Origin of the sequence: Martelella alba, from assembly GCF_006516955.1 — a bacterium.
In the GTDB taxonomy this organism is placed as follows: Bacteria; Pseudomonadota; Alphaproteobacteria; order Rhizobiales; family Rhizobiaceae; genus Martelella; species Martelella alba.
In genome coordinates, this window is the sequence record NZ_VHLG01000003.1 from 225,273 (window position 1) to 282,943 (window position 57,671).

Consider the following 57,671-nt stretch of genomic DNA (forward strand, 5'->3'; position numbering starts at 1 on the left):
GCTTGCCTTCAAGGCCTTTGTCGATCCCGACGGGCCGGGCAATGGCGGCTTCTTCCGTCCGGTCCATGTCAAGACAAAGCCCGGTACGCTGTTCCATGTCGAGGCGCCCGGCGCCATGGGCTATTATTCCGAGGTGGAAATCCGGCTTTCGGACATGTTGCTGCGCGCGCTTGCAACGCATTTTCCCGGCACTTTGCCAGCCGGCAACTTCGCCTCGATCTGCGGCACTGTCGTCGGTGGGCCGCATCCCGATACCGGCCGCCACTACACCATTGTCGAGCCGCAGGTCGGCGGCTGGGGCGCCTGGTCCGGCCATGACGGTGTTTCCGGCCAGTTCTCCGGTTTCCACGGCGAGACCTTCAACTGCCCGGCCGAAATCGCTGAAGCGCGTTATGGTCTGACGGTTGATCAGATGGCGCTGAGCGCGGCTTCTGGCGGCGAGGGGCAATGGCGTGGCGGCAAGGGGATCGAGGTGCATTACCGCGTGCGCAAGGACCAGAACTTCCTCTCCGTCGGCTATACCCGCTCGCGCATTCCGCCATGGGGCGTTGATGGCGGACGCGACGGATCAACCAATTTTGTCGAGGTCGTGCGTGCCGATGGCGACCGGAGCCGCTTCTCCTTCGCCACCAATGTCGAACTCAATACCGATGATGTCATCAGGATCGTGACCGCCAATGGCGGTGGCTTCGGTCCACCGGAAAAGCGGGATCCAGACGCCATCAGACGCGACCTGCGTAACGGCTATCTCACACTGGATGATGCGCGCGCCGTCTATGGCTGGGAAGAATAGGCACAGGCCCTGAAGGATAATGCGATGAGCGGAAAGACGATCCGCGTGACCACCGATGTCGGCGGCACGTTTACTGATCTCGTTTGCTTTGAAACGGATCATGAGAGCGGCGAGAGCCGGATCATCACGGCCAAATCGGACACGACACCGCCCGATTTTGAAAAGGGCGTTCTCAATGTGCTGGAAAAGGCCGGCGTCGCCGCTGGTGACATTGATTTCATGGCGCATGGCACCACCGTCGTCATCAACGCGCTGACCGAGCACAAGGGCGTGAAGGTCGGGCTGATCACGACGGAAGGCTTTCGTGACACGCTGGAAGTGGCGCGCGGCAACCGGCCTGATTTCTTCAATCTCTATTATGAGAAGCCCAGGCCCTTCGTCGATCGCGATCTGCGCCTCGAGCTTGCGGGGCGGATGAACTATCGCGGTGACGAGACAGAACCGCTGGATCTCTCTCCCCTTGAAAATATTGTCGAGACGTTCAAGGCGGCTGGTGTCGAGGCCGTTGCCGTCTCCTTCCTCCATGCCTATGCCAATCCGGCGCACGAAAAGGCGGTTCTTGCGGCACTTCAAACGCTCTGGCCGGAGGTTTCTGCTGTCGGATCGCACCAGATCAGCCGGGAGTGGCGCGAATATGAGCGCACCAATTCGGCGGTGCTGTCCGCCTATGTCCAGCCGGTTGCCGCCCGCTATCTGCATCGCCTTGAGGACGGGCTGAAGGGCGACGGTTTCAACGGGCAGCTCTATGTCATGCAGTCCAATTGTGGTGTCGATACGCTGGAGGCGACAGCCCGCATCCCGATCACCATGGTCGAAAGCGGCCCGGCCTCCGGCTTCTGGGGCGCTGCCGAACTCGGCAAGCTGATCGGAGAACCCGATGTTCTGGCGCTCGATATCGGTGGCACAACGGCGAAATGCTCGCTGATCGAGGATGGTGAAGTCACCATCATGACCGATTACTGGATCGAGCGTGACCGCGCCTCTGCCGGCTATCCGATCATGGTGCCGGTGGTCGATCTCGTCGAGATCGGCAATGGCGGCGGCTCGATTGCCTGGGTCGATGATTACGGCTCGCTCAATGTCGGCCCGCAATCAGCCGGTGCCTCGCCCGGACCCGCCGCCTATGGGCGCGGCGGCACGAAGGCGACGACCACCGATGCCAATCTCTGGCTCGGTCGCATCAACCGGGACTATTTCTGCGGCGGCAGTGTCGAGGCCGATATGGAGGCGGCCGGATCGGCGCTTCAGGCGGTGGCCGACAGTCTTGCCATTTCCCGCGAGGAAGCGGCACGCGGCATCATCCGCATTGCCAACAACAATATGGTCAATGCGCTGAAACTGGTCTCGCTCAATCGCGGTCACGATCCGCGCGAATTCACGCTGGTGGCTTTCGGCGGTGGCGGTGCCATGCATGCGGTGGCGCTGGGCCAGGAACTCGGCGTGAAGAAGGTCGTGATCCCGGCCGGTGCGCCGGTCTTTTCCGCCTGGGGCATGATGATGTCGGACCTCAGGCGCGATTATTTCCAGACCGCGCTTGCCGAGCTGGATGATCGGGCCCTGGATGCGATCGAGGCCCGTTTTGCCGAGGTTGAGGCGGAAGCGCGCGCCAATTTCGAAGCCGAAGGTGTGCCGGCCGACAAGGTGCAGCTGAAGCGGTTTGGCAAGTTCCGCTACCGCAATCAGGAACACACGACCGAAGTCGCGATCGAAGGGGCGGTAACCGCCGCAGCACTCGATACGATTGCGAATGATTTTCATGCCGCTTACGAGCGCGAATATACCTATCGCCTGCATGCGCCGGTCGAAATGGTCGGAGTGCATGTCATCGCCTCGGCCGAGGTCGGCAAGCTGAAGCCGGTCGAGCAGGAGATGGGCGGCGAGGATGCTTCGCAAGCGCTGAAGGCCCGCCGCGCCGTGGACTATGCTCTGGAAGGCGTTCATGAGGCCGATATCTATGACGGTGAGCGGCTGAAGGCGGGGATGCGCTTTGAAGGGCCTGCCATCGTCGAAGATCCGGGCACGACCATTGTCATCCATCCCGGCAATTCTGCCCATGTCGACCGCTGGGGCAATCTCCATATCGAACTGAGAAAGGCGTGAGCATGCGTGGCGATCCCTTTACCCGCTCCGTGATCCAGGCCGGTCTGTCGGCCGCGGCAGACGAGATGTTCTCGATCCTGAAGAAAACGGCGATGAGCCCGATCATCTATGAGGTGCTCGACGTCGGCACGGGGGTTACCGATGCGCGCGGCGAGATCGTTTCGTCGGGTGCCGGTATTCCCGGCTTCGTCGGCGTGCTCGACAAGGCGGTGAAATATATCGTTGAAACCCATGGCGATACGATCCGCGATGGCGATGTCTTTGTTACCAATGACCCGTATCATGGCGGCGTCACGCATCTGAATGACGTGGTGGTGGCCGAACCCGTTTTTGTTGAGGGCCAATGCATCGCCTGGACGGCATCGATTGCCCACTGGAATGATGTCGGCGGCATGACGCCGGGTTCCATGGCGGCCAATTCGACCGAGATCTTCCAGGAGGGCCTGCGGCTTCCTGCCGTCAGGCTGTTTGAAGCCGGGCACAAGCTGCAATCGGTCTTCGATATCATCGCCATCAACTCGCGTCTTCCCGATTTTGTCACCGGTGATCTCTGGGCGCAGATCGCCGCCGGGCGTCGCGGTGCCAAGCCAATCCGCGAAATGGCGGAGGCCTACGGCGTCGAGGAGATTGAAGCGGCGATTGCCGAGGCCTTCGCGGCGGGCGAAAAGCGCGCGCTTGACGGGTTGCGGACATTGCCGGCGGGAACCTATCCCGTGGCGGTGGAACAGGATGAGGGCGATATCTGGCATGCGCAACTGACGATCACCCATGACAATTTCATCGTCGATCTGACCAGCGCACCGGATCAAAAATCCGGTCCGTTCAATACTTCGAAGGAAGGTGCGACGATTGCCTGTCAGCTGATCTTCAAGGTGCTGACCGATCCGACGCTGTTTGCCAATTCCGGTTCCTTCCGACCGCTGAAGGTGATCACCCGCAAGGGGTCGATCTTCGATCCAATCGCGCCCGCGCCGCATGGCTATTATTCCGAGACCCGGATCCGGCTGTCCGACATGCTGTGGCAGACGCTGGCGCAACATATGCCCGAACGTCTGCCATCGGGCAGTTTCGGCTCGATCTGCGGCACGGTGGTGGCGGGAAAACATCCCGAAACGGGGCGCGATTACACCATGGTCGAGCCGCAGATGGGCGGTTGGGGCGCTACCGACAAGCGCGACGGCCTGCATGCCATGTATTCCCCCAATCACGGCGATACCTTCAATTGCCCGGCGGAAATCTGCGAGGCCCGCTATGGCATTGATGTCGGCTGGCGCAAGCTCTCCGACAGTGCGGCCGGTGAGGGATTGCACAAGGGCGGGCTTGGCCTTTCAACCTGCTACAGGCCCCGCGCACGCGCCGTTCTGGCGGTCGGCTATTCGCATACGCGTGTTCCAGTATGGGCCACGGCAGGCGGAGAAAAGGGCGGGCTTAACAGCGTCAGCGTGCGCCGCCGTTCGGGCGATGAGGAGCGCTTCTCCTTCGCCTCTGACGTCATCGTCGAGCCGGGCGACGAAATCCTGATCGACACCGCCAATGGCGGCGGCTGGGGCAAGCGATAGGCCGCCGGTCAGACAGCAGAAACCCGGGCCTGCTGCGGCCCGGGTTCATTGACATCAAAACTCTTCGTAACTTGCTGGATCCTGCCCCTGAAGGCGTCCATCCGGGCGGCCGAGGGCGGTGATGGCGGCAAGGTCGGCGTCGTCCAGCGTGAAATCGAAAACAGCGAGATTTTCCCGCTGGCGCTCGGGACTCGATGCTTTCGGCAGCGGCAGGGCACCGCGCTGAAGGTGCCAGCGCAGGATCACCTGTGCCGGGGTCTTGCCGATCCGCGCGGCAATATCGGCGACCACCGGCTCGGTCATGATCTTCGTGCCACGCCCGAACGGGCTCCAGCTTTCGGTGACGATACCCAGCGCACGATTATAGGTCAGTTGCTCTTCCTGGGGGAAATAGGGATGGATCTCGACCTGGTTGACGGCGGGGAGAATGCCGGTCTCCTGCTTCAGCCGGTCCAGGTGAGCCGGCAGGAAATTGCTGACGCCGATGGAACGGACGAGGCCGCGCTTCTGGACCTCGATCATCGCCTGCCAGGCTTCGACATAGAGGTCCTGCAGCGGGTTGGGCCAATGGATCAGGTAGAGGTCGTAATAATCGAGCCCTGCGCGCCAGAGTGATTCCTCTACCGTTGCGATCGCCTGTTCATATTTGTGGTGGCGGCCCGGCAGTTTCGAGCAGAGCCTGAGCTGTTCACGGGCAATTCCGCTTTTGCGGATCGCCGCACCGAGGGCGCCTTCATTCTCGTAATTGAAGGCAGAATCCAGGAGCCTGTAGCCATTGTGGATCGCCGCCGTGATTGCATCCACCGCGCTGCTGCCCTTCATGGGTGATGTGCCGAAGCCGAGTGCCGGAAGGGTCGTGCCATCATTGAGGGTGAGCATTGGAATATCGGGTGACATTGTCATTTTCTCTGCCTTTCCATGTCTGGCGATACTGTCATTTCCGGTCACATGGTATTGCGACCGGTCTTTTATTCCAGAAGGGCTGCCGGGGTATCGCGATGATCGGGGCAGCATCAGCATCGCCTCCAGAATAATGCAATTTATCGCAACAGGTTCCCGGTTTCTCAAGTTTGAGACTCAGCGGTTCCCCAGTGCCAGCGATATGGCGCTGCTGGTCTGTTTCAAGGGCGCAATCAGGCTGGCAAATGCCCCACTGTCTGTGACGGAGGTCAGTGTCGAGATGCTGACGGCGGCAACCACCTTCTTGTCGTGGTCGAAGACGGGTGCGGCCATGCAGCGCACGCCGCGCGAATGTTCCTCGTCATCCATTGCCACGCCTTCGGCACGCACCGTGTTCAGCGCAGCGATAAAAGGTTCCGGCGCGGTGATGGTGCGCTCCGTGAATGCGGTGAAGTCATAGCCTTCAAGCAGGTGGCGCACCTCGGTGGTCGGGCGAAAGGCCAGTAGCACCTTGCCGATGGCGGTGCAGTGGATCGGCAGGCTGCGGCCGATCCGCGAATAGCCGATCAGTGCGCGCGAGCCATCAACCTTGTCGATATAGACACCGTTTTTACCTTCCAGAACGCCGAGGTGTACGGTTTCTCCGGTTGTCTGGGACAAGGCGGCGAGCGCCGGACCAGCGCGCTTGCGCAGGTCCAGCGAGCTGATGACGAAGGTGCCGCGCTCCACCAGCTTCATGCCGAGCCGGTAGCGGCCATTCTCGTGATTCTGATCAATATAACCTTCGATCTGCAGCGTCTTCAAAAGCGAATGCAGTGTCGATTTGTGAAGGTCCAGCCGGGCGGCAATATCGGTGATCTTCATCTCCGGATTGTCCTCATCAAAGAGGTTCAGGATCATCAATGCACGCTGTACGGACTGGATGATGGGCATGAGGGCTCCCGCCGCTTGAAGATGGTGCAGCCAGTGATGAGGACATGCTTGCAAAGCGGCTGCGCTGTGTTAAATTCTATATTATAAACTTGTGTTCTACAATATAAAACAAAAGCGCGATCGACATCCCTTCCATGACCGACAGGGACGCTTCCGCCGGAGGCCCCAGATATGCAGTATCCGAAATTTTCAGGCATCATCCCGCCCGTTTCCACGCTTTTCACCGACACTGGCGCGGTTGACCGCGCCGCGATGGCGCATGTGATCGACATGCTGATCGGAGCGGGTGTCAACGGCCTGTTCTTCCTTGGCACCGGCGGCGAGTTCTCGCAGATGTCAGCCGATGAGCGCCGCGCGGCGGCTGAGACGGTTATTGACTGCGTCAAGGGCAGGGTACCGGTGCTGATCGGCACGGGAAGCCCGAATATGCGCGAGGCGGTGGAGCTGTCGCGCCATGCCGCATCCGCCGGTGCTGACGGGATCGTGGCGATCAACCCCTATTACTGGAAGGTCACGGAGACCAATCTCTTCCGATATTTCGGCGCGATTGCCGAAAGCATTGACCTGCCGATGCTGGTCTATAATTTTCCTGATCTGACCGGCCAGGATCTGACGCCCGAGATCATCAAGCGGCTGGCTGACGCCAATGAGAACATCGTCGGTGTGAAGGATACGATCGATTCCGTCGGCCATCTGCGTCGCATGATCGATGTGGTGAAGGGCGCGCATCCCGATTTTTCCGTTTTCTGCGGCTATGACGACCATCTGGTGAATACGCTGCTGATGGGGGGAGACGGGGCGATTTCGGCGAGCGTGAACTTTGCGCCGCAGCTGTCGGTTGGCATCTATCGCGCTTTCCTCGCCGATGATCTGGCAACCATGACCAGCCTCAACCGCCAGCTTCTGAAGCTGCCGAAGCTTTACGGCCTCGATGCGCCCTTCGTGAATGTGGTGAAGGAGGCCATGCGGCTGACAGGCCTGCCGGTTTCGACCTATGCTTTGCCGCCGGCCGGTCCTGTGAGCGAGGCGATGAGCCAGACCGTGCGCCAGGTGCTGGTTTCGGCGGGTGTGCTGGAGGACTGAAGACAAAAGACGACAAAACGGGAAAGGCCACAGGGAGGACAGGATGGCACTGGACAGGATTTTTGATGATGGGGGCGGTGCGATCTTCGATATCGCCACCAATGCGCCGGGGCCGGAGGGGTCTCTGCCGCTGACACCGGATATGCTGGTGAATGCGCCGAGCGGTGATATTTTCGGCCTCACGCTCAATGCCGGTATGGGCTGGTCGCCGAAGCGCATGCGCGGACCGGAGGTCATGCTGGTCGGCACCATGGGCGGGATACGCCAGCCGGATGGCAAGCCGGTCGCCCTTGGCCTTCACACCGGCCATTACGAAATCGGCCTGCAGATGGAAGCCGCCGCCCGTGAAATCGCCGGTGCCGGCGGTATGCCCTTTGCCACCTTTGTCAGTGACCCCTGTGATGGCCGGACACAGGGTACGACAGGCATGTTTGATTCGCTGCCCTATCGCAATGATGCCTCGATCGTCATGCGGCGGCTGATCCGCTCCCTGCCGACGCGCAAGGCGGCCATTGGCGTTGCCACCTGCGACAAGGGTCTGCCCGCCATGCTGATGGCGCTGGCCGGCATGCACGATATCGCGACGGTGCTGGTGCCAGGTGGAGCGACGCTGCCGCCAACCTTCGGCGAAGATGCGGGCAAGGTGCAGACGATCGGCGCCCGTTTCGCCAATAACGAACTGTCGCTCGAAGATGCCGCAAGCCTCGGCTGCCGCGCCTGTGCGTCGCCGGGCGGGGGGTGCCAGTTTCTTGGCACGGCGGGAACGTCTCAGGTGGTGGCGGAAGGGTTGGGGATGGCGCTGCCGCATAGCGCGCTTGCGCCTTCCGGCCAGCCGGTTTGGCTGGAGATTGCCCGCGCATCCGCCCGTGCCGCCCTCGGCCTGATCGAGAAGGGACTGACGACCAGAGATATTCTGACCGAACACGCGATCGAAAACGCCATGGTCGTGCATGCCGCCTTTGGCGGTTCGACCAATCTTCTTCTGCATATTCCGGCGATTGCCTTTTCCGCTGGGTTGAAGCTGCCGGATGTGGGCGACTGGACACGGATCAACCGTGCCGTTCCCCGCCTTGTCAGCGTGCTGCCCAACGGGCCGGAATATCACCCGACGGTGCGTGCCTTCCTGGCCGGTGGCGTGCCGGAGGTCATGCTGCATCTGCGCCGTCTCGGCCTTCTCCACGAAGATGCCATGACCGTGACCGGCGAAACGCTTAGCGACAATCTCGACTGGTGGGCGGGGTCAGAACGGCGCGCCCGTTTCAGGGCGCTACTTGCCGAGCATGATGGTGTCGACCCGGACCGGGTGATCATGAGCCCGGATCAGGCAAAGACCCGCGGTCTGACCTCGACGATCACCTTTCCCGTTGGCAATATCGCGCCGGAGGGGTCGGTGATCAAATCGACGGCGATTGATCCATCAATGCTCGATGAAAACGGCATCTACCGCCACACGGGGCGTATCAAGGTTTTTACCCGCGAGCGCAATGCCATCAGCGCTATCAAGACCGGGCATATCCGCGCCGGTGATATCATGGTGGTGATGGGCGGAGGCCCTTCGGGTACCGGCATGGAGGAGACGTATCAGTTGACCTCTTCGCTCAAGCATCTCTCCTTCGGCAAATATGTGAGCCTTCTGACCGATGCCCGCTTCTCCGGCGTGTCGACCGGCGCCTGTGTCGGTCATATCGGCCCGGAAGCGCTTGCTGGCGGCCCGCTCGGCAAACTGCGCGACGGTGATGTTGTCGAGCTCATCGTTGATTGCCGCAGGCTTGAGGGATCAGTGAATTTTCTCGGAACGGACGAGCAGCCATTGTCACCGGAGGAGGGGGCAGAGGAGCTGGCGCGGCGCGCGGCGCATCCTGATCTCGCGCCAGAAGCGGCCCTGCCGGATGATACCCGCCTGTGGGCGGCATTGCAGGCGGCAAGCGGCGGCACCTGGCGCGGCTGTATCTATGATCCGGACAGGATCATCGCAGCTTTGTCGCGCGGTGCCATGCCGTGACCGCGTTGCGGATTTGGTGAGAAAGAACATGATACAGGGAGGTGCCTGATGGCGCGGTTTGCAGTTGTAACGGGTGGAAGCACCGGCATTGGCCGGACATTGGTCGAAGCGCTGGCGGGCGAAGGCTATAAGGTCGCCTTCAGCTACCGGTCGCATGGCGAGGCGGCGCAGTCACTTGAGGAAAGTGTTGCCAAAGCGGGTGGCGAAGCGCTCGGCATTGCTTGTGATGTCGGCGACCGCGGTGAGGTCGACAGGTTTTTCGATGCCGCCTGCGCGTGGGCGGAAGACGCGCCTGATCTTCTGGTCAATAATGCCGGGGTGCAGAGCTGGGCCGCCCTTGTCGATCTTGAGGAAGACGACTGGGACAGGGTGATCCGCACCAATCTCAAGGGCTGCTTTCTCAACACCAAGCGGGCGGCAAAGGCCATGATTGCCGCCGGGAAGGGCGGCGCAATCGTCAATATCGGTTCGGGCTGCAACAAGCTCGCCTTTCCAAAACTGGTCAGCTACACCGCGTCCAAGGGCGGGATCGAGCAATTCACCAAGGTTGCCGCCGTTGAGCTCGGGCCGCATGGCATAACGGTCAATTGTGTCGCCCCCGGCGCCATTGCGCTTGAGCGCACGCTGGAGGAGGTGCCGGATTATGAGGAAACCTGGTCGAAGATCACGCCGCTGAGACGCATCGGCAGGCCGGAAGATATCGTCGGGCCGGTCATGTTTTTTGCAACACCGGCCGCTGCTTTTGTGACCGGGCAGACGCTCTGGGTGGATGGCGGCGTGTTCAGCCAGGCCGCATGGCCCTATTGAGCCCGACACGGACCGGCTGCTTGAGCAGACGGATCATGAACGGCGGCGTTTTCATTCAGCAGAGCGATTTGCGCCTTGAACATGGGGTAGCGTTCTCCCAGCTGAGTGGCATACCGGTCGACCTTGTTGTCCAATATCGATCTGCAGGTGGCTTTGAAGCCGGGCTCGCTGTGTGCACATTGAGCGATAATCAACTGAAACACGTCCGGGAAGCTGGCGCTGAATGCCTGCTTGCGAAGCGTGGAGGCTAAAGAGTTTGCGGGCGTCATGGTGCCAATGCAGTTCTTGTGAAAGAAATGTTCCATCATCGTCTGGAAGAGTTCAATACGAGCCAACGGGTTTGGAACTTCGCGTAGCTTTTGCATGGTCATGATGAGTGGAGTTTGGGAGCCATAAAGGCAGGCCTCCGGCAAGAGGGAGAGGAAGGCGTTCTGGAAGATTGTGATTGCCTTTGTATCCGTTGCTTGCCCCGCATCTTCCAGCTTCACGAATTCGGCCTGCCGGAGAGCCTTTACGTAGAAGGCGGCCAGGAGGCTATTTGGTTTGCTGGCATTGGCGGTTGGTTCCGGGGCCGGATGGGATAGTTGATATTCATAGTGTCGCAGCGAAATGTGTGGCAGGTTTTCCACGAGCTTTAGCAAAGCTTCCATGTGTTGACGAATGTCGTCGTCTGGCGCTTTGTCAATTGCCTCCATGATGCGATCGATGACCTCGCTGCAGAACTGCCCTAAACTCCATTGTGGAACAAGGCGGCCCAGGTTTTCAGCGATGATCATATAGGGTGACTGCGACAGCGGACTGTCCTTGCGCTCGTCATTCTGCAGCTTGTCGGCAATTTGCAACTGAATGCGCAACAATTCGCGTTGCGGTCCGGCGCTGGTGATCTTGCCGAGATTGGCCAGGTCGTGAAGTGAACCCAATTGCGCGCGGCTCAATTCGTCAAATTTGTATTGGGAAGAGTGATTTTCGTCATATAACGTCAACGGTCTTCCACTCGCCATTCTCGGGAGAATGTAGAGGAATTTCTCCCAGTCACCGCGTTCTGACATGTCTGTGATGCATGAAGCGACTTCATCCATCACAGACGCCGACGAAGACATTGATGTGGTTGGGGCGGTGTTGGCGGTTGTCGTCATGCGCCGGCGCTTGGATTGGACCTGCGCCAGCGGTTCTGTCGCCGGGGGCATGGCGGACGAGGTCGGGTGCTGTGTTGCAATGGCACTGTAGCCGGTCATGTCTGTTCCCGCTGCCGGTCTCGCTGCATAACCCTCCTCCAGGACGATTTCGACAGGTGAAGCATTGTTCGGATACGGGAATGAACCGCCCGGTGCCGGCTGCGCGCTATGCTGGCTTGCGCTTGATCCCGCCATTTGCAGCAGCGCCGCATAAAGCTGCTGGATCGATTGCGTTGTCGCATTGAAGGGCGGCTGTTGAACACTGCTGCCTGGCGCATTGCCGTAAAACGGCGTGGTTGCAAGCGGCGACGGCCAGGCAGGCATTGCACGAAGGAGGGGGTTCTCGGCCAGCCGATTGAGCAAGGCCTGCCGTAATGCCGGATAGGGAGAGATATGCCACGCTGCTGGACCGTTTTCCGTTTCCTCAGATGCCGGCTGGCGGTTTTGGGCCAGATTGTCCTGCGGAATTGCCGTGGTGCTGGCAGAGATGATTTCAGACAGGTTGAGCGGTGTGTGCTGTTCCAGGCCACCCAAGGGGGTATTTTCGAAAATGGCGGAAGCGTTCGCGGTGGAGGCAGGCAGGCCAAGCTTTGCAGGTCGATCCGGCTCAATGTTGTGAACCGTGCCGGCGTCTGCCGGCATTTGCGGCTCTATCGTTGATGGCTGGATCGGCGGTGATGTCTCCTGTGGAGAGCGTGAACCCCGCCTGTTGCCGTTATTGCCTATATTTGAAAACACGTCTGATTTCCCCAATGATCCTGATAGACCGGATTTACAGGTGATGGATCTGATAAAAATTTCAAAAAATCCGATAATCTGGCAGGTGACGCCATTCGCCCGCGGGCCATCGGTTAACGAAGGGCGCGGTTTGGCTAAGATTGGGCGGCTGGATGTGGCTTCGGTTTCGCGTAGATGACTTTCCCGCCGAAGCGTTCAATCAACAAAGACAGCATGTCGCAGCAATAACCGGCTGGTTCGTGGGTTCATTTCTCATTAGGCTGGAGGCAAGGGCGACGAACAGCTTTCTTCCGCGCCGGCTGGCCCGTCTGATGATATCTGCACTGATCAGCATGATCCGGATTGCAGCAGTCAGCGTCTCTGTTCGGCCTGCCGGTATTGCGCCTGTCTGTTCGGGCAAAATGAAATGGAGTGCGTAAAATATGGTGGTAGCAAAACTCAACATTCCCGATCTCGCTGGCAAGGCGGTGCTGATTACCGGTGCTTCAACCGGTATCGGCGCGGCCCTTGCCAAAGGCTTTGCAGCGCAGGGCGCAAAGGTCGGCCTGCATTATCACGCAAGCGTCGCCGCAGCTGAGGCCGTGGCCGCAGAGATTGAGGGCGCTGGCGGAACGGCATGCCTCATCAGGGCCGATGTCAGCCGAACGTCCGAGGCAATACGGATGGTTGATGACATGGTTTCGGCCTTTGGCACGGTTGACGGCCTCATCAACAATGCCGGCGGTATGGTCGCGCGCCGGGCCTATGCCGAGATGACCGATGATTTCTATGACGAGGTGATGGATCTGAATGCCCGTTCGGTGCTGGCGGCGACAAAGGCCGCAATTCCCTATCTGAAGCGCCAGGGCGGCTTCGTCATCAACACGACCTCGATTGCCGCCCGCAATGGCGGAGCACTGGGAAGCGGGCTTTACGGCTCGTCCAAGGCGTTTATTTCCAATGTCACCCGCGGCATGGCCAAGGAGCTGATCCCCTTCAAAATCCGCGTGAATGCCGTTTCTCCGGGCGTGATCCTGACACCGTTTCATGAGCGTTATTCGACGCCGGAACAGCTTGATGCGGCGTTGAAACAGGTCCCCGAGGGCCGTCTCGGCGTGGCTGAAGATTGTCTCGGCGCCTATCTGTTTCTCGCCTCGGCGGCATTGTCGTCCTATGTCGTGGGGCAAATTATTGAAGTCAATGGCGGTCAGTTGATGCCGTAATTCCGATTGGGAGGAAAAATCGTGAACAAGCGTATCGTTTTTACCGGCGGCTCTGGCAAAGCCGGCCGCGAGGTCGTGCCCTATCTCCTGAACAAGGGCTACAACATCCTCAATCTCGACATTGCGCCGCTGGCAGTTGCGGGTGTCAACACGCTGAATGTCGATCTGACGGATAGCGGCCAGGTCTTCAATGCGCTGTCGATGCATTTTGATTTCGATGGCTATGATACGGGCAACGGACCCGCACCAGTGGATGCTGTCGTGCATTTTGCCGCCGTGCCGCGCGTGCTGCTGAAGCCGGACAATGAGACATTCCGCAACAATGTCATGTCGACCTACAACGTCATCGAGGCGGCAACAAAGCTCGGCATCCGCAAGGTCATCATCGCCTCGTCGGAGACCACCTTTGGTGTGTGTTTCGCCGAAGGTGATAAGGATTATCACAGCTTTCCGCTGGAGGAAGACTATGATGTCGATCCGATGGACAGCTACGGGCTTTCCAAGGTCTGCAACGAGAAGACGGCGCGCGCCTTTGCCATGCGCACCGGGGCGGATATCTATGCTCTCAGGATTGGCAACGTGATCTCGCCGGAAGATTACGCGAAATTTCCCGCCTTTCTTGCGGATCCGCCATCGCGCAAGCGCAATGCCTGGTCCTATATCGATGCACGTGATCTCGGTCAGATCGTTGATCTCTGCCTCAAAAAGGACGGGCTCGGCTTTCAGGTCTTCAATGCCGTCAACGACACGATCACGGCTCGGGAGCCTACGGCAGAATTCCTCGCCAAATATGCGCCGAACACGCCGGTCACGCGAGAAATGGGTGCTTATGAAGCGCCGCTGTCCAATCGCAAGATCCGCGAGGTTCTCGGTTTTCGCGAGGAACATGACTGGCGCAAATATGTGAAGGACTGACGGGGCACCCCGTCAGTCAGGGGTGTCAGTGCGCTTCGAACAGCCTGAAGGACTTGTCTTTCGCAAGCTCTGTTATGTGGTCGCCATAACGCTTTTCAAAGGCGTCTACCTGATTGTTGCGAACCAGATAGCCAGCGCCCGGTGAAAGCGTATCGGGCAGCTGATCGACATCCTGGATCGTGGTGATCTGGCCGTGGCGGTAGAACTCTGCGGAGAAGTCGCGCCCGCCGGTGATCGTCAGCGGATGGCTTTGCGGGAAATGCGCCAGAATATCCTGTCGCGAGGGAAGGAAACTGTCCTTGCCAATCAGGCAGGCGACAATCAGGCCGATAACCAGGACCATGATTTCGGCCACGCCAACCTTCAGCCATGTACCGCCGCCCGTGCCGCTGCGTCGCCACAGGATGACCCCGAGCGCGGCCGCAGCAGGCAGGGCCGGCAGCGTGTAGGTCACAAGGATATTGGCGGCTGCAGTGAAAAACACCAGCGGCACGATGGCGAAGAGCAACAGATAGGACTGCAATCCGTCGCCATCGGCGGGAATGCCACGCTTGTAGAGACGCCAGCCAAGGATCGGCAGCATCGGGCTCCAGGGCAGGGCCGCCACGATCCAGTAGAGCCAGATGGTCCCCTTGGCATGTTCGCGGCCCGAGCCATAAAGATCGCCGGTCCAGCCTGGATCGAGGAAGCGCTGGATATGCTCGCCGATGATGAAATATTTCAGGAAACCGGGCGTGGCGATTTCGGCGGCAACATACCACGGAATCGATATGATGGCGGCGACGGCAAGGCCGGAGACCCAAGGCAATCGGCCAAGGTTTGACCATTCGCGGCGCCAGATGACCCATAGCGCGATCGGTGTCATCGACAGGACGACGGATACCGGGCCCTTGGCCAGCATGCCGATGGCGATGCCAGCAAAAAACATCCAGGCCCAGCGGCGGTCTCCGCGCATGGCCGAATAAAAGCCGGTCATGCAGGCGACGATGCCCAGTGTGAGCACCATGTCTGTCTGAACAAAGGCGATGGCAACGAAAAACAGGGCGGCACTACACAGGATCAAAAGCGTGACAAGTGCCGTCGTCCGGTCGGTCAGCTGTTCCAGCCAGCGCCAGAGAATGACGAGAAGGGCGATCGTCGCGAATAAAATGCCGAGGCGGGCAGCGAATTCATTGGCGCCAAAGGCTTCAATGCCGAGCGCCGACAGCCAGGTATGAAGCGGTGGTTTGGCCCAGAAAGGGACACCATAATCGAATTGCGGTGTGATCCAGTTGCCGGTTTCCGCCATTTTTCGGGCGATTTCGGCATAACGTGCCTCGGTTGGATCCGTGAGCGGAACCACGAACATGGCGATGATGCGAACCGCCAGAAGCAGGATCAGTCCCAGTGAAAGAGATTTGATGTTTTTGCTCGCCAAATGACAGCCTTTCATGAGCCTGATAGGTTAGGACGCGCTTTACTACGAACTGGCATCGGAATTTTCAACTGGTAAACTAGTTTGCCTCCCTGGGCTTCAATGATGGCTCATCCCGCGAGGCGCTGAGCTGCAAGGACTGTGAAAACGCCTGCAGCTATATTGTCGCGGCAAGCGGGCTCTGTCTTGGATATGGTTGGACAGGAACTTTGTTATGTCGGTATATCGTTGCTTTATTTGTATATTCATCGTAGGAAACCAGACTTGATGGTATCGATCGCGACTTTGCCGGATCAGGTGAGGCGCGAGGCAGAAGGACCGGCTATTCAGGCATGACAGCGTTGAACGCTCCCCTTGTTCTGGTGAAGCGCTACATGGTTTTTGGTGGCGGATCGTTGCTCGGGGCGGCGATAGACTATGTCGGCACACTCGCGCTGAACAGCGGTTTCGGTGTGCCCCCGGCGATCGCCCTTGGCTGCGTCATGATCGTCAGTGCCACCGTTGTGTTCTGCTATCACGATTACATAACGTTCCGTACTGCTGGCGCGGGGTGGGGGCGGCGTTTCATCCGCTTCATGCTGCTAGCCATTGTGATCTTTGCCTTGCGGGCTGTTGTACTGGAATTTCTGGTGGCCTATGATCTGTCGCTGCCACTGGCTGTGGCGGGGGCGATCCTGCTGATCTCAGTTGCCAACTTCTCCGCATCTTCTGTCTTCGTGTTTCTGAAAGGTGGCAAATGAGCGCCCTGGCCCTTTCAATCGTCGTTCCGGTTTATAATGAGGCCCCGAATCTGGCCAATCTCATCGCCCGCCTGAACATGCTCTCGGAAAAACTCAGGCAGGCGCATGGTCTTGATATCAGCTATATCTTCGTCGATGACGGCAGCCGTGATGACAGCTATGCTGTACTCACCAGCCTGGATTTTCAGGGCAATCCGGCGCGGATTTTGCAATTCTCGCGCAATTTCGGAAAGGAAGCAGCGCTGTCGGCCGGTATCGATGCTTCCGTCGGGGCCGATGCGACCATTTTCATGGATGCCGATCTGCAGCATCCGCCGGAACTTGTCGTCGAAATGGTCGAGATCTGGCTGCGGGATGATGTTGACAGCGTCTATACCTATAAGAGCGATCGTCTGGCGTCTGAAGGTCTGGCGCGCTCGGTGTTTTCCCGCATGTTCTACAAGACCATGAACCGTGGCGGGCGGTATCAGCTTGTTGAGGGGGCGGGTGATTTCCGGCTGGTCAACCGGCGTTTCGCCGATGCGCTGCGCCGCCTTCCCGAATCTGAGCGTTTCATGAAGGGGCTTTACGCCTGGGTCGGCTTTACCCAGCGCGGAATTCCGCTGACGCCACCGCCGCGCGAACACGGCGTTTCGAGTTTCAACACCCTCAAACTGCTGACCATGTCCTTCGATGCGCTGACAAGTTTCACGACCGCGCCGCTTCGGCTGATGGCGCTGACGGGCGTCTGCATCGCGCTTCTGAGTGGACTTTACGGCATTTACATTGTGCTTGAACGGCTCTTTTTTGAAAGCAGCGGCATCGGCATCAGCTCAATTCTGACACTGGTCTCCTTCTTTGGCGGCGTTCAGATGATCTTCCTCGGGCTTCTGGGGGAATATGTCGGCAAGGCCGTGCTGGAGGCGAAGCGGCGGCCCTGCTACCTCATTGCCGAGGACCGGACCATCGCCGTCGCCAAAGTTGCCACGACGCCTGACCCGAGGACCGAGGGCAGCATTGCCGAAGGCTGAATGCGACTGTTCTGGAGGTGCCTTGATGATCATCGCTGATGATTTCGGTCTTGGACGGATGCATGATGCGGTCATTCTTTCCCTGATTGCCGAGGGTCGGATCGACGGAACGTCGGTCATGATTGATGGCGCAATGACAGCCGCGGACATAGCCACCTTGCGGGCGCTTCGTGATGACGGTGCACGGATCGGTCTTCATCTCAATCTGACCCATGATTTCGATGTTTCTTTTCCGTCCATGCCGCTTGGTGCGCTGATGAAGGCAAGTCTTTCCCGCCGTCTGCCAGCGGTTTTCGGCGCGGATTTTCAGCGGCAGACGGCGCGTTTCGTTGAAGTTTTCGGTGGCCTGCCGGATTATTATGACGGTCATCAGCACTGTCACTGTCTGCCGGGGCTGTCGCGCATTGCCGCAGCCCTGCCCGGTGCGGGTGTCGCGTGGATGCGGGTGCCTCTGCCGGCAACGCCCTCAGGCCTATGGGCCAATATGCGCGCCGGTGGTTTCAAGGTTGCAGTGATTGCGGCGCTGGCATGGCGGGCGCGGACGCATTTTCGGAAGGCGGGATTTGCGACAAATAGCGATTTTTCCGGCTTTCTGCGGCTCGATGATCCTGATGCGGTTGCCGTCTGGCTGCCACGCCTCATGGCGGCGGCAGCAGGCGAGGGGCTGATCATGACCCATCCAGGGGCCGTGGATGATCCGTCGCAATGCGAAGGGCATGCCGCGCGATCCCGTGCCGTCGAGGCCCGGTTGCTGCGCAGGCCTACAGCACCGGCCCGAAAATCTGAATCGATTTTCGGAAAGCATGATGCGTGATCCGGTCGTCAGGCCGGGATGAGCAGCCGCGCTGCGCTTTCTCTGACGATTCCGGCGATTTTCTCAACGGTTTGTGTGTCGAAACGTGTCACAAGGCCCGAAACGGTTATCGCGCCGCGCAAATCGCCTGCGGTGTCGAAAACCGGTGCGGCGACGGCGGCCACCTCGCCATTGCGTTCGCCGTGAGAGGTGGCGTATCCGGCCTCACGGGTCGCTTCGAATTCGGCCGGATAGGGCTCGCTCCAGGCCTGCAGGACCTTGCCGGATGCGCCGCGGTTGATCGGTAATTCAACCCCTTCGGCAACCGAGTGGCGGATGGCGCGCGTCGGCTCGACACGGTAAAGGCAGATCCGCATGTCGCCCTGGCGGATATAGAAAGAAGCTGTTTCTGCGGTTTGTTCGACGAGATCTTCCAGTGTGCGGTGCAGGGCCGTTCCCAGCGAAAAGCCGGCGCGATACTGCGCACCGAGCCGCCAGGCGGCGTTGCCAAGACGATAGCGCCCGGTGTCATCGCGCTCAATATGGCCGAACCGTTCCAGCGACACGATCAGCCGCAGGATGGTGCTTTTATAAAGCCCGGTCTCGCGCGCCAGCTGCGCAAGTGTGAGGGGGCCTGGCGTATGCGAGAAACAGTCGAGAATGGCCAGCGCCCGTTCGACAGCCTCGACTCCCTTTTGCTCGCTCATGCTCTTTCCCCGGCTGAAATGGTCACATTTGCAAAATTGCAGGCGCCAGCTTTGCAGACATGCCGCAAGCCGGGTCGCAAGGCGCTTATAGGCCAAACGTCGACTAGACGATTATCAAATGTTCTGTTATTGTCAATAACGTTCTATCAGATAGAACGATAATTGATAAAAAGCAAGGTTTGCATGGGCATGTCGGGAGAAAATACATCCATGCTGGAGGGGGTACGGGTTCTGGATCTGACCAATGTTCTGGCCGGACCTTTCTGCTGCCACCAGCTCGCGCATCTCGGCGCGGAGGTCATCAAGGTCGAAAATGTCAGGGGCGGGGATCTGGCGCGACAACTCGGGGCCGATCCAGAGCTCAATCGCCGCCAGATGGGGATCTCTTTTCTGGCGCAGAATGCCGGCAAGAAATCGGTGACCCTCAATCTGAAGACGGATGAGGGCAAGGCGTTGCTAAAGGCGCTTGTGGCCGAGGCTGACGTGCTGGTGGAGAATTTCCGGCCGGGCGTGATGAAGCGTCTTGGTGTGGACTATGACGTGTTGCGCGCTGTGAACCCGAAACTGATCTATTGCGCCATTTCCGGTTTTGGCCAGGAGGGGCCATGGGTCGGCCGTCCGGCCTATGACCAGATCATCCAGGGCAGTTCCGGGGTGATGTCGATTACTGGTGATCGCGACAGTGCGCCGATGCGGGTGGGCTACCCGATTGCCGATACGATTGGCGGGCTCACGGCGGCCTTTGCCATTGCCGCGGCGCTCAATGCACCGGAACGCGGCAGCTTTATCGATGTATCCATGCTGGAGGCGGTGATCGCCACCATGGGCTGGGCGGTTTCCAACTATCTTGTCGGCGGTGTCGAACCGAGCGCCAATGGCAATGAAAACATGACGTCGGCGCCATCCGGTGCGTTTCAGGCCGCCGATGCACTGCTGAATATCGCTGCCAACAAGGATGAGCAGTGGCATGCGCTTGCCACTCATATCGGACGTCCTGAACTCATTGACGATCCGCTTTATCTGACGCGTGAGAAACGCAAGGAAAACCGGGCAGAGCTGAAAGCCGAAATCGAGACGGTGCTGAAGACCCGTCCGGCACGTGAATGGGCGCGTGAGCTGAACTGGCTCGGCGTTCCGGCAGGCGCCGTGTTGACCGTGCCGGAAGTGCTGGCCCATCCGCAGATTACCGAGCGCGGCATGCTGGCGACCTTTGATGAGGTGCCGGGCGTCGGCCGGCCCGTCACCGTGCTCCGAACCGGCTTCAAGGTTGATGGCCGGGCGCCCTCCGTGGCAACGGCACCTCCGGCGTTGGGGCAGGATAATCATGAGATTTACGGGCGTCTTGGCCTCTCCGGCGAGCGGATTGACGACCTCAAATCGCGGGGGGTCATATGAGCGACGTTGCTGACTGGTGGACCACTGAAATCATCGACATGCAGCCGGGAAAGATTCATTTTCGCGGCAAACCGATCGAAGATCTGATCGGCAATGTCAGTTTTCCGCAGATGGTCTGGCTGATGATCCGCGGCGATCTGCCGACAGCAGATCAGGCGAGGCTTCTGGAAGCCGCCCTTGTTGCCGCCGTTGATCACGGACCGCAGGCGCCCTCGATCGCCGCAGCCCGCATGGCGGTGACCTGCGGATTGTCGCTCAACGGCGCCATGGCCAATGCGGTCAATATGCTGGATGATGTGCATGGCGGGGCCGGTGAGCAGGCGGTGATGCTCTATCATGAAATCGATCGCGCCGTTGAAGGCGGCGAGGCCCTTGAAGCGGCAACATCCGCCGCAATCAGGATTTTCCGTGCGGAAAAGGGCAAATATATTCCAGGCTTCGGCCACCGTTTCCACAAGCCGGTTGATCCGCGCAGTCCGCGCCTGCTGGCGCTGGTGGATGAAGCCGCTGAAAGGGGAACGGTTTCGGGCCGCTTTGCAGCTATCGGCCGTGCCATTGCCGCGCATCTGGAGGAAGCGCGCGGCAAGCCGGTGCCGATGAATATCGATGGCGCAACGGCTGTCATCTATGCCGAGCTTGGCTTTGCGCCACCACTCGCGCGCGGTCTCTTCTGTCTGTCCCGTTCCGTTGGCGCACTCGCCCATGGCTGGGAACAGATGCAGCAGGGCGGACGCAATAAGGGGCCGACGCCCCCACACTATCGGTGGACCTATAAGGGTCCCGATCCGATGTCCTGAAACGGTCATAGAGGGAGGACTTGATGACCAAACTTCGCAATCTCGCCATGACGATGGTGCTCGGCCTGACACTTGCCAGCCCGGCACTCGCCTTTGAACCCAGTGCCAGCGAATGCATTGCACCGGCAGCGCCGGGCGGAGGCTGGGACTTCACCTGCCGCCAGGTCGGCAAGACGCTTCAGGATCTGAAACTCGTGCCTGGCACCATGCAGGTCGCCAATCTCGTTGGCGGCTCCGGAGGTGTCGCCTTTGCCGAAGTCGTCGGCAAGCGTGATACGGATGACAATCTTCTGGTCGCAGCCTCTTCTGCCACGGCAACCCGTCTCGCCCAGGGGGCTTTCCCCGGCTATAGCGCCGATCAGGTGCGCTGGGTCGGCTCGGTCGGCGCGGATTACGGCATCATCGCCGTTGCCAAGGATTCGCCGATCAACACGCTTCCCGAGCTGATGGACAAGATCAAGTCCGATCCCAAAAGCGTTGCCGTGGCAGGTGGTTCTGCTGTCGGCGGCTGGGATCATCTGAAGGTCCTGATGGCAGCGAAAAAGGCTGGCATCGATGATGTCCGCTCGGTCAAATATGTCGCCTTTGAAGGTGGCGGCGAAGCGGTGACCCAGCTTCTGGCCGGTTCTGTTCAGGCCTTTTCCGGTGATGCATCGGAAGCCAAGGGCTTTGTTGACAGCGGCGATATCAAGATCCTCGCCGTGCTCGCGCCCGACCGCATGCCGGGCGACTTCTCGTCTTTCCCGACCGCCAAGGAACAGGGCATTGACGTGATCGGTGCAAACTGGCGCGGCTTTTATGCGCCGGGCAAGATGGATGATGCGGCCTATCAATACTGGGTCGATGCGATCCAGAAGGTCTATATGTCCGATGAGTGGAAGCAGGTGATGGCCCAGAACGGTTTGGCTCCGCTGGACAAGAGCGGCCCGGAATTCACCGCCTTCGTCAATCAGTCCATCGCTGACATTCAGGCGCTGTCCAAGGAAATCGGCATCATCAAGTAAGTCTGAAGGCCCCGGCCCGGAGAGGAGAACCGGGACGGGGCCTTTTTATTTCAGTCAATGGGAGGAGACGCTGTGAGCGATCGCATTTTCGGCGTGTTCGGCATAATCCTGTCTGCCGTCTATGTCTGGCAGGCCATGCTGACGGAGGAGAGCTTTCTCAGCGATCCCGTCGGGCCGAAGGCCTTTCCGGTGATTATCGGCATCGTGCTGGCCGTAGCCAGCCTGTTCATCATCCTTCTGCCGGATGCGGAACCGGAATGGCCGCGCCTGAAGGCGCTGGCCGATATCGTCATTTCTGCCGGCGTGATGTTTGCCTATGCCTGGTTTCTGCCGGTTCTGGGCTTTGTGCTGGCGACCATCCTGGCGGCGGCCTTTCTGTCCTGGCGGCTTGGCGCGCGTCCGCTGCCGGCCTCTGTTGCCGGTGTCGTCATTTCGCTCGGCATCTATTCGATCTTCCATCTGGTGCTCGGTCTTCATCTGGCCCGCGGCCCGCTTGGCTTTTGATGCCCGGCGCAGAAAGGCATTTCCATGGACACGCTTTCCGCAGTGATGAACGGCTTTTCCGTCGCACTGACATTTGAAAATCTCAGCCTTGCGCTGCTCGGCTGTTTTCTCGGTACCATTATCGGTGCGTTGCCGGGGCTTGGCCCTTCCAATGGCGTGGCGATCCTGATTCCGCTCGCCTTCACGCTTGGCCTTCCGGCAACACCGGCGCTGATCCTGCTGACGAGCGTCTATTTCGGCGCCATGTATGGCGGGCGCATCTCGTCGATCCTGCTCAATATTCCGGGTGATGAACCGGCGGTGATGACGACGTTGGATGGCCATCCCATGGCCTTGAAGGGCCAGGCGGGCGAGGCACTGGCCATTTCCGGCATCGCCTCCTTTTTCGGCGCTTTCGTTGCGATCTGCGGCCTTGCCGTTCTGGCGCCGCAGCTGGTCAAGGTGGCGCTTTTGTTCGGTCCGGCCGAATATTTCGCGCTTTATGTTCTGGCCTTTGCCACGCTTGGCGGCATTACCAGCCGCAATCAGGCAAAATCCGCGCTCGCAGCCGCTATCGGGCTTGGCGTTGCCATGATCGGTATCGATCAGCAGACCGGCGTGCCGCGTCTGACCTTCGGGCAGATGCATCTTTATGATGGCATCGATTTTCTCGTTGCTATTGTCGGCCTCTTTGCGCTGTCGGAGGTTTTTACCTTCCTCGAGCACCATGGCAGCAAGGTCGATAGTGCTGATCATGGCGACAAAACCGTCAAAATCGGCCGGATCGTGCCGCGGCTGTCAATGATCCGGCAGACATCCGGCTCCATGGTGCGTGGGACCGTGATCGGCTTTATCGCTGGCGTTCTCCCCGGTGCCGGTGCCTCGCTCGGCTCATTCCTCGCCTATGGTGCGGAGAAGAACCTGAAGAACCGTGACGACACTTTCGGCAAGGGCGATCCGCGCGGCGTGGCCGCGCCCGAAGCCGGCAACAATGCTTCGGCCGGCGGGGCGCTGGTGCCGATGCTGGCGCTCGGCGTTCCGGGGTCGGGCACGACGGCGGTGCTGCTTGCCATGCTATTGGCACTGAATGTGACGCCGGGGCCGCTGCTCTTCACCAAAAACCCGGACGTCGTCTGGGGGCTGATCGCTGCGCTGATGCTCGCCAATGTCATGCTGCTTCTGCTCAACATTCCGCTGGTCGGCATGTTTGTGCGGATCTTGCTGATCCCGTCGAAATATCTGATGCCGACGGTGGCGATGATCTCCTTTGTCGGCATTTACGGGATTTCGGGCTCGGTCTTTGATCTCACCGTCATGGTCGCATTCGGCCTTGTCGGCTGGCTTCTGCGCAAGCTCGATGTGCCGTTGGTACCGGTGATCATGGGGGTGCTGCTCGGCAACCAGATGGAGGTCAATCTGCGCCGTGCCATGACGATCTCCGATGGTGACTGGTCGGCGCTGTTTGCCTCGCCGCTTGCCATCGGTCTCTGGATCGTGGCGGTGGCGGGCTTTGTCCTGCCGATCATTCTGAATATGACCAAGCGGCGCAACCGGGTGCTGATGACCCATAATGAGGAACTGGCGGAAGGCGACTGAAGTGCTGCGCCTCCCGCAATTCAAGCCCGGCCGGTTTGACCCGGCCGGGCTTTCATATTTCAGCCGTCCAGATTGGCGCTGGTGAGCGCGGTGTAGAGTTCCGGGCGGCGGTGAAGCTTGAAATTGAAGATGTTCCTGCGAATTTCCAGACAGCGGTCGAGATCGCAGTCATAGGTGATCAGCTCATCGCCCAGCGTACCGGCCATGGCGACGATCTCGCCTGTGGGCGCAATGATGCAGCTCTGGCCGATCAGGTCACAGCCTTCTTCCTTGCCGGCCTTGGCAATGCCGACCACCCACATGCCGTTCTGATAGGCGCCAGCCTGCAGGCTCAGATGATTGTGGAAGCATTGCAGGTGATCATGTTCCGGGGCCAGCGGATAATGGACCGGCGTATTATAGCCGATCAGCACCATTTCCACGCCGCGCAAGGCCAGTTCGCGATAGGTCTCCGGCCAGCGGCGGTCATTGCAGATCGCCTGACCGAAGACGCCGCCAAATACGTTTGCGGCCGAGAAAGGCTCGGGGCCCGGCTCGAAATAGCGCTTTTCCAGATGCTGAAACGGGCGCCATGGTTCGTGTTCCGGGTGGCCGGGCAGATGGATCTTGCGATAACGGTGGACGATATTGCCGGCCTTGTCGACGATGATCGTCGTATTGTAGCGATGGGTAACGCCGTCAATCTCGGTCAGCTCGCCATAGCCGAGCGAAAAGCCGATCTTGAGTTCCCTGGCGCGGGCAAAGAGTGGCGCGACATCGTCATTCGGCATGGATTTTTCGAAAAAGGCGTCAACATCTGCCTGATCTTCCATGAACCAGCGCGGAAAAAAAGTGGTCAGCGCCAGTTCGGGAAAGGCGACGACGTCGCAATGACGGCTGGCGGCCTTTTCCACCAGCGCGATCATGCGCGAAACGACTTCGGCGCGGGTTTCTTCACGGGCGATGGGGCCAAGCTGGGCCGCGCCGACAACAACAACTCTTGCCATCAGGCAATCTCTCCATTGGTTGGCATGGCCTGCTTCAGTGCCACCTGCAACAGCACGTTGGCACCGTTTTGAAGGTCTGCCGCTTCTGTGAATTCCGTGACGTTGTGGCTGATGCCGTTGACGCTCGGAACGAAAATCATCGCAGCGGGCGCAAGGCCGGCGATGATCTGGGCATCGTGGCCAGCGCCTGAAAACATGCGCCGCGTGGAAAGGCCGAGCCCTTCGGCTGCTGCCTCGACACTGTCGACAAGGGGAGGGGCGAAATCGGTCGGCGGAAAATCGGCAAGTGCGCGCGTGGTGATGGTGACATCCTCACGCGTCGCCACATCGGCAATCAGTGCGGCCAGTTTTTCATCGGCCATCTTCAGCGTTGCGGCATCAGGGTGACGAAGGTCGACGGTCATCAGCGCCTTTTCTGCGACCACATTGACGAGATTGGGCTTCAGTGTGATTGCGCCGACCGTGCCGACCATGTCGCCGCCGATCTGCCGGACGAAATCGCCGACGCCTGCGGCAATGCGGGCAGCGGCAAGGCCAGCATCGCGCCGCAGCCGGATCGGCGTGGTACCCGCATGGGACGCGCGGCCTGCAATCGTGATCTCGGTCCAGGAAATACCCTGGACGCCGCGGACGACGCCGATCTGCAACCCTTCATCTTCCAGCACCGGTCCCTGCTCGATGTGAAGCTCGAAATAGGCGGCAATCGCCTTCGGGCCGCAGCCGGTACCGGCATAGCCGCTTTTGTCCAGCGCATCGCCGAGCCGCTCGCCATCAATGGCGATGATATCGCGTGCCGTTGCCACCTTCATGCCGCCGGCAAAGACCAGACTGCCGAGCATGTCGGGCTGAAAGCGCGCACCTTCCTCATTGGTGAAGGCGGCAACGACAATCGGATGTTCGGTCTCAATGCCTGCATCATTCAGTGATGCGACAACTTCGAGACCGGCGAGCACGCCAAGCGCGCCATCATAATAGCCGCCGGTCGCCACCGTATCGATATGGGAGCCGAGCATGACGGCGGGGCCATCCGTGCGGCCCTTGCGGGTGCCGAAAATATTGCCGATCGGATCGATCGCGACGGTGAGGCCGAGCGCCTTCATCTCGCCGACCAGATGGTCGCGACCAAGCTTTTCATCGGCGCTCAGCGCCAGACGGCAGACGCCGCCGCCGGGCAATGCGCCGATCTTGCCGAGGTTTTCCAGCCGTTTCACCAGCCGGGCACCATCGACCTGCATGGTATTGACGATCATTTCACAGACTCCACTTCAGCGGCAGTCCGGCCGACGATCTCGGCATAAAGTGCCGGGTCCGTATCGCCTTCGCTGCCAAAACATAAGACGACTGATTGTGCATTCAGTCCCAGCATGTCGCGCCAGTCCTTGCGTTCGCTTGCCATCAGAAAACCGGCAAGCCCCGCAACGCCGCTTTCGCCACTGGCAAGCTGCGCCCCCGCTTGACCGGAGGCCAGGAGCCGCATGGTTTCAGCTGCGGCCTCATCCTCGATGGCCATGAAAGCCGAAACGCCGCCGTTCAGGATCGGCCAGGCGATGATGGAGGGTTCGCCGCAGGCAAGGCCCGCCATGATGGTGTCAAGCGCGCCGCCAACGGTGACAGGGCTTCCCGCTTTGGCGCTTTCCTGAAGGCAGGCTGCATTTTCCGGCTCAACCACGGTGACGATCGGGGCATTGGCGCCGAATGTCTCCCAGAAATGCGCGGTCACGGCGGCAGCCAGTCCGCCGACGCCGCCCTGGATGAAGATGTGCGTCGGGCATTTGCCCCCCAGCTGGCGGATCGCTTCTTCCGCCATCACGCTATAGCCCTGCATCACATTGCGCGGGATATCGGTGTAGCCGGGATAAGAGGTGTCGGAGACAACGAACCAGCCCTGTTCTTCCGCCTGGCGCGCAGCCTCGCGGATGCTGTCATCGTAATTACCCTTGGCTCGGACCACACGGGCACCGTAATGGGCGATGGCGTCTTCGCGGGCCTTCGATACGGTTTCATGGATGAAGATCACCGCCTTGCAGCCGAACAGTTGAGCCCCCCAGGCAACCGAACGGCCATGATTGCCATCGGTGGCGCAGGTGACAGTCAGGTCTGAGATAATGTCGCTATAGGTGCCAGCAAGCAGGTCTGCCGTTTCGGGCGCTTTTCCGGTGACGGCTTCAATCCGGGCCGCCAGAAGGCGGAACACCGCATAGGCGCCGCCAAGCGCCTTGAAGGAACCAAGTCCGAAGCGGCCAGCCTCATGTTTGTAGTAGATCGCTGCGACACCGGTCTTGTCGGCCAGCGCGTCAAGCGCAACAAGCGGGGTCTCGTCATAACCTTTCCAGGCCGAGACGGTGTCGAGCGCGCGTTTGCCCGCTTTAAGGCTCAGTGTTGGCTGGAGGGCAGGCGGATAGGGGCCGCTTGCCGCCGGATGGCCTGCAACGAGGCTTGCCCGGAAATGCGAAAAGTCGAAGACCATGGGAGACATTCCAAAAATGGCGAAACTGTGCGAAGGATAGCGTGGATGCTTGACCAGTCAACAAGAAATGAAAATAATTTTTCGTAAATTCTAGTTTGTGAAAATGAGGCGCGAATGACCGAACAGGAGGATACCCGTCCCATCGATGTCCGCATCATGGAAATTTATGATGAGCTGACGGCATCAGAGCGGCGGCTGGCGGCGGTGGTCATGGAGGCACAGGCCAATCTTGCGAGTTTCACGGCGGGTGAACTGGCGGCGAAGGCCGATATCTCCAACGCTACGGCGGCGCGGTTCTTCCGGCGCTTAGGCTATGCCAGCTATAACGAGGCAAGGCTGATGGCGCGTCAGAGCGAGGACTGGGGGTCGCCGCTTTACGAGCTGACAGGGACGGGCGGAAAGCGGCTTTCGCCCGGCGATTTCGGGCTTCATATCGCCCAGGATCTGCAGAACCTGACACGCACGGCCGAGATGCTGGAGGAGGCTGATCTCGACCGGGCGATCGCCATGCTGACAGGTGCAAAACGCATCTGGATCATCGGCTTCCGCAATTCCATGGCGCTTGCCACCTATGCCCGGGCGCTTCTGACCAATCTGAAGCCTGATGTCCGGCTGGTACCGGCAGCCGGCATGTCGATGGGCGAGGAACTTGCCGGGATCGGGCCTGACGATCTGTTTTTGGTGTTCGGCTTTCGCCGCCGCCCGGCCCAGCTGCGTGAAATCATGGCGGTGGTGCAGGAGGCTGGAACGCCGATCCTTCTGGTGGCCGACATGACTGCGGCCCGGACAGCGCAGCTCGCGACGCTGACATTGCGCTGTCACAATCGCGGCCATGCGATGTTTGACAGCTATGCGGCGCCAATGAGCCTGATCAACTATCTCTGTTCGGCCGTCAGTCAAACGCTTGGTGAGGAGGCTGTTGCCCGACTCGCTGAGATCGAAGCGCTGCATGGGCGGCTGGATCAGCTCGGTGCGCCGTTTCTCGGGCGCAAAATGCCCAAGTCTTAGTCAATTGCCGAAAAATGAAACAATATTTTCATGTTGATGATTTTATGAAAAAGGTTTTTAATTAAGTCGGGTCGAATGAAAAACATCGACCACTCGCGCATGACATTGGGGAACCTAAAAGGGATCGAGCCTATGACTTTTGAAATTAACCGCCGCGGATTGCTCAAGACCGCCGCAGCGGGTGCCGCGCTCAGCGCGTTTTCGCCGCTCAGCCGCGCCTTTGCCGCAACCGATATCGCCTGGATGACCTGGGAAAACCTGGCCAAGCCGGATTATCTCGCTGCTTTTATGAGCGCCAATCCGGGCGTCGATATCACCAAGACCTTCATTGGTACGGATGATGAGCAGTTCGCCAAGCTGCGTGCCGGCGGCGCTTCTGCAGTCGATCTGATTACGCCCGGCCTCGACAAGGTCGAATATTACGTTGCCTCCGACCTGCTGCAGCCGATCGACTTTTCCAAGGTCACCAATGGCGACCTGCTCTATGACACGTTCAAGAATACCAGCCTCGGCAAGAAGGATGGCAAGACCTACGGCATTCCCTTCTATTGGGGCATCAACCCGATCGTCTATCGCGCCGATCTGATGGATGGCGAGCCGGACTGGTCGGTTTTCTTTGAAGGCGACAAATATGCGGGCAAGCTTGCGATGCGCGATTATGCGCTGGAAGGCATCATGATTGCCGCCATGTATCTCGGCATTCCGCGCGATGAAATGTTTGTCATGGATGACAAGCAGCTGGCTGAGATCAAAAAGGCGCTGATGGCGCAAAAGAAACTGCTTCGCACCTACTGGAACTCGATCGGCGATCTGACCAATCTGTTTGCCTCCGGCGAAGTCGTCTGCGCCTTCTCCTGGGTGCCGCCCTATTATGATCTTAAGGAACGCGGCCTGGACATGGGCATGGCCAAGCCGAAGCAGGGTGTTATCGGCTGGTGTGACACGCTTGCCGTTCCGGCCAGTGTCGAGGGCGAGAAGCTTGATGCGGTCTTCAGCCTCGTCAACTACCTGCTGGGTCCGGCCTATGGCGAAAAGCTCGCCTTTGGTGGCCCCTATGCCCAGTCGACCTCGGCTGCGCGCGATCTCATCCCAGACGATCAGAAGGAAAAGATCTTCATCAGCGATCTGTCTGTGATGGACAGCTTCGTCTGGAAGCAGAACCCGCCGCGCTACAATGACTGGGTGGCACTCTGGAACGAAGTAAAGGCCAGCTAAGCATGCTTTCCGCATCCCCGACGAAAAATGCCGGTGCGACCGGCATCGTGAAGCCGGAGACACCGCTGTTACAGGGCGTTGCCGTTCACAAGGAATATGGCACTGTCCATGCCGTTCGCGGCATTGATTTTGCCATCGAGGCCAATTCCTATGTCACGCTTCTGGGCCCGTCGGGCTGCGGAAAGACTTCGCTGCTACGCATGATCGGTGGCTTCGAGGAAATCTCCTCGGGGCTGATCGAGCTTGATGGCCGCTCGCTTGCCGGAACACCGGCGGCGAAGCGGCCGGTCAACACCGTATTTCAGAACTATGCGTTGTTTCCGCACTTGAGCGTCAGGGAAAATGTCGGCTTTGGTCTTGCCTATCGTCATCTTTCCAAGGCCGAGATTGCCAGCAAGGTTGAGGCCGCCCTTGCCATGGTGCAGATGGAGAGCATGGCGGAACGGCGTCCTCGCCAGCTCTCCGGCGGGCAGCAGCAGCGCGTGGCGCTGGCGCGTGCCATCGTCAATGAACCGCGGATCCTGCTGCTTGACGAGCCGCTTTCCGCCCTTGACCGGCGCATGCGCAAGGATATGCAGATCGAGCTGAAGGACCTTCAGCGCCGGCTCGGCATGACCTTTCTGCACGTGACCCACGATCAGGAAGAGGCGTTTGCGCTTTCGGATCATATCATCGTCATGAATGATGGCCGGATCGAGCAGCAAGGCGCACCTGCCGAGATCTACCGCCGTCCGCAAAGTGCCTATGTGGCTGATTTCATCGGCGGCGCCAATCTGGTTGCCGGCCGGATTACCGATCTGGCCGAGGGCGGAGCGACGATTGAAACCGTGGCGGGGCTTTTCTTCTGCCCGGCCGTTGGCGGGCTTGCCGTTGGTGATGCCGCGGTTCTGACATTGCGGCCGGAGCAGGTCAGCCTGAAAGACGACGGCACCATTGCAGCCACGGTGACGCATACCGTGTTTCGCGGTTCTGAATGGCTGGTTGAAACCGTGCTGGCTGATGACACGGCGCTCAGCCTGACAACGAGTGCCGACGAAGCCCCGAAGGTGGGCAGCGCCGTCAAGCTTGGTTTCGATCCCTCGCGCGGCTGGATTACCGCCGCAGGCCGGGGCGTCTGAGCCATGGAGAAATCCCGCATCGGCGCTTTCCTGGCTGCCCCGGTCTTTGTTGCCATTCTGGCGCTGTGCATCGCGCCGCTGGCGATCCTGTTTGCCTATTCCTTTTTCCGGGTCGATTTCGTCGCCATCGTCACCGATCCTTCACTGAAGAATTATGCCCGCATCGCCTCAAGTGCGACCTATCGCTGGCTGATTGCCAAGGCCTTTCTTTCCGGCCTGGCCATTGCCGCGCTGACGGCGGTGATCGGTTATCCGGTCGCCTGGTTCATTGCCAAGCGGGGCCTGCATTATAAATCGGCTTTGCTGACCCTGCTGCTGGTGCCGCTTTACACCGGCGACATGGTGCGCATTTTCGCCTGGCGGGTGCTGCTCGGGGCTGAAGGTGTTTTGAATGCATTTCTGGTATGGGCGGGCATCGTCGATCACCCGATCGATGCGCTGCTGTTTTCGCCGCTCGCCACCCATATCGTGCTCACCTATAATTATCTGCCTTTCATGGTGATCGGTCTTTGGCTCGCCTTCGAGGCGCTGGATGACCGGCTGATCGAGGCGGCTGCCGATCTCGGCGCCAGCACGGGTTCGACTTTTCTCAGAGTGACATTGCCGCTGACAGCGCCCGGCCTTATCGCCGGCGCGCTGATGGTGTTTGTCATGGTGGTCGGTGATTACCTGACGCCGCAGCTGGTTGGGGGCGCTTCGGGCGTCACGATCATCTCGGCGATCAATGATCTGTTCGGTACGGCCTTTGACTGGCCGCTCGGTTCGGCGATCGCCTGGACCATGCTGGCCATCCTGTTCTGCTTCTTTGCTGCTGCGGTGGTGGGTATCGCCCGCTCGTCGCTTGGCAAGGCTATGGTGGGAGGGGAGGCCTGATGAAAAGCCGCGCGACACAGGTCGCGACCCTTTGGGTCTATCTCGTTTATTTCTTCATGTATCTGCCGGTCGCGATGATCGCGATCTTCTCCTTCAACGCTTCCGAGATCATCGCTTTTCCGCTGCAGGGTTTTACCTTTCAATGGTATCAGGACACCTTCACTGATTTGCGTTTGCTCGGCGGGTTGAAGCTGACATTTCTCGTCGCCATTCCCACCGCGCTGTTTTCCACGATATTGGGCGCGATGGCCGCTCTGGCGCTGACGCGCTTCCCGATCAGGCGGCGGATGCTGTTGCTCGTCCTGATCCTGCTGCCTTTCCTCATTCCGAAGATGATCCTGGCGGTGGCGCAGCTGATCCTTCTGTCCGATCTCGGCATCGCCCGCACGATCTGGACCATCATCGCCGGACAGACGATCATCATCCTGCCTTTCACCACGCTGGTGAACGCCTCGGTGCTGATGCGGATCGACAAGCGGCTGGAGGAAGCGGCCTTTGATCTCGGCGCCAGCCATTTCTCGGCCTTTCGCCGTGTGACGCTGCCTTTGATGAAAAATGGCTTGATGGCTGCCTGGTTCATCGCCTTCGTGCTTTCTTCGGCGGAATATGTACTTACCTCTTTCCTCTCGGGCCGGGCGCAACCCCTGTCCATTCTGGTGGCATCCGATTTCCGCTTCAATATTTCTCCCGCCCTTGATGCGATCGCGCTTATGCTGGTCGTCGCCAATATCGCGCTGATCGGGATTGGCGAATTCATTCGCCTGAGATCGCAGAAATAGCGGGCGTTCAGTCTTAGCTTGTGAAAGACAGGAGTGTTTCATGGCCGATTTCGACCTCCTCATTCGCGGTGGCACCTGCGTGACAGCCGCCGATACATTTGTTGCGGATATTGCCGTCAAGAACGAAACGATCATTGCGACGGGCACCAATCTCGGTTCTGCCGACAGGGAAATTGATGCGTCCGGCCTGTTGGTGATGCCGGGCGGGATCGACAGCCATGTGCATCTGGATCAGCCGTCTGATCCCGGCGGTCCGCAAATGGCGGATGGTTTTGAAACCGGTACCCGTTCCGCCATTGCCGGCGGCACGACGACGGTCATTCCCTTCGCGCTGCAGCCGCGCGGGGCAAGCCTTCGCGACAGTGTGGCCGCCTATCATGAAAAGGCGCGCGGTCAGGCCTATTGCGATTATGGCTTTCATCTGATCATCACCGATCCGACGCCAGAGGCGCTGGGGCAGGATCTGCCAGCGCTGGTTCAGAACGGCTACACCTCCTTCAAGGTCTTCATGACCTATGACGACATGGTGCTGAATGACCGTCAGCTTCTCGATGTGTTTGACTGCGCGCGTGATTGCAGAGCGCTGGTCATGGTCCATTGCGAGGGTTATGACGCGATCCGCTTCATGACCGAGAAGCTGGAAAAGGCGGGCAAGACGGCACCCTTCTACCATGGTGTCTCTCGACCGGAAGTGGTGGAGCGGGAGGCCGCGCATCGCGCGATCAGCCATGCGCAGCTGGTCGATGTGCCGATCATGATCGTCCATGTCTCCGGCCGCGAGGCCATGGAACAGATCCGCTGGGCACAGCAGCGCGGGTTGAAGATCTACGGTGAGACCTGCACGCAATATATCGCGCTGACGGCAGACGATATGAAGGGCTTCAACATGGATGCCACGGGTGGTAAATATGTCTGCTCGCCGCCGCCGCGCGATCGCGCAAGCTGGGATGCCATCTGGGAAGGGATTCGCGGCGGCGTGTTCTCGACCTTTTCGTCTGATCACTGCCCCTTCTATTTCGATGGCCCGAATGGCAAGATGTCGGGCAAGGGCAAGACCTCGTTCCGCTGGGTGCCGAACGGCATTCCCGGCGTGGAAAACCGTCTTCAGGTGTTGTTTTCCAAGGGGGTCAGCGAGGGGCGGATTTCGCTCAATGAATTTGTTGCTCTGACCTCAACCAACCATGCCAAAATGTATGGTCTCTATCCGAAGAAGGGATCAATCGCGCCGGGTTTCGACGCCGATCTGGTGCTGTGGGACGCCAATCGCGAGGAAGTCATCACGCAGGACGGCATGCATCACGGCGCAGATTACACCGCCTATGAGGGGCTTAAAGTGAAGGGCTGGCCGGTGATGACAATCCTGCGCGGCAAAACCGTCTGCGAGGAGGGACGGATTGTGGGGGCGGTCGGCGACGGGCAGTTTCTGCCGCGCGCCATTTCCCCTTACGCGGCGGCTTGACGATGGACCCGCCGGCACCCGGCAAGGCGCTGGCGGGCTGTTTTCTGCCTCCAGTTGTTTTGGCGAAAGCCAAATTCCCAGAAAAAGTCTGCGTTCGTGTAAAGTAACATTTTACTGCCCGTTGAGAGGCTGCTCTTATTGCCGTGACCGCTGACAACCTGGTTGTCGCACTTGGACTGGTCCTGTTGAAAAGGGTAGCGCAAGCATGGCATCGACGAAGATTACCTGGAGCTGGGGAACCGACACGGTGCTGGATTTTGATCCGGCAACAGACGTGCTCGATTTTGGCTGGTTTTCATCAAATTTTTTCACGATCGAAGAGGTCGATGGATCAGTGGTGATCTCGATCCCGTCAAACAACCAGACCTATACGCTTTCCGGCGTCAGCCTTTCCGATCTGACGATCGACAATATCACGGCCAGCGACACAAGTGCCATTTCTGCCTGGGAAGACGCGCTTGCCGATGCCGGCAGCGATAGCAGCGATGACGACAGTGACGCTGCCGTTGTTCCCGATGCGCCGGAAAACCTCACGGCGACGACGGTGTCCGAAAGCCAGGTGGAACTGAGCTGGGATGCGGCAACCGTGGAGGGAACAGGCACGGTTTCCCAGTACAATGTTTATGTGAATGGTGAACTGGTCGGTACAACAAGCGATACCAGCTATACTATCAGCGATCTTGATGCAGATACCGAATATTCCATAACCGTTTCAGCCGTTGACGAGGCAGGAGAATCCGCTACCTCGGATGCGCTCGATGTCACGACAGATGCGAGCACTGATGACAGTGGCGATACCGATACGGACGATAGCGACACGGGTGACACATCCGGCAGTGACAGCGACGGAAGCTCTGATGATGCCTCCGGCGACGACACATCAGACAGCGATGACAGCGACAGTTCCTCCTCGTCCAAGACCTTCTCGCCCTATATCGACATGAGCCTGAGTTCGGCACAGGATGTGGTGGATATCGTTTCCGAGGCTGGCCTGAGCGCCGTGACGCTGGCCTTCCTGGTCACATCCGGCACAGATACGATCGGCTGGGGCGGCTCCGGTGATGTCGAGGATGCAACGCTTTACAACGGCACCTCCATGGCATCGGTGATTGCCGAGCTTCAGGAAATGGGCGTGGAGGTGACAATCTCGCTCGGTGGGGCCGCCGGATCCGAGGCGGCAACGACCTTTTCAAGCGTTGATGCACTGGTCGCTGCCTATCAGTCGATCATTGACACCTATGGCGTGACCAAGCTGGATTTCGACATCGAAGGCTCTTCGCTGTCCGACACCGATGCCAATGATATGCGCAACGAGGCACTGGCAATACTCCAGGCCAACAATCCTGATCTGGAGATTTCCTATACTTTGCCGGTGACGACCGATGGGCTTACCGATGCCGGTCTGGCGCTGCTGGAATCGGCTGCTGAGGCCGGGGTTGAGATTTCCTACGTCAACATCATGGCGATGGACTACGGCGATTATTACGACAGCGGCGATATGGGCGATGATGCCATTTCGGCAGCCGAAGCGACGCTGGCCCAGCTGGATGAACTCGGCATCGATACCCAGCTCGTGATCACGCCGATGATTGGCATTAACGATGTGACCTCCGAGGTCTTCACGCTGGAAGACGCTCAGCAGCTTGTCGATTATGTCGAATCCAATGACGATATTGCCGGCATCTCCATGTGGTCGCTGAGCCGCGATAATGGCGATACGGAAGGTTATGTCTCGGCCGTCGGCAGCGGTCTCAGCCAGGATGACTATGATTTCAGCACGATCTTCAATTCGGTGACGACCTCCGACAGTTCGGATGATACGGCTGATGACGACACATCAGACGACACCAGCGATGACACATCGGATACCGATAGCGGCACGGACGACACGGCAAGCGGCGATACGGGCGACAGTTCAGACAATTCCGATACATCGGACGATGATACGGCCGACAACACGGATGACAGTGACACATCCGACGACAGCAGTGATGTCGCTGATGACAGCAGCACGGATGATGACAGCACCGGCACGACCACATCGATTGTCTGGAACTGGGGCACCGACACGGTCATTGATTTCGATCCCTCGACCGATACGCTGGATTTCGGCTGGTTCTCGTCGTCCAATTTCGACATTTCCGAAGAAGACGGCAATGTCGTGATTTCGATCCCGTCCAACGACCAGACCTATATTCTGGAAGATGTCAGCCTTGCCGATATGACGATCGACGATATCGTCGCCAATGATGCGTCCGCGCTTGCTGAATGGGAAGATGCCATCGAGGAAGCACAGGCGGAGGCTGATGCGCTGGACACGACTGATGGTCTGGTGGCCTGACGCTTTGCGTAAGGTTTTTTCAGGAGGTGGCAGGATGGGCGGGCAGGGGCAGCCAGACGTGGATCACGCGGTGGAACCCAAAACGCTTATTGCCAGTCTGCGGGCCAGGCCATCTGCATTTTGGGGTGTGCTTCTGTTCAGCGGCATGGCCAACCTCCTGATGCTGACCGGACCGGTCTTCATGCTGCTGGTCTATGACCGGGTGCTTGTCACCCGGTCGATCCCGACGCTCGTTGCGATCGGCCTGATCGCAACGGGGCTCTATATCGCCTTTGGCCTGATCAGCTATGCGCGCGGCCGCGTTCTCGCCCGCCTTGCCGATGCACTTGAAACAGAGGTTGCACCGGCGCTGTTCCGTGTTGAAATCGCTGACAGTTTCAGCGGTGTGCGTTCGGGACGCTATCCGCTTTCCGATCTTTCGACGGTGCGGCGTTTTCTGCCGTCGTCAACGGCGACAGCCCTGTTCGATCTGCCCTTTGTTCCCCTGTTTCTCGGCCTTCTGGCGATCCTGCACTGGTCCTTGGGGCTTGCCGGACTGATCGGTGCCGTCATTGTCATCTGTCTTGCGCTGATCAATATCCGGCTGACGCGTGCTGGTGTTGAACAGGCAACGCTGCGCGGTGCCGGCGCGACTGTTGTGCTGGAAGAGGCACGGCGCTCGTCGGAGGCGATCACTGCGCTCGGCATGGTGCCGAACCTGCTTGCCCGCTGGACGTCAGCACGCGATGGCGTGATCGGCGCCGATTATCATGCGGGCAATGTCGGGGCGCGGATATCGGCGATTTCGCGCTCCTTCCGGTTGTTTCTGCAATCCACCATGCTGGCGCTTGGTGCCATTCTGGTGATCAATGATCAGGCCAGCGGCGGCGTGATGGTTTCGGCCTCCATCCTGCTCGGCCGGGCGCTTGCGCCGATCGACCAGTCCGTTGCGGGCTGGCGCACGATCGAGGCATTGCGTGGTGCCTGGCGGCGTATCGATACAGCCCTTGCGCGACAGATGCCGCGGCGGGGAAATGTCGACCTTCCCGCGCCGAAAGGACATGTCAGCGTGGAAGAACTCGTGGTCATCCCGCCCGGAGAGGTCAAACCGGTTCTGCAAGGCGTTGGCTTCACCCTCGCTCCGGGGGAGGGGCTTGGCATTCTCGGACCCAGTGCTTCGGGAAAGTCATCGCTGGCCCGGCTTTTGGTCGGTCTGTGGTTTCCTGCATCGGGAACGGTGCGGCTGGACGGCGCCACGCTAGATCAGTGGGATCCGGACCGGCTCGGCCGCCATATCGGCTATCTGCCGCAGGATGTGGAACTGATCGGCGGAACGGTCAGGGACTGCATCTGCCGCCATGCGGAAGACGCCAGCGATGGTGATGTGATTGCGGCTGCCAAGGCGGCCGATGCGCATGAGCTGATCCTGCGTCTCAAGAATGGTTACATGACCCGGCTGGGGCCGGGCGGGGCTCGGCTTTCGGCCGGCCAGCGCCAGCGGATTGGACTGGCGCGGGCGCTGTTTGGCAATCCCGCGCTGCTGGTGCTGGATGAGCCGAATGCCAATCTCGATCAGGATGGCGATGCTGCATTGACGGAGGCGATCCGGCGCGCACGTCAGCGTGGCGCTGCCGTGGTGGTGATCACCCATCGCGCTACGGCTCTTGCCGCCGTTGATACGGTGCTGGTGCTGAAAGAGGGGCGCATGGTCGCCAAGGGGCCGAAGGAGGCAATCATGCGGCAAATGCTGCGTGGCAAGGCTGCCCCCGCCGCCATTCCCGGCAATGATGAGAGTATCCGCGCATGAGCGAGCCGAATAATATCCGTGAACTGGCCGTTTCCTGCACCCGTCCGCTTCGCTTCGGATTGCTGGTCACCGGGCTTGTCGTGTTTGGTTTTGGCGGATGGTCGGCCTTCGCCTCGCTGCGCACGGCCGTTGTAGCCTCCGGAACCTTGAGCGCTGAAGGCGAGACCCGCAGCGTTCAGCATGCCGATGGCGGCATTGTCAGCGCCATTCCGGTGCGTGATGGCGATCACGTCCATCGCGGCGATATCGTCATGCAGCTTGACCCCACCCAGATCCGCAGCCAGCTTGCGATCGTCGAAAACCAGCTTTACGAGGCGCTTGCCCGCAAGGCGCGGCTGGAGGCGGAGCGTGATGGCGAGGCCGAGATCCAGCGTCCCAGGCTTCTTGCCGAAATGCTGGCCTCCGACAGGGCCGACATTGTGCCGGATGGCATGGAAGAAACCGGCCGACAGGCGGCAGATCGGGTTTTCCTGGGGCAGCAACGTCTGATGAAGGCGCAGCTCAGCAAGGTCGAGGCTGAGGTCAATCAGCTCGAAACAGCGATCGGCCAGAGCCGCGAGCAGATCACCGGTATCGAGGGTGAGAAGGCCTCGGAAGAGCGCCAGCGCGATCTGATCGTCAAGGAACTCGACAGTATCCGCGAATTGTTCAAGCAGCAGCTTGTGACGCTTTCGAGGGTCCTGGCGCTTGAGCGGCAGCAGGCTTCGCTTGAGGGCGACATTGCCGGCAATGTTTCCGATATTGCCGCATTGAAGCAGTCAATCAGCGAGCAGCAATTGCAGATCCTGCAGACGCGACTCGAATGGCAGGAACAGGTGCTGAGCGATCTGAGGGATGCCGAAAGCGATGTGCAGGATCTCACTGCCCGGCGCATTGCAGCGCTCGATCAGCTGAGCCGCGTCGATATTCGTGCACCTGTCAGCGGCACGGTTACCAATCTTGCTGTCCACACGATTGGCGGCGTGATCGAGGCGGCTGAGGTGGTGATGGGGATCGTACCGGATGACGAGCCGCTGATCGTTGATGCGAAGGTTGATACATCGGCGGTTGATCAACTCTGGCCGGGGCTTCCGGCACGGGTGCGCCTGTCTGCCTTCGACCGCCGCACCACGCCGGAAATCGATGGCAGCGTCATTACGGTTTCAGCTGATCGGCTGGTCGATGAGCGCACCAATGGGGCCTATTATGCGGTCAAGGTGCGGCTTGATCAGGATGAGATTGCCGATCTCGGCGAAAAACTGGTGCCGGGCATGCCGGCGGAGGTGTTTCTGGTGACTGGCAGCCGCACGCCGATGAGCTATCTGACCAAGCCGCTGACCGACCAGTTTGCGCGGGCGATGCGCGACGATTGAAGACCGCTTCAGGCGTCCGGCTGCCAGATTTCCTTATGGCCAAAGCCTTTCGCATTGTCGGTAAGTTTGATCATCAATGGCGAAAGCGCCCAGAGTGGCGCTTTCATGCCGGAGATCTCGGGAAAGGCGGCGATGAAGGAGGCGTGCCCGGATTGCGCCTCTGCCCCTTCAAGCATGGTTGCATGGCCCTCGATCTGGATGCCGCAGAGCCGGGCAATATCACGCTCCTGACCGGCAATGGTGGCGGCAACGGCGCCAGCCCTCATCAGCGCATCGCCATGACGTGTTGACGTGGCCGTGAAGAACAGCAACCGCCGTGCTGCAAGATCCGGCACATAAAAAACGCTTGCAGCCCATGGCCTGCCATCTGCGCTGACGGCAAGCGATATCACATGGTGGCTCAGGAGAAAGGCGTCAATCGTTTCCGAGTAGGCTGCCGTCATGGCTGGGTCTGTCCTGTTCTGTCTGCGGTTCGGCGAAGCTTGCAATCAACGCCTGAATAATGGCCCGTTCGGCGGTGGAAAGCGCGCGGTCCATGGAAAAGATCACCGACAGCTGGCCGGAAATATCCTCTGCGGCAATCGGCATGGTCTTCAGCCGCCCTTCGGCGACATCACGGCGGACGGAGGAGGCGGGCAGCACCGTGCAAAGCGGTGCGCGCCTTGCCATGGCGATCGCCAGCGGAAGCGATCCGACCTCGACGGCGGGCTGCAGTCTCAGATGGCGCGCCCGCACTGCGGCCATGACGCTCTGGTGGATGCTTAGATGCCGGCTTCCCATAACCAGCGGCAGACGGCAGACCTCTTCAAGGGTCAGTGTCGGGCCGCTACCGAGATTGACGTCCGGATTGGCGATGACGGAAAGCGGCTCGCTGGGGCCGAGCGCGATGCGCCCGACCTTCGGCCCGGCCATGCCGACAATGGCAAGGTTCAGCGTACCGGAGCGGACCCGCTCGTTGAGCGTTGTGTTGGAGGCCTCGCTGATCTCCAGCCGCCAATGCGGATTGAGATCGTGGATGCGCGTCGCCATCTCGGCCACACGCGCTGTCAGCGCGCTGTCATGGCCGGAGCTTGGCAGCGTGCCGACCGAAACAATGGCCTGAGTATGGGCGGCGATATCGCGCGAAAGGCGCAGCATGGCAGCTTCGCGCGCTTCGATTTCCAGTGTGAAGGGCAGCAGCCGGTCACCGGCTTCCGAGATCGAGCTGCCATCGCTGCGGCGGGTGAAAAGCGCCCTGCCGACGCTTTCCTCCAGCTTCTGCAACTGGGCGGAAACCGAGGGCTGCGACAGATTGGCAACGCGGGCGGCGGCGGAAATGCCGCCGCTGCGGCAGGCAAGGTTGAAAAGCTGGATCTGCCGCATGGTCGCCTCTGGCTCAAAGACGATATTGTCCTCCGGTGCTGCAAGATTTTCCTTCACGAGCCGGAGAAATGTTTGCGCACGACCGGAAAGCGCGCCGCTGATACGGGCGCCGACATTGGAGGTCAGCGGCGGATTGAGCGGGGTCGCCTCGGCCTGATGCAGGCCCATGCGGGCGGAGAGGATCGAGGCGGGCAGAAGAAAGCGCAGATGCGGATTGTCGACAAGCAACTGGCCGAGATCATGCGGATCGGCATCGATCATGCTGAGCTGGTTACCGAGGCCGTTGAGCTCAACATAGCGGGCAATAGCGTTGGCGAGCGCGGGACGCATGCGGGTCACAGCCAGCCGGTCGGTAACGATATTGGGCGGCGCATCGCCCGCTGATGCGCTGACGGAGACCCAGGGATCGGAATAGAGCACCTCGGCGAAGGCATAATCGCTCATTTCGATTTCGGGATAGGAAAAAATGTCGATCTGGGCCGTCAGTTCACGCGGGATACGCTCGTAAAGCCCGGCCTCACTGTCTGAATGGCGCGAGCGGATATCGGCGAAGCGGCAGTCGATCAGCGTTTGCGGCGCGATCGTGCCCATGCGGTGGATGGCACGGTCAACCGCCTTGGATAGGCGGCCGATGGCAAAGGAAAGGTCAATATCCACCACAAGCTTTTCGAGCGGCAGGCTTGTGGCGCGACCGGCGTAATGGCGGGCCTGATGCTCAAGCTGGAGAATATGACAGGCATCACGATAGAGCCAGAAGGCGGACGACAATAGCCCGAGATGTCCGCCCTGCCGCGAAAACAGGCTCATACCGATCCGGGTTTCAAGCGTTTTGAGTGCGGTGCTGAGTGTGGAGGTTCTCAGTCCCTGTCCGGCGGCGGCCTCGGAAATCTTCAGGTTCTGGCAGGCCAGAACAAATTTCGCCAGCAACCTGAATTCGGTGACGCTCTCCATGCCGGCGAGTGTAGATGTGGGACTGCGGCTTTTCAAGACGGTGTCACCAATGGCGAAACCGCCCGGCCTGGCCGGGCGGTTCTGCTCTGTTTCGTGCTTACTTCAGCGCGCCGATCGCATCTTCGACAATGGTGAGCACCTTGGTGGAGGTGACCATGTCGAAGGCCGGGCGGATCTGCTTCTGCATGTAGCTGTCTTCTTCGACCAGCGGGATCACGTTGGTCAGTGCCTTGTAGAGCGCATCGGTGCCCTTGCCGAGCTCGAAGCTGCCGAGCTTGTCGCGTGTCAGGAAGATGGCGCGCGTGGCCAGAAGCGTCTCGACACCGACGATCTTGTGCATGTTGTCGAGGATCTGCTGCGCCTTGCGGCAGGACCAGGGGGCCATCGAAACATGGTCTTCCTGGCTGCTCTTGGTCGAGATCGAGTCCGCAACCGAAGGGAAGGCCAGCGTCTTGTTTTCCGATGCAACGGCCGTTGCTGCCGTGGCGATGATGCCATAGCCATAGTTGAGGCCGATCGGCCGGCCGGCAAGGTTCGGCGGCAGACCGTAATTCAGCGTCGTGTCGCAAAGCGCAAACAGGCGGCGTTCCGAGATGTTACCGATTTCAACCAGCGCGATGGAGAGAATATCCATGGCAAACGCGATCGGTTCGCAGTGGAAATTGCCGCCGGAAAGGAATTCCAGCGCACCATTCTCGTTCCAGAACACCAGCGGGTTGTCGGTTGCAGCATTCAGATCGCGGCTGACGAGGTTGCGGGCATGTTCCAGCTGGTCGCGGCACGAGCCGTGAACCTGCGGCATGCAGCGGAAGGAATACTGGTCCTGAACGCGGGCGTGATGCACCGGATGCAGAATGTCGTCATCGAGATGAACGGCGCGGGAGGCTTCCGACGTGCGGCGCGAACCCTCGATCAGGCGGCGGACGTTTTCGGCGGCATTGATCTGGCCGGTCTGCTTGCGCACGGCGTGGATGCGCGGATCGAAGGCGGCCTGTTCACCGCGAACGGCTTCAAGGCTGAGCGCGGCGATGGCATCAGCCATCTTCATCATCTTCTCGGCGTCATAAAGCGTCAACGCGGCCATGCCGGCGCACAGGCTGTTGCCATTGATCAGCGCCAGGCAGTCCTTGGCCTGCAGCACGAATTCAACCGGCGAAATCCCGGCCTTCTTCAGTGCTTCCGGCGCGCTCATGCGCACGCCTTCAAAATAGGCTTCGGCTTCTTCATAGCCGATCATCACCGAGACCATGTGGGCGAGCGGGGCAAGGTCACCGCAGGCGCCGACCGAACCCTGGATCGGAACAACCGGGTGTACGCCACGGTTCAGCATGTCGACCAGGCGGTCAACGACTTCGATGCGAAGGCCCGAAACGCCGAGGCAGAAGGCGTTGATGCGCACGGTCATCATGGCGCGGACCATTTCTTCCGATGCCGGTTCGCCAACGCCGGAGGAATGCGACAGGACGATGTTCTTCTGGAACTTCTCGTTGTCAGCCTGGCTGATCGGGTAATCCTTCAGCTTGCCGACACCGGTGTTGAAGCCATAGGTGGCGGGCGCATTCTCGGTCAGCCAGTTTTCTTCGATATAGGCGCGCTTCTTGATGATTTCGGCACGCGAGGCGGCAGCGATTTCGACCTTGACGCCTTCGCGGGCAACCGCAACAACCTGCTCGATCGTCAGATTGTCGCCGTCCAGAATGATAGTGCTCATGTGTAGTCCTTTGAGATGGGGGGAAGGGCCGGGGGAGACGGCGGCTTCGTTTACTGTTGGTCGAGACGCATCAGCGTTTCGGCGAGAAGGTTTGCGGCGGAGACAAAATGGGCCGTATCGGTCCATTCCTCCGGGCAATGGCTGCGGCCGTCCTTTGACGGCACGAAGATCATGGCGGCCGGCGCCAGCCGGGCGACAAAGGCGGCATCGTGACCGGCTCCCGAGGCAAGCGGGCGGGTCTTGAGGCCAAGATTTTCTGCTGCGTCGGCGATGGTGTCGCGCAGATGCTGGTCGCAGGGCACCGCGAAGGTGCGGCTGAGGCGTGTCACCGTGGCCGTGCAGGCTTCTGCGTCTGCGGCTTCGCGCGCCATGGTCTCGGCTGCGGCTAGGAATTCATCCATGGCGCGGTCATCTTCGGCGCGGATGTCGACGATGACTTCCGCCCCGCCCGGCACGACATTGGCGCCGTTTGGTTCCAGGTGGGCAACGCCGGTCGTGGCGGTGAAATGGCCACGGCCCTGGCCAGCGAGATCGCGCGCGCCATCACGGACGGCCAGCATGAAGCGGGCAGCCGCAAGGCCCGCATCCTGACGCATGGTCATCGGTGCGGTACCGGCATGGGCGGCGATACCTTCGAAGCGGACCTTCAGCCGCCCGATTCCGGCAATGCCGGTGACGATGCCGATCGGCAGGCCTTCGGCTTCCAGCACCGGTCCCTGTTCGATATGGATCTCGACAAAGGCGCGAATGTCATCGCGCAGCGGCTTGCCAAGGGCGGCCGTGTCGCCGCCGATCCGGTTGATTGCTGCGTCGAGCAGCTCTTCATCCGGGCCGACAAGGGCAAATTCCTTTGATCCAAGAGCACCAGCCATGCCGCGGCTGCCGACACAGGAAAGGCCCCATTCGCTCGGTTCTTCGGCCAGAAAATCAACCAGCTCGATCGTGTGACGTGGCTTGTAACCACTGGCTTTCAACGCGCGGATCGCCGCAAGGCCGCAGACAATGCCTGCGATGCCGTCAAAACGTCCGCCCGATGGCACGGTGTCGGAATGCGAGCCGGTCATGATCACACCGGGCTCGGAGCCTTCCAGACGGCCGATCAGATTGCCGGCGGCATCAAGGCGAACGGTCAGTCCTTCTGCCTCGAAGCGAGCCTTCAGATAATCGCGGCCTTTAAGGAACATCGGCGTGAAGGAACGCCGTGTCCAGGGCTTGTCCGCTTCGGTGATCGCTGCAAGCGCGTCGAAATCGGCCTGTACGGCCTCGGTCTCGACGGCTGCAAGGTTGGTGCGTTTGCTCATGCTGCCTGCCCCTGAAGCGGGCGGGAAGGACGCACAAAACGACCGGCACCCGGTTCTGCCAGAACATCAGTGCCGTCAAAGATCGCCTTGCCGCGCTGGAAGGTGGCGACCGTCGCGTGGCGGATATTCATGCCCTCATAGGGGCTCCAGCCAACAACATTGTGACCGCTGGCGGCGGCGTCATAAATGCGCGGACGCTCTGCAAAGACGGCGATATCGGCATCAAGACCGAGCTTCAGCCCGCCCTTCTGATCGGCGATGCGGAACAGGCGTGCCGGATTACCGGCCATCAGCCTTGCGGCAATGGTCAGCGGCAGGCCGCGTTTGGTCAGTCCGTCGAGGAACAGGCTCGCCATGACTTCAAGGCCCGGCATGCCGGAGGCATTTTCCAGCATGTTGTCGGAGGATTTGGCCTTGAGGCTCCAGGAGACATGGTCGGTGGAAATCACCGTGACATTGCCGGCGGCAACCTGTTCCCACAATGCCTCGCGCTCCTTCATCGTGCGGATCGGCGGGTTGCACTTGGCGCGGCCGAGCAGACGGGAGACGTCTTCTTCTTCGGAGAGAACGAGATAGTGAATGCAGGCCTCGATAGTCGATTCAAAGCCCTGTGCGCGGTAGGCGGCGGCCATGTCATAGCCACGGCTGGCCGAGCAATGGACGATATGGGCAGGGCAGCCGGTGGCAGCACCCAGCTCATAGACCTCCGCCGTTGCCAGCATTTCAGCAACGATCGGGCGGGAGGCGGAATGGGCAGCGTAGTCGGTGCGCCCGGCATCCTTCATCGCCTTCAGCCAGGTCTTGACGCATTCATCGTTTTCATTGTGGACACCGGCGGCAAGGCCGGTCTTGGCCACTTCGGCAAAGGCATCATGCAGCATCGGCGTGGTGATGCGCGGGAAGCGGTTGGGATCGGTCTCGAAGGTGGAAAACTTGAAAGCCGCAGCACCCGCTTCCGCCATTTCGGCAATATGGGCTGCGCCATGCAGCGGGTTGATCGTGCCGTAGAGGGCGAAATCGACGCGGGCCTGTTCGCCGGCACTTGCGGCCTTCTCGGCGATCATGTCGGCGGTCGAAATCAGCTTGCCGGCATCATAGGGCATGTCGACAATGGTGGTGACGCCACCGGCTGCTGCCGAACGGGTCGACCAGACGAAATCTTCCTGGTCCTTCTGCGAACGCGAATGAACCTGCGGGTCAATGGCGCCGGGAAGAATGAGCGCGGACCCGAAATCCTGGGTTTCGCGGGCAGCAGGCGGCGTGCCGGTGCCGAGACCTGCAATCTTTCCGTCGCGAATGGCGACAAATCCGCCTTCGCTCACGCCGTCTTCCGTAACAAGCGTACCACGGATAACCGTATCGAAGTCACTCATTTTGTCTTCCTTTCTGTCCCCTTTTGCCCTCAGGCCGGTTTCATGCCCGGCGCGGGTTCGTCATGGGGAAAATGGCAGGCAGCGAACTGTCCGCCAGGGGCCTTTTCAAGCTTCGGCGTCACGCTGGCGCATTTGTCTTGTGCCCGCGGGCAGCGCAGGCGGAAGGCGCAGCCTTCCGGCGGGCGGATGCGCGAGGGAACGGCGCTGCGTGCGCCGGCAGGGGCAAGCGGCTGGTCGAGATCGATCACCGGCACGGCCTCAAGCAGGGTGCGGGTATAGGGATGGGCCGGGCGGTCATAGATCGCCTTGGCATCGCCGATTTCGACGATTTTGCCCATATAGAGCACGCAGACACGGTCGGAGACATTCTTCACCACGGCGAGATCATGCGAGATGAAGATCAGCGCCAGCTTGCGCTGTTCGCGAATGTCCTGCAGCAGATTGATGATATGAGCCTGGACCGAAACATCGAGCGAGGCGACCGGCTCGTCGCAGACGATCAACTGCGGTTCAACAGCGAGCGCGCGGGCAATGGCAAGGCGCTGGCACTGGCCGCCGGAGAACTGGTGTGGCTTGCGTCCGGCGACCTGTTCGCGGGTAAAGCCGACGGCAGCGAGTGCTGCATCGACGCGTCTGTCACGCTCTGCGCGCGAGACGCCCTGGATTTCAAGTCCCTCGGCGACGATATCCTCGACCTTGCGGCGCGGATTGAAGGAGGACACCGGATCCTGGAAGATCATCTGCAGATGCTGGCGCATGCGGCGCATGTCACCGGCCGACAGGCTGTTGATGTCCTTTTCCTCAAAGGTGATCGCACCTTCTGTTTCGGTGTTGGCGGCGCCGAGAAGGCGTAGCACGGCACGGCCGATCGTTGTCTTGCCGGAGCCGGATTCACCGACAAGGCCGAGTGTCTCACCGGCTGCGACATCGATGGAAACATTATCGACGGCCAGCATGGTTTTGCCCGCACGGGTAAAGCGCACGGAAAGATTTTCGACCTTCAGCAGTGCATCATCGCGCAGCGTAAGGGCAGGGGGCTGATTGTTCATCTATTCGGCCCTTTCCGTTTCGGCATGGTTGATCACAGGACCGTCCGGCTGACCAACGGGAAAGTGGCAGGCAAAACGGTGGTTGCCGTCACTGTTCACTGTCATTTGCGGCATGATCTCGTGGCAGATTGCCTCGGCTGCCGCACAGCGCGGGGCAAAGGGACAGCCCTTGCGGCCAACGGCGAGTGAAGGCGGAGAACCCGGAATGGTGGTGAGCTTGGTATGGGCCGGCTGGTCCATCTTCGGCATGGCCGAAAGCAGGGCTTGCGTGTAACGGTGGCGCGGATTGCGGAACACGACATCGGTTTTGCCATATTCGACGATATGACCGCCATAAAGCACCAGAAGTTCATCGGTTCGCCCGGCGACGATGGCCAGATTGTGCGAGACGATGATCATCGACATTTCGCGTTCACGCTGCAACGCCTGAAGCAGGTCGAGCACTTCCTTCTGCACGGTCACATCAAGCGCCGTTGTCGCCTCATCGGCAATCAGCAACTCCGGCTTGCAGGCAAGGGCGGCGGCAATCATGATGCGCTGCTTCATGCCACCGGAGAAATGATGCGGGAAATAGCCGTAGCAGTCTTGTGGATCGGGAATGCCGACAACGCCGAGCAGTTCGATGGCGCGGGCGCGGGCGTCCTTCTTGGTGAGGCCGAGATGGGCGCGGGCTGCTTCCTCGATCTGGCGGCCGATGCGCACGAACGGGTTAAGCGAGGTCATCGGGTTCTGGAACACCATGCCGACGCGGCGGCCGGTCAGTTCGGCGCGCTTTTGCTGCGGCAGGCTCAACAGATCCTCGCCATCGAAGAAGATCCTGCCGTCGACGCGCATGCCGTTGGGCGTGATGCCCATGATCGCCTTGATCAGCATGGATTTGCCGGCACCGCTTTCACCGACAATGCCAAGTGCGGTTTTTGCGTTGAGGCGGAAGACAATATCTTCGAGCACGCGCACAGGGCCGCTGTCAGTGTTCAGCGTGCAGGAGATCGTGTCGACCCTCAAAAGCGGATTTTCTTTTTCTGTATCAGCCATCTCAAGCACTCCGGTCGCGGCTGTTGAGCCGTCTGGCGAAATAGTCGCCCACCGTGTTCAGCGCATAGACTGTCAGCACAATGGCAAGGATCGGGCCGAGGATCAGTAGCGGAAAACGGCTGATAAGGTCAGTCGAGGCGGCAATCATGCCGCCCCAGGACGGGGCAGGCGCCGGGATGCCGTAACCGAGGAAGGAGAGTGAACCTTCCGTCACGATCAGGCCGGCCATCAGCGTCGGCATGATGGCGGTGAGCGCGGGAACGAGGTTCGGCAGAATTTCCTTCATAAGAATGCGACGGTCGGAAGCGCCCATGGCGCGGGCGGCCAGCACATAATCACGGCTAGACTGCGAAATCACACCGCCCTTGGCGACGCGGGCATAGGTGCCGATGTCGAGAATGCCGAGCACCAGCGTGATCGTCATCACCGAAGAGCCGGTAACGGCAACGAAGGCCAGCACGACGAGGATCGACGGCAGCGACGACATGGTGTTGGCGTAAAGATCGACGATGCGCTCGACGATACCGCGGTAATAGCCGGCCAGTAGACCGAGCATCAACCCGCAGCAGGCCGAAAGCAGCGTCGCAAACAGCACGATGGTCAGCGAGGCGCGTGCGCCCCAGATGACGCGGGACAAAATGCTGCGGCCGATCTCATCTGTGCCAAGCAGTCCGTTGAGCGTCAGGCTCGGCGGCTGCGAGAAATCGCCATAGGGGAAGATCGGGCTGACAAGGCCGGGAATGAAATTCACGAAGGCAGCCGCCAGCACAAGAATGATCAGGAAAATTGCAGAGAGCACTTCGAAGATGGATGCTTCGGGGAAACGCAGCAGCCGGGTTTTGGGCAGAGCCGCTTCAACGATGGCCGAAAGTGTTGCCTTATCGCTTTCTTCCGGCAGGCCGGTCGGAATGTGGGATGACTGACTCATGCGACATCTACCCTGGGATCAATGATGGCGTAGCAGAGATCAACGAGAATGAAGATCGCGACGAAGATGACGACTGTCAGCGAGAGAATGCCCTGAACCACCGCCAGATCATGGTTCTTGACCGCCGAGAGCACGGTCCAGCCAATGCCTGGCACTGCAAAATAGGCCTCGACGACAAAGGAACCGGCCAGCAGATAGGTCATCGACATGCCCATGACCGTGATGATCTGCGGCAGCGCCGGCCGCAACACATGGCGGAACAGGATATAGCTGAGCGACAGGCCCTTGACGCGGGCAACCTGAACGAAATCCTCCTGCAGCGCCGTAACAAATTCGTTGCGGGCCACCCGGTAGAGATAGGCGCATTGGTGCGCTGCAAGGCACATCACGGGAAGACAGACATACCAGAGATTGGCGAGCGGATCGTCGGAGAAAGATTCCCAGCCGGTGGCGGGCAGCCAGCGCAGGATCAGCGAGAAGACATAGGACAGAAGCACGACGATGACGAAGGTCGGCACCGCCAGAAGCAGCGACGAGACGGACCGCATCGCCGTGTCGGCGAATTTGCCCGGATGGCTTGCCGTATACATGGCAAGCGGCACGCCGATCAGGAAGGAGACCAGCTGGGCGAGAAGCGCGATTTCGAAGGTCACGGCCGCCCGGTCAATCAGAAGCTGGGACACCGGTTGCTGGGAAAACAGCGTTACGCCGAAATCGCCATGGATGACGCCGCCGAGCCAGTGCAGATAGCGCTGGAAGATCGGCAGGTTATAGCCATATTCAGCATTGAGCTTGGCAATCTGCTCCTGGGTGGCATTGTCCCCGAGGATCAGCTGAGCTGGTGAACCCGGCGACAGGCTTGCAAGCGCCGTGGCCGCAAATGTGACCAGGAAAAACACCGGCACCCCGGCCAGCAGCCGCATTCCGATCGCTTTTCCGTAAAGCAGGACGCCGTTTCTCAAGGCTCCGCTCCTTCTGTTCTTGTCTTCGCGCCCGAATGTCAGGCGGGGACGGGGTTATCCGTTGATCCGGTCCCCGCCTTTTTCAGGGCGAGGTGACCGCCTCAGACCTTCTTCCATTCAGCTTCGGCATCGAGCCAGCCGCTGTCGCGCTCCAGAAGCTGCTTCTGTTCGGCCTTGGTATAGCCGCCCATGTCATGCTCATCGGCGTAGCGGGTCGACTGGTCGGCGAAGACGTGACGGCCGTAATCCATCATGCCGAACATGGACGCCTTTTCCAGATAGTGCATGGTGACGAGGTTGAAGCCGAGTTCGGCGATCTCATCGAGGGTGACGAAGGGTTTGCCGTCAATGGTGGCGACATCGCCGAACATCTTCCAGCCGGGCAGAACCTTGGCGACCTTCTTGCATTCGTCCAGCGTGCGCAGTCCGTGGACATAGGTCATCTCGGCGCCGAGTTCGGCAGCACGCACACAGCGTTCGATCGCATCGTCGAGGCCTTTTTCAAGCTTCGATTCCGAGCGGGCGATGATGACGCAGTCGGTGCCTTCGCAGGCTTCGATGCCGGCCTTGATCTTGGCGAGCCAGAGTTCGGCGGATACGACTTCATGGGTAACATTGCCGTCGAGCTTGCCGGCCAGCGTTGCCTCTTCCATCGCGCGGCCGAAGCGGGCATAGCCGCGCTCGTTCGGGGTATCTTCAATCAGGATGGCAGCGGCACCGGCCTTGGCCAGGCGCTTGCAGGTGCGATAGGCCTGGGCAACGTCGCCAAACCCGTCATCGGCATCGATGATCAGCGGCAGCGGCGAATAATCGGCAATCCGGTCGGTGGCCCAGATCAGTTCTTCCTGATTGTGCAGGCCCATATCGGGAACGCCGGACATGGAGAAGCCGACCGATGCGCCGCTCAAAAGTGTGGCCTTGAAGCCGGCCATTTCGGCGGCCTTGGCGGAATAGCAGTCCCAGACGCAGGGGGTGAAGACCTGTTCGCGGGCGAAAAGCTCGCGGAAAGTGGTTCTGGGTCGCTTGTCGAACATGTGTGATGCCTTTTTTTAAGGGATGGTTGTTCTTCCGCCGGGGCAGGCCGCTGAAATGCCGGTCGGCCCGGGTTGCGATCCGCCCTCAGGCGGATCGCGATATCTACGTTCTAGCTTACTTCTTGGCCTGGCAGGCGTCGTCGCAAACATAGAGATACTGCTTCTGCAGCATGCCGCCATCGGACGGTACGATGCCGCCGGTGTTGTCGCGCAGCAGCAGGAAGCGCGTTTCCGAACCGAAGATATAGAGCGGTAGGTCTTCTGCGACCATCTTCTGAACGTCGAGATAGTCAGCCTTGACCTCGGCGTCGTCCATGGTGGCGCTGGCGGCCTTCAGCTCTTCGTCCATCTTCGGATTGCTGTACTGGCCCCAGTTGTAGATGCCGTCGGACGCCAGATGACCGGAAATGGTCGGCTCGGCGCCGTTGGCAACCAGAACGCCGCCGTCGACGCAAAGGTCGAAGTTCAGCTGGTCCTTGCAGGTGGTGGTCAGCATGGCCTGATCGACGATGTCGACGTCGACCTTGACGTTCTTGTAGGCGCTCATGACCTGCTGGACGTAGGATGCCAGACGCTTCAGGTCGGAGTTGGAATAGGTGACCAGCTTCATTTCGAAAGGCTTGCCCTCATCGGCCAGCTCATCGAAAATCTTCTGGGCATCTTCCGGATTGTATTCCGGCAGATTGTATTCCGTCTGGTAGTAAGGCGAGACCTGCGTGAAATAGTTGTTCGGCGTGACATAGCCACCGGTCTGCGTATAGGCCTGCATCAGGCGCGAACGGTCGATCGCCTCATAGAAAGCCTTGCGGGCACGCACATCGGTGAAGGGGCCGGATGTCTGGTTGAAGAAGGCGCGGTAGAGGCCCGGGATCGGGATCTCATGCGTGGCAACGCCGGGGGCTTCAGCATTGGAGCCGAACTGGTAGGGGTAACCGGCCATCATGGTCGCGCCGCCCTGAACAACAGTTGCGATACGGCTGTTGGTTTCCGGAATGATCTTGAAGTTCAGCGTGTCGAGATAGGGGCGCGGCTGATCCCAGTAGTTGGGGTTGCGCTTCAGCGTCATGGAAACGCCCTGATCCCAGCTGTCAAAGATGAACGGGCCGGCGCCGACGGGCTTGATGTCGGACTTCTGCTTGGCAGCGGCCAGTTCCTTCGGCGAGCCGATGAAGGGCGCCTGCTGGGCAAGCTGCGAACCGAAATTGCGGTTCGGCTGGTCGAGCGTGATCGTCAGTGTCAGCGGATCGATGATCTTGATGCTCTTGTCCCAGGACGAAACGAAAGCCTGGGTCGGGGCCATGGTTTCCGGGTCGGCCATGCGATCCCAGTTATACTTCACGGCTTCGGCGTCATAGGCTTCGCCATCGGAAAAGGTGATGCCGGGGCGCAGCTTCAGCGTCCAGGTCTGGGCGTCTTCGCTGGTCAGGCTCTCGGCCATGCCGCCCTGGATCTTGCCGTTGACGTCGATATAGACGAGCACGCCGTAAATGGCGTCACGGACGTCCATCGGGCCACCCGGATAGGTGCCGTTGGTCAGCGCCGGATCCCAGCTGGTGATATCCGAACCGTTAATGATGGTCATTTCACCACCGGCGATCGGCTGCTGGTCGTCAGCAACGGCCTTGGTGGCGACTGCGCCCGAAATGACGGGTGCGGTTGCTGCAAGCGCCAGCGCCATCATCAGCGCGCGGCCAGAGGTGAGGAAAGTGCCGGAAAGGCGCTTCGAAGTGAATGGCATTGCCTGTTTCTCCAATCTCTCCGTCCCTTCATGAGCGGACGGATACATGTTCCCGATTGTGATTTCTATGCGGCATGGGTTGCATGCCGGAAAACGAACCCCACGCTAGTGGTCCGCCTGATCCGTGTCCCTCCATCTCCTGACGGCCGGATGGCTGATATCAAACAGGTCGAGTGCCCGGCCGACACTCTGATTGATGATGTCGTCGATCGTCTTGGGCTTTGTGTAAAAGCCCGGAACGGGGGGCATGATGATGGCGCCGCTGCGGGTCGCCTGATCCATCAATGCGATATGTCCGGCATGGAACGGGGTCTCGCGCAGCATCAGCACGAGCCGGCGGCGTTCCTTCAGGCAGACATCGGCTGCCCGCGTAATCAGGTCTTCGGCGTAGCAATGGGCAATGCCGCTGAGCGTCTTGACCGAGCAGGGCGCGACCAGCATGCCGGCGGAGCGGAACGAGCCCGATGCAATGGCCGCCCCGATATCCTTATGGCTGTAATTGACGTCGGCGAGCGCGCGGATTTCGTCCGCGCTCATGTCGATGCCCTCTTCCTGCGCAGTGCGGATCGCCGATGGCGAGATCACCAGATGGGTCTCGACATCCTCGATCGCGCGCAGCATTTCGAGCGCGCGGATGCCGTAGCAGGTCCCGGATGCTCCGGTGATGGCGACGATCAAACGGCGCATTGTCGTCTCCTGTTTCCGGCGCTCCGCGCGCTTTGTCCGTTGCTTCCGACAGCGAAGGGGGGAACTGTCATGGCAGAAGGTCCGGACGGATGGTTGAGAGAAGGCTGCGCATGCGGGCATAGGCGTCTTCTGGCGGCAGGGCCTTGTCATAGCCCTGTGAACGGTCGCCGGCCTTCATCGTCGCGTCGTAGCCGATCTTGGCGACAACGCCGCCGTCTTCCTGGGCTTCAGAGCGGTCAGCCGGCAGGTCGTTGATGATCAGAACGTCGCGTTCGGCGCGCATGCGGGTCATCTTGGCAAGTTCGACGGCTGCCAGATCCCACGGATCGACATCTGCGTCGATGATGGTGACATTCTTGATGATGCTGACAGCACCCCAGCAGATTGCCATGGCGCGGCGCGCCTGACCGGGGCGGGGATCCTTCAGCTGGACGATCACGTCGTTACGGCCGGAACCGGTGGCGGTGACGGCAACATCACCGACATTTTGCAGCGCGCGGGAAAGCTGCGCCTTCAGCGAGGCGGCGATCGGCACGGCCGCGATGAAGATATGTTCGGCGTGATAGCCGGGCTCGATCACCTGGAACATGGCATCAGCCCGGTTGGTGCGGGCCTGGAAGCTGCAGATCAGACCGCTGCCATAATCCTCATACATGCCGTGATATTCGGAGACCGGGCCTTCGACCAGCGGACGGTCCGAATGAATGAGGCCTTCGAGGACAACCTCGGCTTCGGCCGGAACAAGCAGGTCGGAACTGACGGTCTTGGCCATGCGTACCGGCGCGCCGAGCAGGGCACCGGCATTTTCCATCTCGTCATCGCCGAGGCCGAGATAGAGGCAAGCGGCCAGCTGAATGGCAGGGTGGGCACCGAGTACGACGGCGAAGGGCAACGGTTTGCCCATGGCGGCGGCCTTGCGGGCCATGATGGCGAGGTGATGGTTCGGCGCAATGCCGATCATCGCCTCATTTTCGTTGAGGACCTTCAGACGGGCGTAAGAGGCATTGCCGAGACCGGTTTCGGGATCCTTGGCGATGATCATGCCGGCAGAAATGTAAGGGCCGGTCTCCCGCTGGAAAAAATGCGGAACCGGCAGACCAGCGAGAACATTTTCGCGGACGACAACCTCCTGGACCGGGGCGTTGTCGATGATTTCCGGCTTGAGCGGATTGCGCACGGCGTCCGTCAGGGTCTTCTGGATCTGATCGACAGACACGCCAAGTGCCATTGCAATGCGCTCGCGGCTGGTCAGAAGGTTGCCGAAGAGCCGCATGTCGGAGCCTTCGATTTTGTCGAAGCGCACGGCCGCGCGGTGGTCGGCGAGCGACAGCATCGCCGATACATCGAACTTCGCACTGACCGGCTTGTCGACAACGAGCAATTCGCCCTTGCCCTCAAGAGCATTGAGAATGCTTCTGCATGACTGATCATCCGTGCGGGTGTTTTCCGCTGCGGGGATCGGGGAAATGGTCTTTTCAACAACAGACGTCACGCAGGCAGTCCTTCATCACATTCAAATTATGAAAATGATTATGAGAGACGGGTTCCGGCCTTGGTAGCGGTCTGAAACCGAAGCGGCCCATAGGAGAAATTGAACAGTGATACTCTATGGTTGCTTGTCGAATTTAATAAAACCCAGGGTGTTTTCGATGGCCGGATTTTAAGGGCACCGGTGTCGAACCTGATCGCAGCGATCTGCGGAGGGCCGGCGGGGCGACTCGTCAATTTGGCCGCAGCCGCTGTGGAAAACCACTATTCTCCGGTGCTCAAGTGATGTATCGATTGCTCAGGGCAGAGCTCCTGCCGGAACCTTTCCTTTCATTTCTGTTTTGTGCTGGTCCTCATGCCCAAGACCCTGTCGCTCGTCTATTCGAATCCCGTGCTCAGACTGTCTGCTACCGGGCTATTCTTTTTTGGTTTTGCCGGTGCTGCGACCTCGCCCTATCTGTCGATCATCGGCATTCAGGAGCTGGGCATGTCGGATCGCGCTTATGCGCTGGTGATCCTTCTCGGCGCCCTTGTCTCGGTGGTGGCGAGTATCCTGATCGGCTCGCTCGCCGATCGGATCGGCAGTTTCAGGGTCTCGCTGATGATCACCAGCCTCACTGGTGTGATCGGGTTTCTCTGGGTCTATCTGCTGCCGTCACAATCCTCTTTCATGATCGCCAAAATACTGTTCATCCCCTTTTTCACGGCGCTCAATCCGCTGATCTTCGCCAATGTCAGGGTGCAGATCGTTGGGCGACCCTATCAGGAAATGGTGTCGGTCAACGCGGCGGTCCGCGCCGTTCTGTCGCTGTCCTGGGTGCTGGTGCCGGGCGTGGTCGGCGCCATGCTCGCAGGCAGTTCCAGCATGCTGCCGTCCTTCCTTTTCGCAGGTCTTGCGTCACTTGTCTGCGTGACACTGTTTTCGCTTTCGGGCCACGAGCCGGAGGCCGTGGTTGCCAGTCGCCGCAGCGAGCCGTTCCTGAAGGCTTTTGCCGCCTTTGCCGGGGCGGGACTGTGGATCCGCCTGCTGGCAATCTCGCTGATCACGGCGATGATGCATATGTGCGGCACGGTGCTGCCGCTGATCATCACTGGTCAGGCGGGCGGAACGGTCTCGGATGTCGGCATGCTTGTCGGTATTGTCGCGGGCCTGGAGATCGTTTTCATCATCTTCTGGTCCTATGTCGAGCGCGTGCTGCCGCATGTGGTTACGTTGGTGATCGGTGCATCGGTCTATGTCGTCTATCTCTATCTGCTCGGCCATGTCACCGCGCCCTGGCAGGCCTATGCGCTGACGCCGGTTGCAGGCCTTGGCGCTGCCGCGATCATTTCCGTGCCGATCACCTATCTGCAGAACCTGATCGAAGATCGTCCCGGCGTCGGCAGTTCGCTGATTTCGGTGAACATGTTCGCAAGTGCTGGCCTTGCTGCGGGCCTGTTTGCGCTTGGAACGCGTTTTACCGACTATTCCGGCACGGCGATCCTTTCGGCCGCCGCCGGTCTCATCGGCTGTATTCTGGTTCTGGCGCTTGACGGACCGAAGCGGCTGCGCTGAACAGCTGACAAGCAGAAGGCCTCCCGGTTGCTGCCGGGAGGCCTTTGTCCGTCTGACCGTTGCTTTCAGGCGTTTTCGTAGCGAAAGCTGTCAAAATCGGCGGAAAAAGTGCCTCCGGCGAGGTCATAGGCGGCCATGCCGATGAAATTGCCGGTGAAGCTGCCATTGGCACCGCGTCCGCCCTTGCTATCGCCGGAAAGCGCCGGATAGTTGCGTAACCAGCCCCGGAATTCGCCGGAGCTGAGAATATCGGCATAATTGCTAAGTATCCATTCATGCGGCAGGCCGATCGGCGAAAAGCGCAGCTCGCCAAGGCTCTTGAAGCCACCGAACACGGTGATGGAGAGCGGCAGCTGGATAAACAGCGATGTGCCGATGATCTTCAGCGAATTGCCGAAGGAATGGAGAAAAATCCGGTTTCCCGCCAGCCGCTCGAAATTCTGCAGGCCGACGAAATCCGTCGGCGAACCGTAGCCATTCCACTTGTAGAGCGAGAAATGCGCCGCATCGATCATCGGCAGCATGACGACAGTGGTGAAGAGAATGAAGGCGGGCAACATGAAGATCACGAGCGTTACCAGCGCATTCGAGGGGCGTTCATGGTCTTCGTTGGGCCTTCCCTTTGCTGCCCGCATTCCCGTCGATGATGCACGGATGCTGGATGAGAGCGCCTGCGGAAAGCCGTTCAGCTTATCCTTCGTCATGGAAAAGGCGCATGTCTTTGATGACGAGACGGGCGCCAATCTGACGCTCTGATCAGTCCTTGTCGGCGATGAGATGGGCGTAGCGGGCAGGGTCCCGCTCGCTGGCAATGGCTGCAAGCCGCTCGCGTTCGCTTTCATATTCAAGCATGCGTCCCGCGCGCTCCAGTGCCATTTCGGCATAGGCGCGGGAGGCCTTGCCATAGCCCGCGCCCGGCAGATGCTCCAGCGATTTCAGCGCCCGCTGCAATGCAATGCCGACCTCG

The 57,671-nt window shown here is 60.1% G+C and carries 51 protein-coding genes (2 of these 51 cut by a window edge); 28 read left to right on the forward strand and 23 right to left on the reverse strand.

All coding sequences use genetic code 11. From position 1 onward, the window contains the following. The 3 genes in view from FJU08_RS07460 to FJU08_RS07470 are tightly spaced (at most 24 nt apart) and all read left to right on the forward strand, a layout consistent with a single transcriptional unit that may run on beyond the window. Positions 1-793, forward strand: partial view of a hydantoinase B/oxoprolinase family protein gene (locus FJU08_RS07460; protein WP_210245204.1) — the 3' end only. It extends 869 nt beyond the left edge of the window; only the last 793 of its 1,662 coding nucleotides appear in the window; the start codon falls outside the window, past its left edge; its stop codon occupies positions 791-793. A gap of 24 nt (positions 794-817) precedes the next feature. Continuing rightward, complete coding sequence (locus FJU08_RS07465) at positions 818-2,893, forward strand: hydantoinase/oxoprolinase family protein (RefSeq protein WP_141148351.1); 2,076 nt, start codon at positions 818-820, stop codon at positions 2,891-2,893. Between the two features lie 2 nt (positions 2,894-2,895). Further along, positions 2,896-4,452 carry a hydantoinase B/oxoprolinase family protein gene (locus FJU08_RS07470; protein ID WP_141148609.1) on the forward strand — a complete coding sequence of 519 codons (1,557 nt, stop codon included), beginning with the start codon at positions 2,896-2,898 and terminating at the stop codon, positions 4,450-4,452. 54 nt (positions 4,453-4,506) lie between these two features. On the opposite strand, the gene FJU08_RS07475 is transcribed toward FJU08_RS07470, so the two are convergent. Continuing rightward, entirely contained in the window at positions 4,507-5,355 is an 849-nt protein-coding gene (locus FJU08_RS07475; protein ID WP_235890621.1) for an aldo/keto reductase, read from the reverse strand. 174 nt (positions 5,356-5,529) lie between these two features. After that, complete coding sequence (locus tag FJU08_RS07480) at positions 5,530-6,285, reverse strand: IclR family transcriptional regulator (RefSeq protein WP_141148352.1); 756 nt, start codon at positions 6,283-6,285, stop codon at positions 5,530-5,532. Between the two features lie 171 nt (positions 6,286-6,456). Between FJU08_RS07480 and FJU08_RS07485 the strand changes: the two genes are divergently transcribed. The 3 genes from FJU08_RS07485 to FJU08_RS07495 are packed head-to-tail and all read left to right on the forward strand — an operon-like array spanning position 6,457 to position 10,177. Next, positions 6,457-7,368, forward strand: a complete 912-nt coding sequence (locus FJU08_RS07485) for a dihydrodipicolinate synthase family protein (RefSeq protein WP_141148353.1) — start codon at positions 6,457-6,459, stop codon at positions 7,366-7,368. Positions 7,369-7,411: 43 nt separating this feature from the next. Beyond that, complete coding sequence (locus FJU08_RS07490; protein WP_141148354.1) at positions 7,412-9,370, forward strand: YjhG/YagF family D-xylonate dehydratase; 1,959 nt, start codon at positions 7,412-7,414, stop codon at positions 9,368-9,370. Between the two features lie 48 nt (positions 9,371-9,418). After that, a complete protein-coding gene (locus FJU08_RS07495; protein WP_141148355.1) occupies positions 9,419-10,177 on the forward strand; it encodes an SDR family NAD(P)-dependent oxidoreductase in 759 nt (252 codons plus the stop codon). On the opposite strand, the gene FJU08_RS07500 is transcribed toward FJU08_RS07495, so the two are convergent. After that, a complete protein-coding gene (locus FJU08_RS07500) occupies positions 10,171-11,994 on the reverse strand; it encodes a hypothetical protein (protein WP_141148356.1) in 1,824 nt (607 codons plus the stop codon). The genes FJU08_RS07495 and FJU08_RS07500 overlap by 7 nt on opposite strands. A gap of 518 nt (positions 11,995-12,512) precedes the next feature. On the opposite strand from FJU08_RS07500, the gene FJU08_RS07505 reads away from it, so the two are divergent. Together FJU08_RS07505 and FJU08_RS07510 are read left to right on the forward strand one after the other, a co-directional pair. After that, complete coding sequence (locus tag FJU08_RS07505) at positions 12,513-13,292, forward strand: SDR family NAD(P)-dependent oxidoreductase (protein WP_141148357.1); 780 nt, start codon at positions 12,513-12,515, stop codon at positions 13,290-13,292. 21 nt (positions 13,293-13,313) lie between these two features. After that, positions 13,314-14,207, forward strand: a complete 894-nt coding sequence (locus tag FJU08_RS07510; protein WP_141148358.1) for an NAD-dependent epimerase/dehydratase family protein — start codon at positions 13,314-13,316, stop codon at positions 14,205-14,207. Between the two features lie 25 nt (positions 14,208-14,232). On the opposite strand, the gene FJU08_RS07515 is transcribed toward FJU08_RS07510, so the two are convergent. After that, a complete protein-coding gene (locus FJU08_RS07515) occupies positions 14,233-15,624 on the reverse strand; it encodes an ArnT family glycosyltransferase (RefSeq protein ID WP_235890622.1) in 1,392 nt (463 codons plus the stop codon). 338 nt (positions 15,625-15,962) lie between these two features. Between FJU08_RS07515 and FJU08_RS07520 the strand changes: the two genes are divergently transcribed. Genes FJU08_RS07520 through FJU08_RS07530 form a run of 3 tightly spaced genes read left to right on the forward strand, consistent with a single transcriptional unit; the run spans position 15,963 to position 18,185 of the window. Further along, positions 15,963-16,361, forward strand: a complete 399-nt coding sequence (locus FJU08_RS07520; protein WP_181409779.1) for a GtrA family protein — start codon at positions 15,963-15,965, stop codon at positions 16,359-16,361. Next, positions 16,358-17,371, forward strand: a complete 1,014-nt coding sequence (locus tag FJU08_RS07525; protein WP_141148361.1) for a glycosyltransferase family 2 protein — start codon at positions 16,358-16,360, stop codon at positions 17,369-17,371. Before FJU08_RS07520 ends, FJU08_RS07525 begins: the two co-directional genes overlap by 4 nt. Before the next feature lie 25 nt (positions 17,372-17,396). After that, entirely contained in the window at positions 17,397-18,185 is a 789-nt protein-coding gene (locus FJU08_RS07530) for a ChbG/HpnK family deacetylase (RefSeq protein ID WP_141148362.1), read from the forward strand. An 8-nt stretch (positions 18,186-18,193) separates the two neighbouring features. Here the strand turns inward: FJU08_RS07530 and FJU08_RS07535 are convergent, their stop codons facing one another. Then, positions 18,194-18,871 (reverse strand): IclR family transcriptional regulator, encoded by a 678-nt coding sequence (locus FJU08_RS07535; protein WP_141148363.1) that lies wholly within the window; start codon positions 18,869-18,871, stop codon positions 18,194-18,196. 210 nt (positions 18,872-19,081) lie between these two features. On the opposite strand from FJU08_RS07535, the gene FJU08_RS07540 reads away from it, so the two are divergent. From FJU08_RS07540 to FJU08_RS07560, 5 genes are all read left to right on the forward strand, one after another. Then, complete coding sequence (locus tag FJU08_RS07540) at positions 19,082-20,266, forward strand: CaiB/BaiF CoA transferase family protein (protein WP_141148611.1); 1,185 nt, start codon at positions 19,082-19,084, stop codon at positions 20,264-20,266. Then, on the forward strand, positions 20,263-21,063 hold the full coding sequence (locus FJU08_RS07545) for a citryl-CoA lyase (protein ID WP_141148364.1): 801 nt from the start codon (positions 20,263-20,265) through the stop codon (positions 21,061-21,063). Before FJU08_RS07540 ends, FJU08_RS07545 begins: the two co-directional genes overlap by 4 nt. Positions 21,064-21,086: 23 nt before the next feature. Further along, positions 21,087-22,067: a Bug family tripartite tricarboxylate transporter substrate binding protein gene (locus FJU08_RS07550; RefSeq protein ID WP_141148365.1), complete on the forward strand. Its 981-nt coding sequence runs from the start codon at positions 21,087-21,089 to the stop codon at positions 22,065-22,067. A gap of 72 nt (positions 22,068-22,139) precedes the next feature. Then, positions 22,140-22,571 (forward strand): tripartite tricarboxylate transporter TctB family protein, encoded by a 432-nt coding sequence (locus FJU08_RS07555; protein ID WP_141148366.1) that lies wholly within the window; start codon positions 22,140-22,142, stop codon positions 22,569-22,571. 24 nt (positions 22,572-22,595) lie between these two features. Then, on the forward strand, positions 22,596-24,146 hold the full coding sequence (locus tag FJU08_RS07560; RefSeq protein WP_141148367.1) for a tripartite tricarboxylate transporter permease: 1,551 nt from the start codon (positions 22,596-22,598) through the stop codon (positions 24,144-24,146). Between the two features lie 59 nt (positions 24,147-24,205). Here the strand turns inward: FJU08_RS07560 and FJU08_RS07565 are convergent, their stop codons facing one another. The 3 genes from FJU08_RS07565 to FJU08_RS07575 are packed head-to-tail and all read right to left on the reverse strand — an operon-like array spanning position 24,206 to position 27,599. Further along, on the reverse strand, positions 24,206-25,132 hold the full coding sequence (locus tag FJU08_RS07565) for an N-carbamoyl-D-amino-acid hydrolase (RefSeq protein ID WP_141148368.1): 927 nt from the start codon (positions 25,130-25,132) through the stop codon (positions 24,206-24,208). Next, entirely contained in the window at positions 25,132-26,382 is a 1,251-nt protein-coding gene (locus tag FJU08_RS07570) for a M20 family metallo-hydrolase (protein WP_210245207.1), read from the reverse strand. Before FJU08_RS07570 ends, FJU08_RS07565 begins: the two co-directional genes overlap by 1 nt. After that, positions 26,379-27,599 (reverse strand): diaminopropionate ammonia-lyase, encoded by a 1,221-nt coding sequence (locus FJU08_RS07575; RefSeq protein ID WP_141148369.1) that lies wholly within the window; start codon positions 27,597-27,599, stop codon positions 26,379-26,381. Before FJU08_RS07575 ends, FJU08_RS07570 begins: the two co-directional genes overlap by 4 nt. A gap of 114 nt (positions 27,600-27,713) precedes the next feature. Here FJU08_RS07575 and FJU08_RS07580 point away from each other — a divergent pair, with 114 nt between their 5' ends. The 9 genes from FJU08_RS07580 (at position 27,714) to FJU08_RS07620 (ending at position 39,530) form a co-directional block, all read left to right on the forward strand. Then, positions 27,714-28,607, forward strand: coding sequence for a MurR/RpiR family transcriptional regulator (locus tag FJU08_RS07580; protein WP_141148370.1), 894 nt, complete (start codon positions 27,714-27,716; stop codon positions 28,605-28,607). 132 nt (positions 28,608-28,739) lie between these two features. Beyond that, on the forward strand, positions 28,740-29,822 hold the full coding sequence (locus FJU08_RS07585) for an extracellular solute-binding protein (RefSeq protein ID WP_210245208.1): 1,083 nt from the start codon (positions 28,740-28,742) through the stop codon (positions 29,820-29,822). A 2-nt stretch (positions 29,823-29,824) separates the two neighbouring features. Next, positions 29,825-30,940 carry an ABC transporter ATP-binding protein gene (locus FJU08_RS07590; RefSeq protein WP_141148371.1) on the forward strand — a complete coding sequence of 372 codons (1,116 nt, stop codon included), beginning with the start codon at positions 29,825-29,827 and terminating at the stop codon, positions 30,938-30,940. A 3-nt stretch (positions 30,941-30,943) separates the two neighbouring features. Next, positions 30,944-31,813, forward strand: a complete 870-nt coding sequence (locus FJU08_RS07595; protein WP_141148372.1) for an ABC transporter permease — start codon at positions 30,944-30,946, stop codon at positions 31,811-31,813. After that, positions 31,813-32,592: an ABC transporter permease gene (locus tag FJU08_RS07600; protein WP_141148373.1), complete on the forward strand. Its 780-nt coding sequence runs from the start codon at positions 31,813-31,815 to the stop codon at positions 32,590-32,592. Before FJU08_RS07595 ends, FJU08_RS07600 begins: the two co-directional genes overlap by 1 nt. Before the next feature lie 40 nt (positions 32,593-32,632). After that, a complete protein-coding gene (gene hydA, locus FJU08_RS07605) occupies positions 32,633-34,051 on the forward strand; it encodes a dihydropyrimidinase (protein ID WP_141148374.1) in 1,419 nt (472 codons plus the stop codon). 205 nt (positions 34,052-34,256) lie between these two features. Then, positions 34,257-36,392, forward strand: a complete 2,136-nt coding sequence (locus tag FJU08_RS07610) for a fibronectin type III domain-containing protein (RefSeq protein ID WP_141148375.1) — start codon at positions 34,257-34,259, stop codon at positions 36,390-36,392. Between the two features lie 70 nt (positions 36,393-36,462). After that, positions 36,463-38,178 (forward strand): type I secretion system permease/ATPase, encoded by a 1,716-nt coding sequence (locus tag FJU08_RS07615; protein WP_235890623.1) that lies wholly within the window; start codon positions 36,463-36,465, stop codon positions 38,176-38,178. Further along, positions 38,175-39,530 carry an HlyD family type I secretion periplasmic adaptor subunit gene (locus tag FJU08_RS07620; protein WP_141148377.1) on the forward strand — a complete coding sequence of 452 codons (1,356 nt, stop codon included), beginning with the start codon at positions 38,175-38,177 and terminating at the stop codon, positions 39,528-39,530. The genes FJU08_RS07615 and FJU08_RS07620 overlap by 4 nt, the downstream gene beginning before the upstream one ends. An 8-nt stretch (positions 39,531-39,538) precedes the next feature. Here the strand turns inward: FJU08_RS07620 and FJU08_RS07625 are convergent, their stop codons facing one another. The 13 genes from FJU08_RS07625 to FJU08_RS07685 all read right to left on the reverse strand — a co-directional run bounded on the left by FJU08_RS07625 (position 39,539) and on the right by FJU08_RS07685 (position 55,153). Further along, entirely contained in the window at positions 39,539-39,973 is a 435-nt protein-coding gene (locus FJU08_RS07625) for a pyridoxamine 5'-phosphate oxidase family protein (protein WP_141148378.1), read from the reverse strand. Further along, complete coding sequence (locus FJU08_RS07630) at positions 39,945-41,879, reverse strand: LysR substrate-binding domain-containing protein (protein ID WP_235890624.1); 1,935 nt, start codon at positions 41,877-41,879, stop codon at positions 39,945-39,947. The genes FJU08_RS07625 and FJU08_RS07630 overlap by 29 nt, the downstream gene beginning before the upstream one ends. A 61-nt stretch (positions 41,880-41,940) precedes the next feature. Beyond that, the gene (locus FJU08_RS07635; protein WP_141148379.1) at positions 41,941-43,554 is read right to left on the reverse strand and encodes an HAL/PAL/TAL family ammonia-lyase; all 1,614 of its coding nucleotides are present in this window, start codon (positions 43,552-43,554) and stop codon (positions 41,941-41,943) included. Positions 43,555-43,604: 50 nt separating this feature from the next. Then, positions 43,605-44,855, reverse strand: coding sequence for a Zn-dependent hydrolase (locus tag FJU08_RS07640; RefSeq protein ID WP_141148380.1), 1,251 nt, complete (start codon positions 44,853-44,855; stop codon positions 43,605-43,607). Then, positions 44,852-46,228, reverse strand: a complete 1,377-nt coding sequence (locus FJU08_RS07645; RefSeq protein ID WP_141148381.1) for a dihydroorotase — start codon at positions 46,226-46,228, stop codon at positions 44,852-44,854. Before FJU08_RS07645 ends, FJU08_RS07640 begins: the two co-directional genes overlap by 4 nt. Before the next feature lie 29 nt (positions 46,229-46,257). Next, positions 46,258-47,277: an ABC transporter ATP-binding protein gene (locus tag FJU08_RS07650; RefSeq protein WP_141148382.1), complete on the reverse strand. Its 1,020-nt coding sequence runs from the start codon at positions 47,275-47,277 to the stop codon at positions 46,258-46,260. Next, positions 47,278-48,312 (reverse strand): ABC transporter ATP-binding protein, encoded by a 1,035-nt coding sequence (locus FJU08_RS07655; RefSeq protein ID WP_141148383.1) that lies wholly within the window; start codon positions 48,310-48,312, stop codon positions 47,278-47,280. A 1-nt stretch (position 48,313) separates the two neighbouring features. Then, positions 48,314-49,240: an ABC transporter permease gene (locus FJU08_RS07660; protein ID WP_141148384.1), complete on the reverse strand. Its 927-nt coding sequence runs from the start codon at positions 49,238-49,240 to the stop codon at positions 48,314-48,316. Beyond that, positions 49,237-50,163, reverse strand: a complete 927-nt coding sequence (locus FJU08_RS07665) for an ABC transporter permease (protein ID WP_141148615.1) — start codon at positions 50,161-50,163, stop codon at positions 49,237-49,239. Before FJU08_RS07665 ends, FJU08_RS07660 begins: the two co-directional genes overlap by 4 nt. A gap of 140 nt (positions 50,164-50,303) precedes the next feature. Then, positions 50,304-51,236 carry an isocitrate lyase/PEP mutase family protein gene (locus FJU08_RS07670; RefSeq protein ID WP_141148385.1) on the reverse strand — a complete coding sequence of 311 codons (933 nt, stop codon included), beginning with the start codon at positions 51,234-51,236 and terminating at the stop codon, positions 50,304-50,306. 115 nt (positions 51,237-51,351) lie between these two features. Further along, positions 51,352-52,974, reverse strand: coding sequence for an ABC transporter substrate-binding protein (locus FJU08_RS07675; RefSeq protein WP_141148386.1), 1,623 nt, complete (start codon positions 52,972-52,974; stop codon positions 51,352-51,354). Positions 52,975-53,079: 105 nt separating this feature from the next. Beyond that, positions 53,080-53,661: a UbiX family flavin prenyltransferase gene (locus FJU08_RS07680; protein ID WP_141148387.1), complete on the reverse strand. Its 582-nt coding sequence runs from the start codon at positions 53,659-53,661 to the stop codon at positions 53,080-53,082. Positions 53,662-53,728: 67 nt separating this feature from the next. Continuing rightward, complete coding sequence (locus tag FJU08_RS07685; RefSeq protein ID WP_235890626.1) at positions 53,729-55,153, reverse strand: UbiD family decarboxylase; 1,425 nt, start codon at positions 55,151-55,153, stop codon at positions 53,729-53,731. A 99-nt stretch (positions 55,154-55,252) separates the two neighbouring features. On the opposite strand from FJU08_RS07685, the gene FJU08_RS22955 reads away from it, so the two are divergent. Both FJU08_RS22955 and FJU08_RS07690 read left to right on the forward strand, forming a co-directional pair. Further along, entirely contained in the window at positions 55,253-55,435 is a 183-nt protein-coding gene (locus tag FJU08_RS22955; protein ID WP_210245209.1) for a hypothetical protein, read from the forward strand. Positions 55,436-55,504: 69 nt separating this feature from the next. Beyond that, the gene (locus tag FJU08_RS07690; protein WP_141148388.1) at positions 55,505-56,704 is read left to right on the forward strand and encodes an MFS transporter; all 1,200 of its coding nucleotides are present in this window, start codon (positions 55,505-55,507) and stop codon (positions 56,702-56,704) included. Between the two features lie 65 nt (positions 56,705-56,769). Here the strand turns inward: FJU08_RS07690 and FJU08_RS23055 are convergent, their stop codons facing one another. Next, entirely contained in the window at positions 56,770-57,264 is a 495-nt protein-coding gene (locus FJU08_RS23055) for a beta-xylosidase family glycoside hydrolase (RefSeq protein WP_235890636.1), read from the reverse strand. On the opposite strand from FJU08_RS23055, the gene FJU08_RS23060 reads away from it, so the two are divergent. Continuing rightward, positions 57,263-57,460 carry a hypothetical protein gene (locus FJU08_RS23060; protein WP_141148390.1) on the forward strand — a complete coding sequence of 66 codons (198 nt, stop codon included), beginning with the start codon at positions 57,263-57,265 and terminating at the stop codon, positions 57,458-57,460. The genes FJU08_RS23055 and FJU08_RS23060 overlap by 2 nt on opposite strands. On the opposite strand, the gene FJU08_RS23065 is transcribed toward FJU08_RS23060, so the two are convergent. Further along, positions 57,461-57,671: the end of a DUF2254 domain-containing protein gene (locus FJU08_RS23065; RefSeq protein ID WP_141148391.1), read on the reverse strand. It continues 1,079 nt past the right edge of the window; only the last 211 of its 1,290 coding nucleotides appear in the window; its start codon lies beyond the right edge, outside the window; it ends in the stop codon at positions 57,461-57,463.

Excerpts from the sequence above, each read along its gene's own strand:
- FJU08_RS07640 (WP_141148380.1), bottom strand. The coding sequence starts at position 44,855 with ATGAGCAAACGCACCAACCTTGCAGCCGTCGAGACCGAGGCCGTACAG.
- FJU08_RS07620 (WP_141148377.1), top strand. The coding sequence starts at position 38,175 with ATGAGCGAGCCGAATAATATCCGTGAACTGGCCGTTTCCTGCACCCGT.
- FJU08_RS07665 (WP_141148615.1), bottom strand. The coding sequence starts at position 50,163 with ATGCGGCTGCTGGCCGGGGTGCCGGTGTTTTTCCTGGTCACATTTGCG.
- FJU08_RS07485 (WP_141148353.1), top strand. The coding sequence starts at position 6,457 with ATGCAGTATCCGAAATTTTCAGGCATCATCCCGCCCGTTTCCACGCTT.
- FJU08_RS07575 (WP_141148369.1), bottom strand. The coding sequence starts at position 27,599 with ATGGTCTTCGACTTTTCGCATTTCCGGGCAAGCCTCGTTGCAGGCCAT.
- FJU08_RS07495 (WP_141148355.1), top strand. The coding sequence starts at position 9,419 with ATGGCGCGGTTTGCAGTTGTAACGGGTGGAAGCACCGGCATTGGCCGG.
- FJU08_RS07525 (WP_141148361.1), top strand. The coding sequence starts at position 16,358 with ATGAGCGCCCTGGCCCTTTCAATCGTCGTTCCGGTTTATAATGAGGCC.
- FJU08_RS07490 (WP_141148354.1), top strand. The coding sequence starts at position 7,412 with ATGGCACTGGACAGGATTTTTGATGATGGGGGCGGTGCGATCTTCGAT.
- FJU08_RS07465 (WP_141148351.1), top strand. The coding sequence starts at position 818 with ATGAGCGGAAAGACGATCCGCGTGACCACCGATGTCGGCGGCACGTTT.
- FJU08_RS07500 (WP_141148356.1), bottom strand. The coding sequence starts at position 11,994 with ATGCCGGCAGACGCCGGCACGGTTCACAACATTGAGCCGGATCGACCT.
- FJU08_RS07675 (WP_141148386.1), bottom strand. The coding sequence starts at position 52,974 with ATGCCATTCACTTCGAAGCGCCTTTCCGGCACTTTCCTCACCTCTGGC.
- FJU08_RS07600 (WP_141148373.1), top strand. The coding sequence starts at position 31,813 with ATGAAAAGCCGCGCGACACAGGTCGCGACCCTTTGGGTCTATCTCGTT.
- FJU08_RS07550 (WP_141148365.1), top strand. The coding sequence starts at position 21,087 with ATGACCAAACTTCGCAATCTCGCCATGACGATGGTGCTCGGCCTGACA.
- FJU08_RS07660 (WP_141148384.1), bottom strand. The coding sequence starts at position 49,240 with ATGAGTCAGTCATCCCACATTCCGACCGGCCTGCCGGAAGAAAGCGAT.
- FJU08_RS07480 (WP_141148352.1), bottom strand. The coding sequence starts at position 6,285 with ATGCCCATCATCCAGTCCGTACAGCGTGCATTGATGATCCTGAACCTC.
- FJU08_RS07590 (WP_141148371.1), top strand. The coding sequence starts at position 29,825 with ATGCTTTCCGCATCCCCGACGAAAAATGCCGGTGCGACCGGCATCGTG.
- FJU08_RS07470 (WP_141148609.1), top strand. The coding sequence starts at position 2,896 with ATGCGTGGCGATCCCTTTACCCGCTCCGTGATCCAGGCCGGTCTGTCG.
- FJU08_RS07690 (WP_141148388.1), top strand. The coding sequence starts at position 55,505 with ATGCCCAAGACCCTGTCGCTCGTCTATTCGAATCCCGTGCTCAGACTG.
- FJU08_RS07625 (WP_141148378.1), bottom strand. The coding sequence starts at position 39,973 with ATGACGGCAGCCTACTCGGAAACGATTGACGCCTTTCTCCTGAGCCAC.
- FJU08_RS07645 (WP_141148381.1), bottom strand. The coding sequence starts at position 46,228 with ATGAGTGACTTCGATACGGTTATCCGTGGTACGCTTGTTACGGAAGAC.
- FJU08_RS07680 (WP_141148387.1), bottom strand. The coding sequence starts at position 53,661 with ATGCGCCGTTTGATCGTCGCCATCACCGGAGCATCCGGGACCTGCTAC.
- FJU08_RS07565 (WP_141148368.1), bottom strand. The coding sequence starts at position 25,132 with ATGGCAAGAGTTGTTGTTGTCGGCGCGGCCCAGCTTGGCCCCATCGCC.
- FJU08_RS07475 (WP_235890621.1), bottom strand. The coding sequence starts at position 5,355 with ATGACAATGTCACCCGATATTCCAATGCTCACCCTCAATGATGGCACG.
- hydA (WP_141148374.1), top strand. The coding sequence starts at position 32,633 with ATGGCCGATTTCGACCTCCTCATTCGCGGTGGCACCTGCGTGACAGCC.
- FJU08_RS07560 (WP_141148367.1), top strand. The coding sequence starts at position 22,596 with ATGGACACGCTTTCCGCAGTGATGAACGGCTTTTCCGTCGCACTGACA.
- FJU08_RS07595 (WP_141148372.1), top strand. The coding sequence starts at position 30,944 with ATGGAGAAATCCCGCATCGGCGCTTTCCTGGCTGCCCCGGTCTTTGTT.
- FJU08_RS23060 (WP_141148390.1), top strand. The coding sequence starts at position 57,263 with ATGAAGATCACGAGCGTTACCAGCGCATTCGAGGGGCGTTCATGGTCT.
- FJU08_RS07570 (WP_210245207.1), bottom strand. The coding sequence starts at position 26,382 with ATGATCGTCAATACCATGCAGGTCGATGGTGCCCGGCTGGTGAAACGG.
- FJU08_RS07545 (WP_141148364.1), top strand. The coding sequence starts at position 20,263 with ATGAGCGACGTTGCTGACTGGTGGACCACTGAAATCATCGACATGCAG.
- FJU08_RS07530 (WP_141148362.1), top strand. The coding sequence starts at position 17,397 with ATGATCATCGCTGATGATTTCGGTCTTGGACGGATGCATGATGCGGTC.
- FJU08_RS07670 (WP_141148385.1), bottom strand. The coding sequence starts at position 51,236 with ATGTTCGACAAGCGACCCAGAACCACTTTCCGCGAGCTTTTCGCCCGC.
- FJU08_RS07650 (WP_141148382.1), bottom strand. The coding sequence starts at position 47,277 with ATGAACAATCAGCCCCCTGCCCTTACGCTGCGCGATGATGCACTGCTG.
- FJU08_RS07635 (WP_141148379.1), bottom strand. The coding sequence starts at position 43,554 with ATGAGCACTATCATTCTGGACGGCGACAATCTGACGATCGAGCAGGTT.
- FJU08_RS07585 (WP_210245208.1), top strand. The coding sequence starts at position 28,740 with ATGACTTTTGAAATTAACCGCCGCGGATTGCTCAAGACCGCCGCAGCG.
- FJU08_RS07610 (WP_141148375.1), top strand. The coding sequence starts at position 34,257 with ATGGCATCGACGAAGATTACCTGGAGCTGGGGAACCGACACGGTGCTG.
- FJU08_RS23055 (WP_235890636.1), bottom strand. The coding sequence starts at position 57,264 with ATGTTGCCCGCCTTCATTCTCTTCACCACTGTCGTCATGCTGCCGATG.
- FJU08_RS07505 (WP_141148357.1), top strand. The coding sequence starts at position 12,513 with ATGGTGGTAGCAAAACTCAACATTCCCGATCTCGCTGGCAAGGCGGTG.
- FJU08_RS07540 (WP_141148611.1), top strand. The coding sequence starts at position 19,082 with ATGCTGGAGGGGGTACGGGTTCTGGATCTGACCAATGTTCTGGCCGGA.
- FJU08_RS07655 (WP_141148383.1), bottom strand. The coding sequence starts at position 48,312 with ATGGCTGATACAGAAAAAGAAAATCCGCTTTTGAGGGTCGACACGATC.
- FJU08_RS07580 (WP_141148370.1), top strand. The coding sequence starts at position 27,714 with ATGACCGAACAGGAGGATACCCGTCCCATCGATGTCCGCATCATGGAA.
- FJU08_RS07535 (WP_141148363.1), bottom strand. The coding sequence starts at position 18,871 with ATGAGCGAGCAAAAGGGAGTCGAGGCTGTCGAACGGGCGCTGGCCATT.